The following is a 57,671-nucleotide window of genomic DNA, read 5'->3' on the forward strand; positions in this document are numbered from 1 at the left end:
ATTCGTTTACACTATTGGGTACACGCTGGCAGATAAAAATTTGCCTACAAAGACTTGACTCAATCAAGAACAATGTCATGATATAAATTTTACCTTATTGAGCATAAAGATATATCGGGCGTTGCAGGAATATATCGCCGGTCACAGAAAAATATCGGTGGCAGCGATGATCGCTCTTTTTTGCATATACATTGTCAGATCGACCGGATCTATTCCGGTCTATGAAGGGATGAATTATAATTGATTAAGAAAGGAAACATAGGCCGTTATTTTTTTAAAAACTGAGGTATTTGTAAATGAAATCCGATTATATGGAAAGGTTCAGAATCCTGCTGGATTATTATGGTCCGCAGCACTGGTGGCCAGCCAGGACAACTTTTGAAATGCTGATTGGAGCGATTCTGACTCAAAATACAAATTGGAGAAATGTAGACCTGAGTCTGAAGAAGTTAGCACCTTTTCTGATTCCCGAAAAGATGGAACGGCTGGGAATAGATGAACTGGCCGGACTGATTCGATCATCCGGCTTTTACAGATTGAAAGCGCAGAGAATCCGTTCTTTCCTGAACTGGTACAGGCATTACGACTATAACCCCCTGAAGGTGGAAGCGAGGGACGGGCTTGATCTTCGTCAGGAATTGCTTGGTGTGAAGGGGATCGGCGAAGAAACGGCTGACGCCATGCTTGTATATGCGTTCGGCAAGTCGTTTTTTATCGCGGATGCTTATGCCCGTCGCCTTTTCACAAGGCTTGGAGACCAGTTGCCGAAAAAATATGATGCGCTCCGGGCACAGGTGGAAAAAGACCTTCCTGACGATCTTATCGTCTATCAGGAATTCCATGCTCTTATTGTCGCCCATGCCAAAAAGCATTGCAGAGCCGTACCCAATTGTGAGCATTGCCCGCTTGCCGCACAATGTGAAAGCAAGTGAGAGCATGATCAGAGATTCATTGATCCTGGGGTTGTCTATTCCCTGAACTCATGCAACAACGATTTTGAGAGATCGAATCTAGCCCGCCGCACACAACGATTATTTTAAGGACAACGCCAACAATTAGCTTATTTGTCTTTTGTATAGACTATCGATCAAATCCTCTGTAGAAACTTTTTTTGAATATTTGACCAGTTCGACCGCTTCACACCACAGGATCGAAATTGCCGCGATAAATAATGCTGTATGACTATAATGAAAACATTCAATGGATCCATTTTAAGTAAAATCATAAAAAGAGTGTCGAATATGCTAAAAAAACTTACTGAAAGAGTTTATTATTCACCGCACGATCCTCGTACTGATCGTCCAGCGTTAGGGCTGATTTGCGGCGACTCTTACAGCTTGGCCGTTGATGCCGGAAATTCTCCTGCTCATGCTAAAACATTTCTTCAGCAAATTCAAGGAATCAATAAGGCTCCTTTAACGTTTGTGGCGCTTACCCATTGGCACTGGGATCATACTTTCGGTCTCCATACGATCAATGTGTTGTCGATCAGTCAAAAAGAAACAAAGAAACAATTGGAGTATTTGAAAACCTTGAAATGGGATGACGCATCCATTGATTCGCGTGTTGAGACGGGAGAAGAAATTGCCTTTTGTCGCGACATGATCAAACGTGAAATGCCGGAGCGAGAATATCTGACATTGAAATCACCGGATATCACATTCCATGATCAACTTGAAATCGACCTTGGAGGTATCCATTGTGTGATGAAGCATGTCGGCGGCGTGCATTCAAACGATGCCTCAATTGTTTACGTTCCTGAAGAAAGAGTGATGTTTCTTGGGGATTGCCTGTGTCCGGATTATTATAGCGGGGACTGGAGTTACGATCGGGAGGGGCTCGCGCGTCTCTTAGCCCAGATCCAGGATTATCCGGCAGATGATTACGTCACCTCGCACAATCCCCCGGATAAACATGGAGAATTATGGAGTTATTTAAAGGAATTAATGGATAGTGGGGAAAGGGTAGGTGCGGAAACATCTCTTGAAAGAGTCATCTCGAAATATAAGACGGAACAGCGAGAGATGCCCAATGAAGAACAAATAAACGATATGAAATACTTCATCAATGGGAATCGAAAAAAAAAGAGAATCATGAAGACTTATCCGCAAGAAAAACAAATAAATGATTGAATGACAAAGGAACCGGAGAATGCCGGTTCCTTTGTTGATCTATGCCATTTCGGTGAGATGATTCCCCGATCATTGATGAATGGTCTTTGGGTTTGCGTTCTTCATCATTTCCTGCTTTTGCTGCATCGCCTGCTGCATTTTCTTTGCTTCTTGCACGCTCAGTACCTGATTGTTTTTCGGCAGGTAGAAAACGTTCTGCGTGGACACGGGCACATCGTTGTTTCCACTTAAAGCGAACAGATTCTGATAAAACGTGTTCTTGTAAACACGTCTCGTCTTGTTAACGGAGAGATAGGGCGCTTGATCCGTTGTTTGAATCTGATTTTGATCAGATATCGCGGTGTGTTTCATTTCCGGTTTGCCTTTTCCACTGGCGTTATAGATATATAGTCTGTCCTTGCCCACGTCCTGATGAAGAAGAAGAAACGGAATAGCGGGCGGCTGTCCGGCTGTTTGAGGGGCGGCCGAATAAATTTTTACCTTTTGCGATTGAACGACTGCTTTCATGCCTAAGTGACGATAGTCATTCAACACGATCAGGCACTCGCTTCCGATGAACATAACGAGCGACACGGCCACTAATAAGCCGTTGATCCATTTATGTTTTGAAAACCATTTGCTGCCGCTTGAAAAAATAAAGGCCACAAAAAGAATGGCACCAATGATTAAGGTGAACAGAATCAATATATTCACTTCCTGAGCGTTAAGATTAAGTGATGAAGAATAATACGGAACGGTCAGCCTACCTGTCTGTCAGGTATGTCATGCTTCTTTTTTTCTTTTCCCTTTATAAAAAAAGTCAGAATCAGGTTCACGAGACAGAAGCAGGTGGCGACCAAAAAGGCCGCTTTCATTCCGTTCAAACTGGCGTCAATCGCTTTTTGCCCGTAACCGGCCGGATCGGTTGATATCATGCTTTTTGCCGGCATACCTTGCTTGGTCACGTTAGTCAGGACACTGATCAGAATCGCTGTTCCGATCGAACCGGCCACTGTGCGGATCGTGTTATTCACGGCCGTTCCGTGACTCATGAGATCATTGGGCAGGGCGTTCATTCCTGCAGTCGTCACAGGCATCATGACCATTGATATGCCAAGAAAACGAATGGCATAGAAAGCAATAATGGAAACGTAGGATGTAGTGGTGGTAAAGAAAGCGAACGGTATCGTGCCTACAGTCAGCAGGAATATTCCGGTGATCGCGAGCTTCCGGGCCCCGATACGATCGAAAATGATGCCGGTCACAGGGCTCATCAGTCCCATGACAATCGCCCCGGGAAGCAGCATGAGCCCTGAGTGCAGGGCGCTCTCGCCGCGCAGGTTCTGAATATAAAGCGGGAGAACCAGCTCGGCTCCGATCATTGCCATCATCACGATACTGCTGACGGCAACCGATAAACTGAAGACCGGTGAACGAAATACTCTTAATTCCAGCATCGGTTCTTTCATCATGAGCTGACGCAAGGCGAACAGGATGACAAATATAGAGCCGATAATCAGCCACCAGATCACCTGAGGACTTGACCAGCCGTCATTGCCGACACTGCTGAAGCCGTAGAGCAGACCGCCGAATCCAATCGTTGAAAGCACGATCGAAAGAAAATCGATGCTTGGATTCGTCAATGGAACGACCTTTCTCATCGCCATGAAAGCGAGGATGATGACGATTACCGTGATCGGTATAATCATGTAAAAGAGCACGCGCCAGCTGAAGCTGTCGACAATCCAGCCGGACAGTGTTGGTCCGATCGCCGGAGCAAAAGCAATGACCAGTCCGGCCATACCCATGGCGACCCCTCGCTTTTCCCTTGGAAAAATTAACAGAAAAATAGTCTGCATCAGCGGCATCATGATGCCGGCGCCGGCCGCCTGAACGATACGCCCGGTCAGTAGAACAGAGAAATTGGGAGCGACAGCCGCCAGCACGGTCCCGATCAGAAATACGGTCATCGAGATAATGTACAGCGTCTTAGAACTGATTTTATTAATAAGCAAAGCTGTAACAGGAATCATGATACCGTTCATCAGAAAAAACGCTGTGGTCAGCCATTGGCCGGTTGCCGCAGTAATGTGAAAATCCGACATGATTTTGGGAAGTGCCGTGGACAGCAGCGTTTGATTGAGGATGGTACAGAAGGCACCTACTAATAAAACAATAATAAGAAAAGTACGGTTATAGGTTTTGCCGTCAAGATCAACGGGTCGTGTTTGCTCGGTCAATGATTCATTCTCCTTTATTAAACAATTTGCCATGAGATACTGTTCTTAAGAGGAGCCTTCCATTCTTCAGTGCTCCCCTGGTTCTTCACTTTTAAGATACACGAGATCCCCGTCCTCGTGATCTTTCAAATAATTTTCAATAAGAATCAGGTCATCTCTTAAGTTCAGCAATTGCTCTTCAGACAACGCTTTTAGCGGCTCATTTCTGATCTCATCCGCTACCATGCTGAGGTCCTGAACAATATTCAGTCCTTTCTCAGTGAATTCAATATTTTGCGATCTCCGATCCTGGGGATTTTGCTTTCGGTCCAGCAGACAGTTTTTTTCGAGCCGATCAATAATACCCGTCATGGTTGATCGGGAAATCCCTGTCAAAGTGGAAAGATCCGCTGGGGAAATCGGTTTTTTTTCTTCATATGTTTTTTTGTAAAGCATCTTCATCACAAAATACTGCGGCAGCGTCAGACCTTTCTGGGCAAGCTGTCTGTTTAGTTTTAGCTTGCCTATCTTGGCAACTCTGAAGATCAATTCAACGACTTCCTGTCTGAGATCCATACAAAACACATCCTTGGAAAAAATATGATATCTCTAGAAATAGTATTTATTGATATAGTCATTGTAGCAACTATATTAGTGAAAATCAAGTAACTGTCTCTTCGTATTCTGTCGAATCATTATAACGTTATGCATAAGAACAAGGTGCTAACCATAAAAAAAAATACATTGTTTTATGAAAAGGGTGAGCGTTAAGAAGCTCTTTGTTGATCAGGTCGGTCTCATAGGCTTGAGACGCCAATCAAAATAAGCAGCATCAACCGGGACGAACCGTAAATTCGCATTCGACTGATAAATTATTGTTAACGACCGATAAATCGAAGGTGACGACCGATAAACTCGTACTAACGACTGATAAATCGGAAGTAATGACCGATAAATACGCCGTAACGACTGATTAAAAAGAGGTTTTCTAAAAAAAGTTCTTCTCCAGGGAGGTCTATACTTCAGAGGTAAAGAACTTTTTACTTATGAACAATTGTATTGTTCCTGTTCCTTTAGGCCAGTCTTTTTACTTAACAGCAAAGTGATATTCAATAATCAGTCCATAATTGCTGTTTAATATCAGTGGAGGGATGAAACCATGTGGAATCAAAATGAAATCACAGAACGGTTGAAAATTACCTATCCTGTTATTCAGGCAGGGATGGCCGGCGGTCCAACGACTACTCAGCTCGTTTCAGCTGTTTCCAATGCGGGCGGACTGGGTGTTTTGGGGGCGGGTTATATGACGCCGGAGCAGACACAATCAAGTATTGAACAAATCAGGCAGCTGACAGATAAAACCTTTGGAATCAACCTGTTTGTGCCTGAAACTCCCGAATTAGACAAAGAAAAAATCAAGGAATCGAACCGGATGTTGCGGCCCGTCCGTGAGAAATTGAATTTAAATGATCCGTCCGGAATTCCAAAAACATCTTCAGAACCGTTTTTCAGACAAATAGAAATCATCTTGGAAAACAGTGTTCCGGTCTGTACGTTCACATTCGGTATTCCGGACAAGCCTATTATCAAGCAATTGAAGAATAATCACGTTACGGTTATTGGCACGGCAACGACGCTGAAAGAGGCGATCATGAATGAAGAAGCCGGAATGGACATGGTTGTCGTTCAGGGAAGCGAGGCGGGCGGTCATCGCGGGAGCTTTGCCGTACCTTATGAACAGGGGATGATTGGAACCATGGCGCTGGTCCCCCAAGTTGCCGATCGGATTCATATTCCTGTTATCGCGGCCGGCGGGATTATGGATGGCCGCGGTGTTTTGGCCGCACTGATTTTAGGGGCCAAAGCGGTTCAAATGGGGACGGCGTTTGTCACGTGCGATGAAAGCGGAGCAAATGAACGGCATAAGAAAGCAATCTTAAAAAGTGCGGAAGATGAGACAACGCTAACATCTTCATTCAGCGGAAAACCGGCCAGAGGGATCCGCAACGCTTTTATCGATTTTATGGCAGGAAAGGAACATCTGCTGCCCGATTACCCGATCCAGAACGCGCTAACGAAGGACATCCGGACAGCAGCCAGCAAACATGACCAGCCCGAATGGATGTCGATGTGGTCCGGACAAGCCCCTCGATTGAGCAGGAGGGGCTCGGCAGGAGATAAGGTAAAGGAAATTGTGTCGGAAGTGGAAAGCCATCTTGAAATTTTAATGACAGGAAGGAAATAAAAGAGATAAACTGTATCCGCCATATCTATTCGGTAAATAGCTACCGGATGCTTTTCGAAAACATTTTGGAGAATGAACAATGCTCCCGGTTTTTGTTTGAATCCGATTTTTTAAATGTGCGTTTTTTTCTTGATTATATGGCTCGCCAAATTGACCGGAGGGCCTCATGACACTTCCACACTACTCGGCTCCAAATTTGTCGAATAATGCGGAAGTGCCGGAACTTTTTTGCTTTCATAGAACAGTAACTGTCTCTGAAGGATCAGTCTTAACTCCTTAAATTCTATTAATCATAAACTATCAACCCATATGCCTGCCGATATTCAAGGGTTTTTGGGTTTGTTTTCTAAACCTCTCAGAGATCCTTCTTTGCATACAATCTCAGCGAGATAAGCATGGAAACAACCGCAATGGCCAGCCCGATGAAAGCGAGAAGCCATGCCTGAACGATCTCCGGCAAGGGCAGCGTGACTGTAAAATGGATATTCAGCGATTGAAACCAGCGAATCAGTGAAGGAATGACAAAGGGGACAAAGAAGGTAATAACAATAAAAATCAATTTTGCTTTGTCATAACCGATTTTGATTTGAACGGGTATGAGTATGCCGAACAGCACGCTGAGCATCATAAAGGTGATTCCGACCGTTTGAACGGTTAAACGGTCCATGACCATCGGCACGATAAACGACATGATGATCTGGATGACGATCATGCCTATGAAAACGATAAAGAGAAAAAGATATTTTGCTTCGATAAAGGTGTTTCGCGTGTATGGCGTCGCACAAAGCAGGGCGGACCCTTTGTATTGATCCTCAAACTTTGCGATCTGAAGGTAAATAGTCAATTCCGTCACGGTGGCCATCAGAAAAAAAATAAGCGAATGAAAGCTGCTTGATTGTGTTTGCCAGGACATATAGACAGGCGCCACGGCGACAAAAAGAATGAACAAGAGCAGATATTTCCTGATTAGGAGAAAATCTTTTTTGACAAGATTAATCAGCATTTTTTTCGCCTCCGATGTAGGCCAGCATAATATCCTCTATTGCCGGCTTTTCGATCAATGCGTCAGGCATCAACCGGCGCACGTTTGCTTTATCATGGGTGATTCCCTCAAATCCGTACGGTGACTGATGCAGGGTTAAAAATAATTTGCGCGTTTCGTCAGTGATGAGTCGATTGTCGCCTTTTACCCGTGCATGGGTATCGAGCAGTGTATCCTTTTCTTCGTTGAATAAGATTCTGCCATCATCAATCAAAATGAGCACGTCGGCGATTTTATCAAGGTCCGAGGTTATATGGGTGGAAAAAAAGACACTTTTCCCTTCTTCTTTCATAAAATCGAGGAGTATGTCCATTAATTCACTCCGTATTAATGGATCGAGACCGCTCGTCGGTTCGTCCATGATCAGCAGATCCGCGTGGTGCGAGAGCGCAAGAGCGACTGCATACTTCATCCGCATCCCTTTGGACAGAGTAGCGATTTTCTGGTTTAATTTTAAGCCGAACCTTTTGATATAGTTTAAAAAAACGGCTTCATCCCAGTCGCTATAGGCGGGGGCGATCACACTTTTCATTTCTTTGAGTGTCATCTCTTCATAAAAATAGCCTTCATCGAGGACAAAACCAATCCGGTTTTTCGCCTTTCTTTCGTTTTCTGCTATGTTTTTGTCTGAAAACTTAACCTTTCCGGAATCTTTCAGAACGAGGCCGAGGATTGTCTTGATCGTCGTCGTTTTTCCGGAACCGTTAATGCCGATAAACCCGGTAATGCAGCCTTCATTAAGTGAGAAAGTCACATCCTTCAAACGAAAGTCTGCGAAGGTTTTATTCAGATTCGTCACTTCTAAAACAGGGGTCATTTTCCATCCTCCTCAAATAGCAGATCCAGCATAACGTGAAGATCTTCTTTGCTTATGCCTAAATTGCGCGCCGTTTGGCAGACCTCCGCCAGCCTGATTTCTACCATGCGGCGCTTGGATTCCATGAACAGTTCTAAGTTCTCCGGAGCCACATAAGAACCCTTGCCTGCCCTGGTGGTGATAAATCCCTCGGTTTCCAGCTCCGTGTAGGCTCTTTTCGTCGTCAGGACGCTGACATGCAGATCATTGGCCAATGAACGGATTGAAGGAAGCTGCTCGCCTTCTTTTAATTCCTTATTGAAAATAGCCGCTTTAATCTGTTCTTTAATCTGTTGATATAATGGCTGATCGGAGATGTTTGTTAAGACAATTTTCATGAAACAACCTCTTGATAACTGTTATGTAAGTTGATATACGGAATACACACCATACACAGTTATGAGTATAAAACAAGGCAACAAAAATAACAAGACCTGGATCAATCCGAAACAACACCGGGTGCATTCAAATTCCATCTCCCGGATTTCGTTCCTGATTGCGTCGATCCATTACAAATCTGTTTTGTTCTTAAAAAAATTTATTAAATGACTCGGAATCATCTTATAGAGTGGTAAAATAAAAAATATCGTTTCATGCAGAAATCAGGTTTTGAGTTCGAATATTATATTTATGGCTTAAATATGCTGCCGGCAGACGATAAGAGGGTAAAGGAACCGCATGCCTTCGAGATGGTTAATTAGGAGAAAACGAATCATGGGAAATGCATTCATCAAAAAAATAGATCTGTCCATTTTACTCATTGTTTGCATACTGGGTGTTCTAAGTATCGTGTTTATTAACAGCAGCCAGCAAACAGGGCTTTACGGAAATCAAAACTTTGCTCTGAAGCAGGGGATCAACTATTTGATCGGAACGATACTGCTGTTTGTTTTGGTTTATCTTGATTCGGATCAGATTGAAAAATTAGCGTGGCCCTTTTATTTGATCAGTTTTGCGGCCATCATTTTGCTGCCGGTTATGCCATCGTCGATCGCGCCCTACATTCTTGGGGCAAAGAGGTGGTATAATATTCCTTTCCTGGGCTCTATCCAACCATCGGAATTTTTTAAAGTCGCCTTGCTTCTTCTGACCGCAAGCATTGCTCGAAAACACATTGCCGCTTATCAAGTAAGGACGGTCCGTTCAGATTTCCTGCTGATCGGCAAAATTTTACTAGTTACTCTCCCGCCGTCCTTGTTTGTCTACATGCAGCCGGACACGGGCATGGTGTTTTTGTATCTGGCAGGCATTATAACTGTTATCCTTTTGTCCGGAGTCCAGAAAAAAATAATTCTGTCTTTGACGATGATTCCGGCTGCTTTGACCGCAATACTGATGTACATCTACTTCCAGCGTCCGGACATCCTGTATCACAAGTTAATTCCTCTTTTGAGTCCTCATCAGCAGGCACGCATCGTCGGGTGGCTCTCACCCGGCGGGCATTCGGATCAATCTTATCAGGCATCTCAGGCGCTTATGGCAGTGGGAAGCGGGGAACTGCAGGGAAAAGGAATTGGAAAGGGCAACGTGTACATTCCTGAAAAAACGACTGATTTCATTTTTGCAGCGATCGCGGAGGAAGGTGGGTTTCTTGTAGTCGGTCTTGTCATTCTCCTGTTTATCCTGCTTATGTATCGAATGCTCGTCACCGCCTATATTGCGGAATCACCGTTCGGAACATTTGTGTGCTCTGCGGCGATGGTTGTGTTTACACTTCAAATTTTTCAAAACATCGGTATGAACGTCGGCCTGATGCCGGTAAAAGGTATTTCGCTGCCTTTTTTATCCTACGGGGGAAGCTCAGTCTTTTCAAATATGATCTTAATGGGGATTATTTTATCAATAAGAAAATCATCCGGAGATTATATGTTTAAAGCAGAACGACTCATTGGGTAAAGGGACCGAGGGCAGCTTCTTCCTTGCTAATCGGTTCAGCTTGAAAACACCCGAATCAGTCATGTGCGTCAAGAGACACACTATTCAAGAAAGCCAGTTCTGAACATTTTTTTCGCTCATTTGATGAGAAAATAAAGGGCTGACAGGAGAGCAAAACCGGATAATATCATGCTGAATAGAGCGATCCCTTTTTTCTTCTCAAGCCATTCGGACATTCCCGAGAAGGCGAACATCGCCCCCAAAAACAGATTCATGAAAGGCAGCCATTCAATTTTGTTCGTGATGATTGCAAAAAGGCCTATAGCCGTTGCTATAAGCGCCGAGACAATTCTCAGTAACCTCAGCAAATAACCGCCCCCTCTAAACCTCCAAAGTATGATCAGAAATAAGCCGCAAATTTATATCCCTTTAATAACAAAAGACAAGCAGAGTTTAGGCCGGATGGCTGTTCCTTTCCATTTAATAATGACTTATTAAGGATATCTCTCCTTATCATTTTATCTTTATCTTTTTTAACAAAAAAGGGCGTTAAATGGAAGACGATCAGCCAGCCGATAGGCATGATCTGCCGCCAGATGGAGCATGAAAAAATTAAGGTGAAAAAAAGTCCGGCCATAGCCGGACACAGAACATGTTTTTAACGGTATCAGTTCATTGGTGACGTCTCTTAGGAAGATTGATTTCTGTGTCAATCTTCAATCCGGCGATAACACGGCCGGTATTGAAAAGCTCCAGCATTAATAATGCCTGATAATCAATAAAGCCAAAGGTCCCATCAGGCGAAGAATAGACGGCTGATTAAAATAAGCGCACCAGCAATCCAGCAGTAATAAGCGAACGGACGCATGGCCTGAATTTCCTTTTTCTTAAACCATTTCATCAGTATCCACACACTGATGAAAGCAAAGATGCCCGCCGCCAGACCGCCTATCAAAGACATTTGAAGCAGCCCGTGGGTTCCTGATTTGACTAATTTAGGGACTTCCAGTATGCTTGCTCCGGCGATGACGGGTGTTGCCATGAGCATAGAGAAGCGGGCAGCCGATTCATGTTTTAATCCCATCCAGAATCCGGCGGTCATGCTGGATCCGGAGCGGGAGAAGCCAGGGACAAGTGCCAGTGACTGAAATAATCCGACGATAAAAGCCTGTCCCATCGTCAGGTCTTTAATTTCTTTCGTTCCCTTCGACCGGAGTTTCTCTCCGAAAAAGAGGAAAAATCCATTGAGAATCAAGAAAATGGATGCACTCGTTACGTTGCTGAAAATTCTGGTCAGCGGTTTTTCAAGAACGACACCGAGCACGCCTGCCGGGATGGTCGCAACAATCAGCAGCAACAAAACTTTTCTGTTGCCCGTGAAGATCGAACGGATCATATCAACCCATTCTCTCCAGAAAAATATGAGCAACGCAACCGCTGTACCCAAGTGGAGCATAACAACATAGGGCAAAAAGTTTTTTTGAAGAAATTCCGGACTTAAATTCCAATGGAAAACATAAGGTACAAGGACTCCGTGAGCAACGCTGCTTATTGGAAATAATTCGGAGATACCTTGAATAATCGCAAAAATCAATGTCTGTAAAATGGTCATAACCTGGAGGATCCCTTCTGAAATAAATTCGCGTATTTGCCGGACAAAAAAAGTGGGTATTTCGCTTTTATCCGGCAGAGAAGTATTAAATTCAACCTATTCCCGATACCTTACGATACCATATTATAAAGTAATTTGAATGAATAAGGTGTAAAATTTTTATTAGAAACTGATGAGAATTAAAAAGTGCGGCCCCTGAGTTCCTGTCCTCTCTCCGATCTTACAGTCTTTTCGAAGATATTATTTTCTTAAAAAGCAGCATAGATATGATGAAAAGGGGTAGTTAATGGATAAAGACGATTGATTTCGTCTTTTCAGAAAATAGCCTTGGATTATGTTTTTCAGAGATAGGGAAATGAGGCATTCAGCTGTATTCCGGCGATGTACAGTATAGCCATACGCCATTGCTTTCATCCGCATGAAGGAGTGAACGCCCAATGTTCTTAGCCTGGAATGAAATAAAGAGCGCCAAACTTCGTTTTTCGCTGATTGTCGGCGTACTGACACTGATGTCTTATCTGGTATTCCTGCTTTCGGGACTAGCCAATGGGATGGCGACACTGAACCGAGAAGCCGTGGATCAATGGCGTGCCAGTGCGATCATCCTCTCACAGGACGCGAGCAGTAGCCTCGCTCAATCCACTGTGACGCTTCATGATGCGTCAGGAATCTCCGGAAAACAAACGGCGGAGATCGCGCAAATACTCGCGACGATTCGAAAGTCCGGCACAAACCATAAAGAAAGCGCCGTAATCATGGGCGTACAAAAGGGGCAGTTTATTGCGCCGAAAGTCACGGAAGGCCGAATGTTCAATCGGGTAAATGAGACTGTTGTTGCTGATTCTTTAAAAGCAAACGGGTTAAAACTCGGAGACCAATTAAGTATCTCGTCTTCAGCCCAGAAGCTTATGATCGTCGGGTTTACGCACAATGCCGAGTTCAACCTGTCGCCTGTCGTGTACACCTCGATCGCCGCCGTTCAAAAAATAAAATACGGCAGCGCCGACCTTAGCGGGAAAGGGCTGATCGGCGGTATTGTCGTGCGCGATCCGAATGTTGATCGGATCAAAGTCGGCAGCAAGCTGCAAGTCATCCCGATCGAGTCATTCATCGAGAATATACCCGGTTACACGCCTGAGAAAATAACCTTTGAATTCATGATTTACTTCTTGTTCGTCATCGTTTGCGTGACGATCGGCATATTTCTCTATGTGCTTACAATTCATAAAACGAGTATTTTCGGGATTTTGAAGGCCCAGGGCATCTCCTCCGGCTTTCTGATCAGGTCGGTGATTGCGCAAACATTCCTGCTCGCCGTGTTTGGCGTATTAGCCGGTTTCCTGTTCACCGTTATCACCGGATTTTTCCTGCCTGCCGCTGCTCCGATCACGCTAAATTATCCGATTCTCGTTTTTTATGGGTGCATTTTTATTCTGGTTGCCATGATTGGAAGCCTGTTTTCCGTTCAAACGATTGTCAGAATCGATCCATTAAAAGCGATAGGGGGGTGATCCAATGGCCGTTCTTGAACTTCTTCATGTCTCGAAAATCTATGGGAAAGGCCACACGGAGGTGACCGCGTTAAAACCGATCCGTTTTTCAGCGGATAAAGGAGAGTTGATCGCCGTAATCGGTCCTTCGGGGTCTGGAAAAAGCACCTTTTTGACAATCGCCGGCGGTCTTCAGAAGCCGACGGGCGGTTCTGTCTTCATTAACGGCCGGGATTTAACGAGGTTAAATGAAAAAAAGCGGGCCTTGATCCGGCTGAGAGAAATAGGCTTTATTTTACAGTCTTCTCATTTAGTGCCTTACTTGACGGTCGACAACCAGTTCAGGCTTCTTGATCGGGTGAAAAAAAGAAACATGAACAAAGATGAGCGAGAAAAGTTATTAAGTGATCTGGGCATCAGAAAACTCAAAAAAAAGTACCCGGCTGATTTGTCGGGCGGAGAAAAACAAAGGGTCGCCATTGCCAAAGCTCTGTATACCAATCCAAGCCTTCTTCTGGCTGATGAACCCACGGCTTCTCTCGACTCGGGCCGGGCTTTTGAAGTCATGTCGATCCTGTCGCACGAAACGAAAGAAAAAAACAAAGCGACTATCGTCGTGACGCACGACAACAGACTGATTCACTATTGTGATAAAGTTTACACCATTGTCGATGGAGAACTGACCCCGTTGTCCGGAACGGATTCAGCGGATGCGGAAACATAAAATGCCTCTCATCCGTTCTTCATTGATTCAGCAGAAATGTCTCCTTTGGCACTTGATTAATCAGTACGATCATTCGTTGTTTTTTACTGGTGAATCGACCGGACCCGCTTGCTCCACTGCATTGACAAACAGGGAAATCCGGTCTTCATAAAATTTACCCGTGCTGATGCTGTCACCTTTAATTTTTCGCATGATCAATTTGTCAAAGAAACGCATTTTTTCAAAGTTGAAGGCAAAGCCGAGTACATCCTTTGCAGCGGCATGCCGATATAAGGCTTCCGGGAATGCATTCTGAAGCTCTTTCGACCTGGCCGCTTCATCCGGTTCACCGGCACAGAGAAACAGACCGATATTTTTACGAAGCAGCTGTTCGAGATGGCTGTTCATATAGGCCGTCAGCTGCTTCTGAACCTTGCCCATGTAAATCGAACCGCCAAGAATTACGGTGCCGAAATTTTCCAGTGAAGGCACAGGACCCGTCATGATGTTGAAGCACTCAATATCTTCGCCGATTGCTGTCTTGATGCGCTGCGCCGTTTCAGCGGCGTTTCCATACTTGGTCGCGTAAATCAGTATCGTTTTCATTTTTTCCGTCCTTTCCGTTTTCAGAATGCGCCAGGATCATTTCCATTCATTTTGCTGTTTGATCAGGCGCCGGATGGGATGTTTTCGAGTGATCGGAGAATTAATGTTATCGACCGATCGGTGAGACGCTGCTTCTGCTTCTCTCCAACCTTCTCCACAATAAGCCGCAGCGTGAGTCCAAAAATGGCGGCCCAGATGATTTGTGCCGTCGTTTCAATGTCGATTTCATCACATTCAGCCCAACCGGGAAATTCCCGCAGGACCTGGCAAAGCATGGCAAGTGCGGGCCGCTCGGTTGAGGCCCCTTTGTGCAAGACGGCAGTATGTGCCAGAAAAGCCGGAGAACTGTTCTGCATCATGTTTTTATAGGTGTTACCCATCCCCGTGGCAAGCGTCACGTAGCTCTTAATGCTTCTGCCCAGGTTTTCGGCCGCCGTTTCTTCCGATCGCTGTGAAGAGTCCAGGGCTTTTAAAATTTTCTCATAATCCTCGGTGATCAGCTTCTCGATAATTGCCTCCTTATTGTCAAAATAATGATAGATGATGGCCGGGGAGTATTCGATGATGCCCGCAATCTTGCGAATGGACAAGTTCTCCGCGCCTTCATTTGTTATGATTTCACGCGCCGCTTTAAGAATTTCATTTCGCATTTCTGCTTTTTCTCTATTTTTACGCTCCGCAATGCCGATCTCCTTCAGCCTCCTTTTAACAATGATCATTTATTAAACAGTGTTCAATACACTGCTAATATAGCTCAGCTTCCAATAGACGTCAAGCTCTTCCTGATGCGATGCCTGCTTCTGTCCGGCTCTGCCGGATGATGTGCGCCGAAGATAATAATCCGCCTAAAACAGGGAAGTCTATAAAACAATCCGATTTGTTTGTCATCATAAAAGCATAACGAACCCGTAAAATGAATCCTTAACCGTTTTTTTTACATTATTTTTATGCCCTTGATAAAATCCTTCACACTATTTTTACGCAAAAACATTTTAAAATAAATGAGCAATGAGGGAAGCACATCATACTGTTACAACTTGATGAAATAGGAAGGAGAATGACTGATGGGCGATCTTTTATCATTGGGAATCTTCACCACCGTTTTTTTGCTGTTTGCTCTGTTCGTTCGCGTGTTTGACAAAGCTTGAATCGAGGTGAAAAAAATGTGGATACTCTTGATTATTTCAATAGTGTTGATGGCTTATTTGACTTTTGTCATCTTTAAACCGGAAAAATTCTAAATAAAGGAACAGAAGTGTTGTTAAAAAGGAGAGGATTTTTGTGACATGGATAGGAAGCATTCAAATCCTGCTCGTTCTCGGGATCATTCTCTTGATAGCTATTCCTCTGGGTGGCTATTTATATAGAGTCTTTTCCGGACAACGCAGCTGGCTTGAGCGTGTGTATTCGCCCTGTGAAAAAGTACTGTACAGATTGTCGGGTATCAATCCGACTGTGGAAATGGACTGGAAAGGTTATATTAAGGCGCTGCTGCTTGTCAATTTTGTGATGATGATTTTCGCGTATCTGATCTTCCGGCTTCAGGGGTACTTGCCATTGAATCCCGATCATATACCTTCAATGCCCTGGGATCTGGCTTTTAACACGGCCGCTTCATTTATCACGAATACGGACTGGCAAAATTATTCCGGAGAAGCGTCCATGTCTTACTTGGGCCAGACTCTGGCTGTTACGTATTTACAGTTTACAGCCGGGGCCACGGGAATTGTGGCCGCTTTTGCCTTCATCCGCGGGATGCTCGGTAATAAATCGAAGACGATGGGTAATTTCTGGGTTGATTTTATCAAGGTTCATACGCGTGTTCTCGTGCCGATTGCCTTTATATTAGCCATTGTACTGGTCGGGCTTGGTGTCCCTCAAACGTACAGCGGGGCCCAAACGGTTCACACCTTGCAGGGAGCGGCACAGACTATTTCACGCGGTCCGGTTGCTTCTTTGGAGTCGATCAAGGAGTTCGGAACGAACGGAGGAGGATTTTTCAACGCCAATTCGGCGCATCCTTATGAAAATCCATCAGTGCTAACGAACGTGATCGAAATCATTGCTTTGTTGTCCATTCCTACGGCGTCAATCTTCGCCTTTGGCAGGTTCCTGAAGAACCGAAGACAAGCCGTTATTCTGTATGTTTTTATTACCGCTATGCTGGTGCTTGGTGCCTTCCTCATTTACTGGAGTGAAACAGCCGGAAATCCGCTGCTGAACAAAATGCTGGGCCTTTCCGGAGCCAATATGGAAGGGAAGGAAGTGCGGTTTGGGCTGCCGCTCACCAGTCTGTTTACAGCCGCGACAACCGCGACTTCCACCGGTGCGGTTACGGCTATGCACGACAGTCTGACTCCGCTCGGCGGCTTTGTTCCTCTGCTGTTCATGATGCTGAACTTGATTTTCGGCGGTGCGGGTGCCGGTATTCTGAACATCATCATGTATCTGATCATTACGGTATTTATCTCCGGTCTGATGGTCGGACGGACGCCGGAAATTTTCGGGAAAAAGATTGAGTCCAAAGAAATCAAACTGGCCACCATGTCACTTTTGGTGCATCCATTTTTAATTCTGGTTGCTACAGCGATTGCGATTGTCACGAAAAACGGGGTATCGAGCATGGCCAATCCCGGGCTTCACGGTTTTTCGGAAGTGCTCTATGCGTTCACTTCCGCTGCGGCGAATAACGGATCCGCGTTTGGCGGTTTAAGCGGAAATACACTCTTTTACAATCTGATGCTTGGGACGGTCATGCTGCTCGGCAGGTTTATCACGATCATCGCCATGTTTGCCATTGCCGGATCATTGGGGAGCAAGGCGACCATACCTGAATCCGTCGGCACACTAAGGACCGATACGTTTGCGTTTGGCGGAGTGTTTGTTGCGATTGCCCTGGTTGTCGGCGCTTTAACCTTTTTCCCGGTACTTTCTCTGGGACCGATTGCCGAACATCTGCAAATGTGGTCGGGTTTTCTTGGCAAATAGCCCGCGATGAATGAGAGGAGTCGTAACGAATGGCTAAAAAAAATCAATCCATAGGAAAAGATATTTTTAGAACAGCGATCATTGATTCATTTAAAAAACTTGATCCGAGAAACATGGTTAAAAATCCGGTGATGTTTGTTGTCGAGATTGGTTTTTTCCTGACTTTATTGCTGAGTATTTTCCCGAACCTGTTTGGCGGTCATTACGAATTGTCTCAGATACCTTTTAATCTGGTTATCAGTTTTATTTTACTGATCACGGTACTTTTCGGAAACTTTGCCGAAGCCATCGCGGAAGGAAGAGGAAAAGCGCAGGCTGAATCGCTGCGCCGAACGAAAACCGATTTGATGGCGGATCGCCGCGAAAAAGAAGGCTCTTACGAAAAAGTTCCCGCTTCAACGCTGCGCAAAGGGGACGTCGTTCGCGTGACTGCCGGAGGCATGATTCCCGCGGACGGAGAAGTAATCAAGGGACTCGGGAGCGTTGATGAGTCGGCGATTACCGGAGAATCCGCCCCGGTCATCAGGGGGGCGGGGGGAGACTTCAGCTCCGTTACTGGCGGGACAAAGCTGCTCTCCGATGAACTGATTATTGAGGTGACCGTGAATCCGGGTGAATCGTTCCTGGATAAAATGATCGGATTGGTCGAGGGCGCGAGCCGGCAGAAGACACCGAACGAATTAGCCTTGACCGTTCTGCTTGCCGGACTGACACTCATTTTCTTGATCGTTGTCGTTACACTTGGCCCATTTGCCGGCTATGTCCATGGTTCGATCGATACAGTAACGCTGATTGCATTGCTTGTCTGCCTGATTCCAACAACGATCGGGGCGCTTCTTTCCGCAATCGGTATTGCCGGAATGGACCGGATCATTCGATTTAATGTGGTGGCTAAATCAGGCAAGGCAGTGGAGGCGGCCGGCGACGTCAATACACTGATTCTTGACAAAACGGGGACAATTACGATTGGCAATCGTCTCGCGAGTGATTTTATTCCGGTCGGCTCGCACAATTTAAAAGATTTGATTAACACGGCTGTGCTTTCATCATTGTTTGATGAAACGCCTGAAGGACGTTCGGTCATTGATCTGGCCAAAAAAGACGGTGTCACCCTGTCGCGTGAAGACTACAACGATGCAGAGAACGTAGATTTCAGTGCGGACACACGTATGAGCGGGCTGAACCTGCCAGACGGAACCATGGTTCGCAAGGGGGCGGTTGACGCTATCAAAGAGGACGTTCAGAAAAAAGGCGGCCGAATTCCGGAAGATCTTGATGCGAAGATGGAGCGCGTCGCCAAAGAAGGCGGGACGCCGCTTGCCGTCATCAAAAACCAGGAAATTTACGGTCTGATTTATCTAAAAGATATTATTAAACCCGGTATGCGTCAGCGCTTTGAAGAATTACGGAAAATGGGGATTAAAACGGTCATGTGTACGGGAGATAACCCGCTGACCGCTGCAACGATCGCTCTTGAAGCCGGTGTGGATGATTTCATTGCCGAAGCCAAGCCGGAAGATAAAATGCGATTAATCAGGGAAGAACAGGAGCAGGGGAAACTGGTTGCCATGTCCGGAGATGGAACGAACGACGCGCCCGCACTGGCACAGGCGGATGTCGGCCTGGCCATGAACACAGGAACGATGGCCGCGAAGGAAGCCGGAAACATGGTGGATCTGGATTCGGATCCAACCAAATTAATTGAGGTCGTTTCCATTGGCAAGCAGCTTTTAATCACACGCGGTTCGATTACCACATTCTCGATTGCCAATGACGTCGCCAAATACTTTGCGATCATCCCGGCCATGTTCACAACGATCATTCCTCAACTGCAAAGCTTGAATATCATGCATCTGACAAGCCCGAGAAGCGCGATCCTGTCAGCGATCATCTTCAATGCCCTGATCATCCCGCTGCTCATTCCTCTGGCTATGAAGGGTGTCAAATACCGACCGGTAAGCGCGACCACATTGCTCGTGAAAAATTTGCTGATCTATGGAATCGGCGGGATCATCGTGCCGTTTCTAGGCATTAAAATCATCGATCTCATCATCACGGGTTTGGGGCTATCCAATATTTAGGAGGGTGTTACTTGTGATAAATGTATGGCGTTCGATAAGAGTCACCATTGTTTTTGCGGTTTTGCTTGGACTTATTTATCCGCTTTGCGTGTCTCTGATTGGCAACCTGCTGTTTCCTTATCAGGCCCAGGGGAGCATGGTGAAACAAAACGGAACGATTGTCGGGTCGGAACTGATTGCTCAGGCCGTCACAAGACCGGAATACTTTCATCCAAGACCGTCGGCCATTGATTATGCAGGTAACGGATCGGCTGGTTCAAATCTCGGACCGACGAATCCGGCACTGATTAAAGAGATCGGTAAAAATCTTTCTCAGGTGAAAAGTTGGACGGGGTACACCGCTCAATCTATTCCTCCAGATATGGTCGAATCATCGGCATCCGGACTGGATCCTGATATTTCTGTTCAAGATGCGAGGCTTCAGATTCCCCGTATTGCAAGTGCCACAGGATTAAGCCGGACGTATTTACAGACATTGGTTTCACAATATACAGAGAATCGGTTCCTCGGCATTTGGGGTGACCCGGCAGTGAATGTGCTGAAACTAAACCTTGCCATCAAAAATAAATTGGGACTGTAAAGAAGGGCATTTCTGAACTTATCCCTTTGGGAACAAGGAAGTGCAATTATGAAAAAAAAAGAAACGTTGAACGGCAGTGATGCTGAAAACACGCACGCTTTCAATAAAAAAGGAAAATTAAAAATCATTGTCGGGGCAGCCGCCGGCTCAGGAAAAACCTATAAGCTGCTGAAAGAGGCCAATGATCTTCTGAGGAAAGGTACGGATATTGTCGTCGGTTTTATAGAGGTTCATCACCGGAAAGAGACGGCTGAACAAATAGGCGATTTGGAAATCATCGCGCGTAAAAAAGTGATGTTCCAGAACAGACTGTTCGAAGAAATGGATGTCGACGCCATCATTGAGCGGTGTCCGGCGGCCGTTGTCGTCGATGAATTAGCCCACACCAATCTGGAAGGCTCAAGATTTCCTAAGCGGTATATGGACATCGAATATATTCTGGAACATGGCATCGACGTCCTGACGACGGTTAATGTCCAGCATCTTGAAGGGACTTATCGCGAGGCGGAAAAAATAACGGGAGTCAGAGTCCGGGAGATCGTTCCCCAGTCTTTTATTGAAAGTGCCGATGAAATTGAGGTGGTTGATGTACCGCCGGAAACGTTGCGTCAAAGAATGAGAGATGGAAACATTTTTCGCGAAAGTACGATTAATCAGGCGTTGCATCATTTTTTTAAGAAAGAGAATCTGTCTGTGCTGCGCGAACTGACGCTTCGCGTCGTTGCGGATACAGTGGATAATCAATTTCAAAAATCATTTGAGCGGAAGAGCATACCGGGGCCGGTCGGCGCCAAAGAAGTCATTCTGGTATGTACGAGTTTTTGGGCCCGATCGGCCGTTCTGATTAGAAAAGGTTACAGGATGGCCAGGAGAATGAAAGCTGATCTGGTTATACTGACCATTTTAGAAGTGCCCGAAAATGATCTTTCAGCAAAAAATAAAGACAGAATTGAAAAGCTCAGAAGTCTGGCTGATTTCTGCCATGCAAAATATATTGTTGAGCAGCGCAACGACCGGGTGATCGGGAAGGTCGTCATGGACGTGGCAGACCGGCTTAGTGTGACACAGATTGTTGTCGGACAGACGCATTCTTCACGAGACTGGGCACTGTGGAGCTCCAACCCTGTCAAGTATTTATTGATGCATATGAAATACGCCGATCTTCATATCATCGGATGGAAGGATGGGGGAAGGCCTTATTCACTTAATGACAGAACCCGGAAAAATCACCAAATCGGGCTTTCACGTGATCAGGATTCTTGCCGCGGGCGGCTGACAATTTATGTGGGTTCGGCACCTGGCGTTGGTAAAACCTATAAAATGCTGCAGGATGCGAATGACAGGCTGTCAAAGGGTGAGGATGTTGTCGCGGGACTTATTGAAACCCATGGAAGAAAAGAAACGGCCGATCAGATCGGCCGTTTGGATATGCTTCCGCAGCAGGTGATTCACTATAATGGACACCGATATGAGGAGCTGGATGTAGAAAAAATTATACAACGTCATCCGCAAATTGTGCTGATTGATGAGCTGGCCCATACTAATGTTCCCGGCAGCGAAAGAGAGAAAAGATATCAGGATATCCTTTATATTCTTGAACATGGGATTGATGTGGTTACAGCTGTCAATATTCAGCATCTCGAAAGCCTTCGTGACACAGTGGAACATATTACCGGCATAAAAGTCAAGGAACGCGTTCCGGACTGGTTTATGGACAGGGCAGGGCAAATAAAGCTGATTGATGTCACTCCAGAAATGCTGCAGCGTCGGCTTGCACAAGGCAAGGTTTATTCAAAAGATAAGATTGAACATGCGATGAATCACTTTTTCCGTTTGGGGAATTTATCGGTGCTTCGGGAACTGGCTTTGTTTGAGGTCGCAGACAATGTGGATCAGAGTCTGGACCAACAAAACAGATTCGGGCGGAATCCCCGGATTCTTGCTTGCGTCAACTATCGCCCCCATTCTGAAAAGTTGATCCGAAGAGGGTGGCGCATTGCCGACCGGTATCATGCCGACTTATATGTCCTCGCGGTTGTATCGAAAAAGCCCTTGCAGGAAAAAGAAAAAAGAGACTTAGAAACCATGAAACAGCTCAGCGAACAACTTCAGGCAACATTTCTCAAAAAAGAAGCGCCTGAAAATCGGGTAGGGGAGATGATGGCTAAAACGGCTGGAGAACTGCACGCGGAACAAATCATCGTCGGCCAGCCGCTTCCCGTCAGGCATTTTTTTGATAAGTTTAAGCGTAATCCGGTGATTTATGTCCTGCTGCACGCGGAGTTTGTCAATCTGCATGTTGTAGCCAACTCAAGAGGTGATCATGACGAGCAGTGAAATAAATTTTGAACCTCTTTATTTTGGGACAGGTCAAAACTATTTAGACATTTTTTCCTTGCGTTATCGATGGTTTGGAGCCGTTTGGAAAGTCAGGGCGGAAACTACAATTCTGCTACGCTATGCCTTTGCCGATAATGAAGAGGTAGCAAAGGCAAAAATCCAGAGTGGGGAATCTGCCAAGCGAGATGATGCCCACTTGGAGGAAATCTATAAATTTATTAGAAATACTCAAAAAGATGAGGACTGGGGCAAACGGTCAAGACTCCATCTTTTTGGCGTCCGAGAATCACCCTGGAAAAAGATGAAGCCCGGCTGGTATATTGTCCGTTCAAGAAAACAATACCCGCTTTATATATCAGCTGTTCACGTCAAAAGATTTTCGACCTGGCTCAATCACACGGCTGTATGTGAAAATCAAAAAGATGTTTCCGATTTTATTCAAAAAGTAAACCGAACCCATCACATTAAATTACTGGAAGTCTTTCCAAAGAACGATGAAAATGATAGCATAGATTAACAGCATAAACGATTGACAATTGAAAACATCAGGCAACTGATGTTTCTTCTTTTTTGCGGCATTTTCATGATGGATAGTCAGTTTCTGATGAATAGAGGTGAAAATTGGTGAAAGCGGTCAAAGAAGGGCAACGCTTGGAAAGCGAACGTGTAAATAAAGGGACAAAGGCGAATGGAATCCAAACGGAAGGCCGAAGTGCGGTCACGGAAAAAATGATGGTTTGCGTCAGCGGAAGCCCCTTTTCCAGAGAGCTAATCCGGACAACACGGCAAATGGCTGACCATTTAAAAATGAAATGGGCCGCATTGTATGTGGATACCCCAAAAAGGGTTCCAAAAACCATGGGCGATCGTATGGAAATTTCCAGAAATTTACGAATCGCCGAAGACTTGGGTGCCGAAACATTTACCGTTTCAGGAACCCGGATATCTGATGAAATTATATCTTTTGCGAGGAAGCACAATGTCCGGCATATTGTCATAGGAAAACCAAAGTATTCAAGAATTATCGAATGGGTGCGGCCTTCCGTCGTCGATCAAGTCATTCGGAAAGGGGAGAATATAACGTTCCACGTGATCCCCGGGCGAAGGGAAATTCGAACAAATGCAATAAATTATATCTTTCCGAAGCATTCGGTTGAATGGACACCCTATTTGATTTTATCGGGAATAATTATCGCGCTGACTTTGCTGTTACGGCTTTTAGGACCAGCCAATGATCTGGTCAATGTGGCTCTTTTATTTTTAATGCCTGTTCTGTTCGGCGCATCGCGATGGGGCATGGGGCCTGGATTTTATGCTTCATTGATGAGCATCCTTTCTTTTGATTTTTTCTTTGTTCCGCCTGTTCAGAGCTTTACAGTCGCCGATTTGCGCTATATTCTTTCATTTGCCGTTTTCCTGATTGTTGCGATGATCACAGCAAGCTTGTCGTCAAAGTTAAAAAATCAGTTGAAAGAAGCGCGGGAAAATGAAAAAATAACCTTGACTCTTTATACACTGGGCCGAGAAATGACCGTTGTGGATGAATTGCAATCCACTATGAATAGAATCGTATTGCAGATATCCGACAAGATAGGCTTTCAGGCAGCCATCTATTTACCCGATAAAAATAATGAATTGGAAGTAGCGGCATGTTCAACTACTGCCGACTGGGCACAACTGAAAGCGGGCGGGGCCATTGCAAAGTGGGTCTATCTTCATGGCGAAATGGCCGGCCGCGGCACGCAAACATTGAGTGAATCTCCCGGTTTATTTATACCTCTGCGTACGGAAGATTTTATTCACGGTGTCATGGTCATTTATTATGGCGGTTTTCATTTTCCAGATTCGCTCGAGCACAAGAGACTGATCGAAGCGATCGCAGGACTCGTTGCTACGGCAATTGCGCGGATAAAACTCCAGGAAGAAGCCAAGAAAGCGCAACTGGCAGCGGAGTCGGAAAAATTACGGGCTATTCTTCTGGATTCTATTTCGCACGAATTGCGGACACCGCTTTCGGCAATCATTGGCTCGGTCACGGCCCTTTCCGACCATGATGAAGTGTTTGGCCCGGAGGACAGGCGGGAACTTCTGGCGACAATACGGCAGGGCGCCGTGAGAATGAACCGGCTGATCACCAATTTACTGGGAATGGTACGTTTGGAAAGCGGCATGCTTCATTTAAACCGGCAGTGGTGTGATCTTGAAGATATTATAGGTGTTTCGATGAAGCAAATTGAAGATTCAATTGAAAAGCGGGAACTTTGTGTTGAAATCAATGATTCTTTTCCGCCGATTAAAGTTGATGAACTCTTATTTGAGCAGATGCTGGCCAATATATTAAGCAATGCTGTTAAATATTCTGCCGATAAAAGCCGGATCGTGATCTCCGCATGTCAAAAGGGTGACAATATAGAAATCAATATTAAAGATCAGGGAATCGGTGTTCCATTAAATGAACTGGATCACATTTTTGATAAATTTTACCGTCTGAAAACGAATGCGCATGTACCTGGGACCGGACTCGGGTTGGCCATCGCAAAGGGGATCATAAAGGCCCATGGCGGGAGCATCAGCGCAAAGCAGAATCTTGATAAAGGAATCACCGTCTCCATCAGCCTTCCCATGAAAGACTGATGCGTAAGATGAGGCGAGTGCCTGCAGATATAGGGGATGTTAACTTTTGATGGCCAATTCGGGAGCAAGACTATTAATTATTGACGATGAAGCACAGATACGCAAATTATTGAGTGTCGCATTGCGCGCCTATCATTTTGAAATCTTTGAGGCATCAAACGGCGCGGATGGGATTCGCCAGGCTTCGACCATCCGTCCGGATCTTATTGTACTGGATCTGGGATTGCCGGATGAATCGGGAATTGACGTATTAAGGACCATTCGCGAGTGGTCGCAGATTCCTGTGATTATTCTGACAGTCAAAGAGCGTGAAGAAGACAAAATTCTGGCCTTGGAAAGCGGGGCGGATGACTATGTCACAAAACCGTTTGGCATGGGGGAATTAATCGCGCGGATAAGGGTTGCTTTGAGACATACGGCAAAATCGGAGGAAAAACCTGTTCTGGATTTCGGGCGCCTTGTGATTGACCTGTCCCGCCGGATGGTCTGGGTCGACACGAAATTAGTCAAATTCACTCCTACAGAATATGAATTGCTCAGGCTGCTGGCAGCAAACGCCGGACGTGTCATGACACACCGGCAGCTGCTCAAGCAAGTCTGGGGAGGGCATCCGCTGAATAGCGACAGCAATTATCTTCGCGTTTATATTGGGCATATACGTAAAAAAATAGAAGAAAATCCGACATTGCCTAAAATGATCCTAACGGAGCCTGGGATTGGCTACCGATTCATGGAATAAACGGATGGGCAGTCGATTACATGGTGAGTTTCTTTACACGGGAAATCCGCTCCGGAATAACATTTAGAAATGTTGGTATCGGGGAACAAAACTAAAAATGTGAATTTTTCTTGACAAATATGCGATTTGCTTTTAGACTATGGAAGCAAGCTTGCGAGTTATTTAAGTGAACACCTTCCTTTTTTTGCTTGTTGCTTCGTTTATTGATTGGCGGCTCCATTCAACGGATCACGATCAATCCTGAATGTTTCGACGAATCAACCTTCACTGATTAAACCAACGACCCTTCAGATTATTTTTCAACCTTCGCAGACCGGATATAAGTTATAAGAATAGATTATCGTCTTCATTATCCGGAAATACATCCGAGTGATCAGCGTTTATTGTTAAGCAGCAGAACCGAACACAGTTAAGAAAGATTTTTAAAAAATGTAAGCGTTTACCATTCGCTGGGCACGGTTTCGTTTGCTGTCAAAAAATGAAGCGGAAACAAATGATGAAACCGTTTCTCTTTGTATCGGGAAGGCAGTAAACTCAAGCAGTGATTGGTTATCCGAATGCGAATGTTCCGTTGAACAAATTATTATTGGGGGGACTTTCATGAAACATCGAATGTTTATTCCGGATTTTTTGAAACGGGCGGTAACGTATTATCCGGATAAAACGGCTGTGGTGGACGGCGATATCCGATTAACGTATCGACAGTTGGGAGAACGAGTGAACAAGCTCTCCAACATGCTTATTGACCTAGGGATCAAGAAAGGGGATCGTGTGGCCTATCTTGCACCCAACACACTGCAAAAGCTTGAGGGCATGTTCGGGGTGACACAGATCGGCGCGGTGACGGTTCCATTAAATACCCGCCTGATACCTTCCGCATACGCCTACATTATCAATCACAGCGGAGCCAAGGTTTTAATGGTTGATGCGGACCTGGCTCCGCTTGTTGAGCCGGTGCAGGAGGAACTGGTAAACGTGGACCATTTTATACTGCTCCCCTCTCCTGTCCAGAAAGAAAGAGAAGGCTGGATCAGTTATGAAACTTTGCTCGAGGATTATTCAGCCGAGACACCGCCTATCCCTGAGATTGATGAAATGGATCTGGCCAGCATCCTGTACACGAGCGGAACCACGGGTCCTCCGAAAGGAGCCATGCATTCTCACAGGAGCCTGTATTTTAACGCAATCAACGGGTTAATTCATGTTCGTGTAACCGACAACGACGTATTGCTTCACATCCTCCCCTTGTTCCATGTGAACGGCTGGGGCACGCCTTTTGTTATTACAGCTATGGGAGGAACGCATGTGATGCTCAGGAAAATCGATCCTCCGCATATTTTTGATCTGATCGAGCAGGAGAAAGTCAGTTTGGCCTGTATGGCGCCGACGGTTATCAATATGCTGCTGCATGATCCGAAAGCAAAAACAGCGCGGATCAGTCATCATTTAAAAGCTATTGTTGCGGGCGCCGCGCCTCCTCCTTCCTACATTGAACGGGTGGAAGAGTTCTTGAATTGGGAGTTTATCCAAGGGTATGGAGCGACGGAAACGGCGCCTTTAGTGCTGCTTACTCAGTTCAAGTCCCATATGGATCCGAGTATAGAAAATGTACGCCGGATCAAGGCCAAAGCCGGTATGTGCATGATGAATATGGATATTAGGGTGGTGGATGAGGCGGGACGGGATGTTCTTCATGACGGAGAACAGATCGGCGAGCTCATTGTCAGAGGCAACAATGTGATGGAGGGTTATTGGCGGCAGCAGGAGGAAACGGATAAAGTGATCAAAGATGGATGGTACTATACCGGTGATATGGCGACGATTGACGAAGAAGGATACGTTGATATTGTCGACCGCAAAAAAGACATCATCATCAGCGGAGGCGAAAATATTTCTTCGATTGAAGTGGAAGGTGTCATCGCGCGTCATCCGGCAATACTGGAGGCTGCGGTGATTGCCGTTCCTCACGAAAAATGGGGGGAAGTACCGCATGCCATCTGCATAGTGAAAGAAGGTAAAACCGTGACGGAAGAAGAACTGGTTGCTTTTTGCCGGAACAACCTGCCTTCTTTCAAATCGCCGAAATCCTGCTCTTTTGTGCAAAATTTTCCGAGAACGGCAACGGGAAAAATCCGCAAAATGGAGCTGCGCAACCCATTTTGGTCAGGTAGAGAAAAAAAGGTTAATTAACGGATAAAAGCTGGCGTACGTTAAGCTGATCGGTGAAAAATGAAAAGAGACGGAAGGAACGGGAGGAGAATTCATGAGTCGGATGATACGCAAAGCAGCGGTTATCGGGTCCGGGGTGATGGGATCAGGGATCGCCGCACATTTGGCAAACTCAGGGATCGCTTGTTTGCTGCTGGACATTGTACCGGATCGATTAACCCCCGAAGAAGCTGCCAAAGGGCTGAGTTTGACGGATCCGGAGGTAAGGAACCGCCTGGCCTCGTCGGCTGTCGCCGGTTTGAAGAAACACCGGCCGGCTCCTTTATATGACAGCAGCTTCGCGGATCTGATCACTCCGGGAAATATTGAAGATCATCTAGAGCAGTTAAAAAAGGTTGACTGGATTATCGAAGTCGTCGTAGAGAACTTGGCAGTCAAAAAAAATCTGCTTGAGAAGGTAGAAAGAAACTGGCGGGAGGGAACCATCGTCAGTTCCAATACTTCCGGAATTTCCATCAATGAAATGGTACAGGGAAGGAGTGATGGATTCAAACGGCACTTCTTGGGAACACATTTCTTTAATCCTCCGCGCTATTTAAAACTGCTGGAAATAATCCCGGGGAAGGAGACGGATCCGGCAATCGTGGATTTTATGTCCTCCTTTTGCAATAAAACGCTTGGGAAGGGTGTTGTCAGGGCCAAAGATACACCGAACTTCATCGGTAATCGTATTGGAACGTATGGTCTTCTTGTTACATTGCAGGAGATGAGCAATGCAGGGTACAGTGTGGATGAGATCGATGCTATAACGGGACCCGCTATGGGCCGCCCGAAGAGCGCTACGCTTCGAACCCTTGATGTAGTGGGCATCGATACGTTTATCCATGTCGCGCAAAACGTACATGACAACGTTTCAGGCGAAACAGAGAAGACCGTTTTTACCGTTCCTGAATACTTGCGCGAAATGGTCGCCCTTGGATGGAACGGAGCCAAAAGCGGGCAGGGCTTCTATAAAAGTGTTCCGACGAAAAAGGGAAAAGAGATCCTGGCGCTTGATATCGATTCCATGGACTATAAGCCGCGTCAGAAAATCGCTTCAGCGACTCTGGCCACAGTTGCTAAGATCAGGGGAACCCGGGAAAGAATCAGAGCTTTGATCAACGGCGACGACCGGTTTTCGAAACTAGCATGGACCGTGACGAAAAAAATGCTGCTCTACTCAGCGGAAAAACTGGGTGAAATATCGGATTCTATAGTGGAAATCGACCGGGCGATGAAGTGGGGCTTCAACTGGGAACTGGGCCCTTTCGAAACGTGGGATGCGATTGGACTTGAAGCCTCCGTTTCACGCATGGAAGCGGAAGGTCTCACGATACCCGAATGGGTTAAAGAATGGATCGCCGCCGGTCATCATTCATTTTATAAATGGCAGGAAGGCAGAATCTATCATTTTCAAACCGTCCCCGATGAATCCGCCGTTCAGCCGGACGAATTATGGGAAAAACGAAGGGAAGCTGTCCAAATCCAACCGGCGAGGCAGCAGTATACGGCGCTCGAGCAAACTTCGGACTCTATTTCGCTTCAGTCTCTGAAAACGCAAAACAAAATCATCCTGTCCAACAACGGCGCGAGTCTGATCGACCTTGGAGACGGCGTAGTCTGTCTGGAATTCCATTCGCCGAATAACGCGATCGGCGACGAGATCATTGAGATGATGGAAAAAACCATGGACGAGGTAAGAAGCCGTTTCAAAGGACTCGTGATCGCCAATGAAGGAAAGAATTTCTGCGTCGGAGCCAATCTCAAGCAGTTGCTGGGTTACGCGGCAAATAAAGATTGGCCGGCAATCGACAGAATGATCCACACCTTTCAGGACACCTTGCTGCGGTTAAAATATCTTGAAAAACCGGTGGTCGCCGCACCGCATCAGATGACACTGGGAGGCGGCGTTGAAGTGTGCCTCGCCGCAGATCAAGTCAATCCGTTTGCGGAGACATACGCCGGGCTGGTCGAAACGGGAGTGGGTCTCATCCCCGCCGGGGGCGGCTGCAAGGAGATGGCTCTTCGCGCGGCGGAAGTCATTAAAGATTATCCGGAAGCGGATCTGCAGCCTTTTGTAAACAGACCGTTCGAAATGATCGGAACGGCAAAAGTATCAACCAGCGCCTATGAGGCGAAAAAAATCGGATGGTTGAGAAAAACCGACCGTGTGATCGCCAGCAGGGATGACCTGATATATGAAGCCAAGAAAACAGTTTTATCTCTAGATGCCCTCGGTTATGTACCGCCCAGGGAAGAAAAAATCAAGGTCATCGGAGAAAGCGGAAAGGCTTTGCTTCTCTTAGGCACTTACCACATGCGCCGGGGCGGTTACATCAGCGATTATGATCGCATCATTACCGGCAAACTGGCACACATTCTTTCAGGCGGAAATGTTCCTTCAGGCGCTTTAGTAACGGAACAATACTTACTTGATCTAGAAAGGGAGGCATTCCTCAGTCTGTGCGGTGAAACAAAAACACAGGATCGGATTCAGCACATGCTTGTTAAAGGGAAGCCGCTGCGAAACTGACGGTTCAAGATGAAACGATAGAGGTGAAGAGAATGAACGAAGCCGTAATTGTCTCAGTCGCAAGGACGCCCATAGGCAAAGCGAAAAAAGGAAGCTTGGCACAAACAAGACCGGAAGATCTTGGTAAAACGGTTCTGGACGCCGTGATCGATCGCGCTCCCGGTCTAGAGAAAAAAGATGTGGAGGATATCATCATCGGCTGCGCGATGCCGGAGGGGCCGCAAGGGCTGAATGTCGCCCGAATCATTTCGCTCTACTCCGGTTTTCCTGAGATCGTACCGGCTCTGACCATCAACCGCTTCTGCTCCTCGGGGCTGCAGGCCATCGCGTTTGCCGCTGAACGGATTATGCTGGGCTATTCGGACGTCATCGTGGCCGGCGGCGTGGAAAGTATGAGCCAAGTTCCGATGAGCGGTTTCAAGCCGTCGCCTCATCTGAAGATCGTGGAAGAGATGCCCGAACTATACATCAGCATGGGCCATACAGCGGAAAATGTGGCGGAACGGTTCGGAATCAGCCGGGAGGATCAGGACCGGTTTGCCGTTTCGAGCCACCAAAAAGCTGCGGCTGCCATCAGAAATGGAAAGTTCAAAGAAGAAATTACTCCGGTTCATACGCAGCTCAAAGGGATCGATGCAAATGGAGGTCTGCGGAATAAAGAGTTTACATTCGCTGCAGATGAAGGCGTGCGTCCGGATACTTCTGTAGAAAAGCTGGCGACTTTGCGCCCCTCGTTTTCGGCTGCGGGATCCGTGACTGCCGGTAACGCATCGCAAATGAGTGACGGTGCCGCAGCCGCTGTTGTTATGAGTAAAGAGAAGGCACAGATCCTCGGCTTACAACCGCTCGCCACTTTTCGTTCGTTCGCCGTTGCCGGTGTGGAGCCGGAAATCATGGGAATCGGACCGGTCAAAGCCATCCCCAAAGCACTGAAGCTGGCCGGCCTGGCTTTGGAAGACATTGCTCTGTTTGAAATCAATGAGGCGTTCGCCTCTCAGTGCCTGCAGGTGATTCGCGAATTGGCACTTGATGAGGAAAAAGTGAATGTAAACGGCGGAGCAATTGCCCTGGGTCATCCGCTTGGCTGCACAGGCGCCAAATTGACTTCCAGTCTGATCTATGAGCTGAGGCGACGGGGAGGCGGATTCGGTGTGGTGTCGATGTGCATCGGCGGCGGGATGGGTGCGGCCGGTATTTTTGAAGTGCACGCCCCTTAAATCCGCAGTGATAGTTGCCGCTGCTGCGGGCCCATTGCGACAAACATTTTGAAGGGAGAGTTGAAGGATGGTCTTAAAGAGCAAAGGAACGGGTGCAAACTTTTTAATCGAAGAAACGGATGCGGCCGGGGTACTGACACCCGAAGATTTTTCTGAAGAACAGCGCATGTTTGCGGAAACAACCCTGAACTTTATCGATAAGTCGGTCGCCCCGAACGACAAACAGATCGAAAATCTGGATTATGACCTGACAGTGAATTTACTTCGGAAAGCGGGAGCACTCGGGCTGCTTGGTGCGGATGTGCCGGAATCTTTCGGTGGTTTGGGCGCGGACAAGGTAAGTTCCACTTTGATTACCGAATCACTGGTCAGGGGATCCTCATTTTCTTTATCCGCCTCGGCGCATTCGGGTATCGGAACGCTTCCCATCGTTTTTTTCGGGAACAAGCAGCAAAAGGAAAAGTATCTGCCCGATCTGGCAAGCGGAACGAAACTTGCGGCTTACTGCCTGACGGAACCCTCTTCGGGTTCGGACTCTCTCAGCGCAAAAACAACGGCGAAGCTTTCCGAGGACGGGACGTATTATCTTTTGAACGGACAGAAACAGTTTATCACGAACGCGGGGTTTGCCGATCTGTTCACCGTCTACGCCAAAATCGACGGAAAGGATTTTTCAGCTTTCCTCGTTGAGCGTTCGATGGAGGGCGTCAGTTTCGGACCGGAAGAAAAAAAGATGGGGATTAAAGGTTCTTCAACCCGGCCGGTCATTCTCGAGGATGTCAAAGTTCCGGTGGAAAATCTGCTTGGCGAACCGGGAAAGGGCCATATCATCGCCTTCAATATTTTAAACATCGGACGTTTCAAACTGGCCGCCGGGGCGCTCGGCGCGTCAAAGGAGGCCATCAGGATTTCAGCGAAATTCGCAAATGAACGGAAACAATTTCAGAGGCCGCTCTCTTCTTTTCCGTTGATTCGCCAAAAGCTTGCCGACATGAATACGAAGGCTTACGCTCTGGAAAGCATGGTTTACCGCACGGCAGGACTGATTGACGACTCATTGAAAGATCTCGATTACAGCAGTCCGGACGCGGGACTGAAGTCGGCTAAAGGTATGTCCGAGTATGCGATTGAGTGTTCCATCAACAAGGTGTTTGGTTCCGAAGCATTGGATTTCGTTGCCGATGAGGGTGTGCAGATTCACGGCGGATACGGTTACACCCAGGATTACAAAATCGAGCGGATTTACAGGGACTCCAGAATCAACCGCATTTTTGAAGGAACGAACGAGATTAATCGATTGCTGATTATTGGTACCCTTCTGAAGAAAGCGGAAAGAGGCGAACTGCCGCTGCTCAGAAAACTGGGCACGCTGGAATCCGAAATTCACGATTTGCTGCAGAAAAAAACAGGAGACGGCAGCCTGCAACCGGAAGCTTATGTCGTATCTTCGGCGAAGAAGATCCTCTTATTCGTTCTCGGGCTCGCGATTAGAAAGTATGACCGGCAATTGCAGCTGGAGCAACAGGTGATGAGCCATCTCAGTGATATGATCATCCAAATTTATGCCATGGACAGTGTTTTTCTGCGCTCCATGAAACGTCATGAGAAACTGGGGCAGGAAAAGGCGGAAAACGGTCTGGATATGATGCGGGTGTTTGTTAATGAAGGAATTGAAAAAATCGGGTGCCTTGCCAAAGAAACGCTGGCTCATATTGAAGAAGGAGATTCATTGCTTCAGAGACTGGCTGTTTTAGAAAAATTAACACGCCGGGTGCCGATCGATTCTATGACGGTAAAAAAACGCATCGGGAAACGGGTGGCAGAAAAAGAGAGCTATAGCATTTAAAAGAGGTGCGGTGTTCCAGAAAGTCTGTCAAAATACATGAAACCGGCGTAAAAATGACTCCTTTTGCGCCGGTTATTTTTGCGCTTTTACGCGTGATGGATCGACCGAATGAAAGAGAAAGTGCGGTACACTGATTGATCTCCGAGTTAAGTATTTTCTTTACGGTGCAATTTAGATAGAACGTTGAGTAAAATGAACAGGAGAGAGAGTTTTGGTGCATTCATGCTTTTTCGTATCAATCAGATCGCGATCTTTAATTATGGAGATGATAAAAATGGGCAGGAAGGGTTTATCCGATCGCTTGTTATTGTTCTTCTCATGGATGGCGGCGATTGCCGCCACCTGCGGGAGCTTGTATTTCAGTGAAGTCAGACATTTAATACCTTGCACGCTCTGCTGGTATCAAAGAATCTTAATGTATCCGCTGACGATTATTCTGGGTATCGCTTATTTTAGAAAAGATTTTTTAATCAGGAAGTATATCCTTCCCATTTCAATCTTGGGTTTCATTATTGCTTCATACCATTATACGATCCAGCTTTTTCCGGACCTATACTACGTCCGGACATGTTCGGTCGCCGATCCGTGCACCGATCAGGATTTTTCCGTTTTAGGTTTTGTTACGATTCCTTTTATGTCGGGAACGGCCTTTTTTCTCATTACACTATCCATGCTTCTAATGAGAACAAGTTCATCCGAATATCATCCGGGTTCTTCAAAAGAAAAAGCGTTGAAAGAGAAACGGTCAGAGGAAAAAGCCTGATCTTGTTTTTTGCTTTCAGAGCCGAGCCGAAAACTGAGCTGAATCGGCTGCAAAAAGATCTGTCATGCGCAGCGGGTTCCATGCGATCTGTTGCCGTTTTTGAGAAACATAACAGGGGGACCGGCGGATGGGAAGAGAGAAGCGCCGTATAAAAAGCCATTGTTTCATCAGGTGAGGCAATGTGTTACTGAACAACGGGCAAGTTTACATGGAGCACTCTATATTCTCTGGGTGTACATGAAACTTGCTTCTTAAAACGCTCAATATAGTAACTTGTACTTCCAAATCCTACAAACCCGGCAATCTGGCTTACAGTCATATCTGTTGCCCACAGCAGCTCTATGCTTTTATTGATCCGGTAGTTCACGATATAGTCGAACACCGTGCATTTTACAATCCGTTTAAAAAAGCGGCAGCATTCTCCTTTGCTGATATGAGCGATAGCTGCTATCTCCTGAAGTGTTATTTTTTCCATATAATGGGCATGTATATAGGACATTATTGTTTTTATTCTCTGCTGATCGATGTACTCATTCGCATTCGTTTCTGATCTCAATCCATTCTGATTTGAAATAAGCAGTTTCCAAATAGCTGCTAATGATATACATATGTCGAGTTCATATCCATAAGCTTTTTGGGTATAAAATTGATAAACATCTTTTATTTTTGTTAATATGATTTTTTGCCACTCCACTTTATTGTCCAATGTGACCGCGGAAAAACCTTCAAGTTTCAGATAAGGTTTCACATACTTTTGCTCAATGGCACTGCCTTGGAAGAATGACAGCATTTTAACAGCGATGTCCAGACAAATAAAAGTGCTGTCTGGCTTTGATACCGGCTTTGATCGGTGCAGGCACCCGCTGTTGATAAAAATACCCTGGCCTGATTTTAAGGCATATGCTTTTTGATTAACCCAAAACTCCACTTCTCCTTTGGTCACCAGTGAAAACTGAATTTCGTCATGCCAGTGCCAGTTGACGAATCCTAAGACATTTTTATCGAGTTGATCCACATAAACAGCCATCGGGAATTCATAACTTCCATGCAATGTTGTTTCCTTGTGATTTTCGTCAATAGGTATCTCTTTTTTCTCCATGTTGTCGCCTCGGTCAATATAACACTACTATAGGTTAATATTTTTGTAGAAAAAACGTTAACTATCAATATAATTATATTATGTTTTCAGTAATGAAGCGAAGTTTTTCAACACGATCATTAGAAAATATAACTCAGTTAGATGAAGATGGGATGAGTATGGGGAGACCAGAGAAAAAAATTCTTTATAGGAATAACAGTTACTCCAGGATCACAGGAATGGCACTTGTTTTAACAGGGGCGATTCTATGGGGCGTTTCCGGAACTGTCGCTCAATTTTTATTTCAAAATTTAAAAATAAACGTGGAATGGTTAACCGTATTAAGACTATTGTTGTCCGGACTCCTGCTGCTCGGAGTTAATTACAATAAAGAAAAAGCAAAGATATGGGGTATTTGGAAAGATAAAAGCGGAAGAATAAGTATTATACTATTTGGTTTATTCGGGATGCTGGGTGTTCAGTACGCCTATTTTGCAGCGATTAAGAACGGCAATGCGGCAACAGCAACCGTTCTTCAGAGTTTGGGTCCTGTGATTATAACCTGTTACCTGGCGTTTAGCCTCCGAAGACTGCCTAAATTCAAAGAAATAATGGCTGTTAGTTTAGCAGTTTTCGGTACGTTCTTGTTAGTGACTCACGGCAGCGTTCATCGTTTGTCGGTCTCTGTCTTAACTCTGTTTTGGGGCTTGTGTTCGGCTTTTGCTGCAGCATTTTACACACTTCAGCCTCGGAAGCTTCTTCACAAATGGGGATCTATTGTTGTTGTCGGTTGGGGGATGCTGATTGGAGGAGCGGGTTTGAGCTTTATTCATCCTCTATGGATGATGACGGGCAGATTTACTTTTTCTTCCATTGTATCTATCGGCTTTATTATTATTTTCGGGACATTGATCGCTTTCTTTTGCTACCTGGAGAGCCTGAACTATTTAAGTGCCTCTGAAACGAGTGTGCTCGCAACTGCCGAACCTTTGTCTGCTGCGTTGTTATCGGTAATATGGCTTCGTATTCCCTTCGGTTTTTTTGATTATGTGGGAGCACTTTTTATTATGAGTACAATTTTCATTTTATCCATGAAAGATAAACACGCTTCCGCAATGTCTTAAAAGCAATCCAATCGTATTGATAGGGATGTCTCAGTTTGCCTGGCTTTCTTTAGAGGGACGGACTTTCCGAGCAATAACGATTTTGTCATTAGTTATTGAAAATTCCAACAAAAAACAGCCCCCCGACTCTTAAAGAGAGGAGGGGAGTACTTGTCCTTTTCTTTAAATTGTTTTGCCCTTATCGCAGAGCCTTGACAATACCGATGACCTCTTCCGGATCCGTTCGGTTCTTATAGTCCGAATCGACATGGGAAAATACGATCGTTCCCCTTTGATCGACAACAAAAGTCGCCGGCTTCGGCAGTTCCCAGTTCTCGTTCCCATTATGGGCAGGCAAATCGATCCCAGACTTTTTGTAGAGCTCGATCAGTTCATCCTGCAATTTGAATAGCAGATCATACGCCTTAGCCACTTCTCCGCCTTCATCGCTTAATACAAAAAACTCCAGTTCATCTTTTTCCTTTGTTGAAAGGGAAGCATCAGGTGTCTGCGGGCTGATTGCGATCAGCTGAGCACCCGCGTTTTTAATTTCAGGCAGTGCCCGCTGATAGGCTCTGAGTTCGAGATTGCAATAGGGGCACCAGCCGCCGCGATAGAATGAAAGGATAACCGGGCCTTTGGCAAGTTGATCCGACAGGGAGATATTGCGGCCGGTCGCGTCAGGCAGTGTAAAATCCGGGGCGTGATCGCCCTTCTTCAGGCCTTTCGCGATTCCGGACTCTTCCAGCTTCTTGATTGCCTGCGCATTAATCCGCTTCTTCTCAGGTGACGCTTTTTTACTGGAGGAAGCTTTATATTCATTGATTTCATCAATTAGTGAAGCCATTTTGGAACCTCCTAAATTTATCAATACCCTTATTTTAATGAAAACCAGACCGGATTTCTATGAATTTGACTTGAACGAAATTTTAATCTAAAAAAAATTTTCCCCGGTCTCTGTATTTTCTTGTACAAATAAGAAAATATAAAAGATTAGAGGTGTCTAGTATAAGAAAAACTAAGGCTCAGGCTGTCGTCAAAGACCAAGTTTTTCTTGGAAAATGTTGCTAACACCTGGAAAACATGAGAAAATTTATTTCGTGAGCGCGTGTGATTGAAAAATTGTTCGAGCAGGTTTGCAATAGAAGTTGTCAATCTATAAATTATAGTTTAGAAAAAATAATGGAGGCACCATTCATGGCGTATGCACAGTTTACGGTTTCCATCAACAGGCCGGTCAATGAAGTGTATGATTTTATTTTAAACGGAGAAAATAATAAATTTTGGAGGCCTTCTGTCATAGAGGTCAAAAAGGAAACCGATGAAAGTGTTGCCGTCGGAACAAAGTTTATTCAGAGTATGAAGGGCCCTTTTGGGAAAAAAATCAGCGGAGATTACGAGATAACCGGCTGTGAAACGAATAACAATATTGCGTTTAAGGTTGTCTCGGGACCGGCTAGACCAAGCGGAAATTATGACTTTAATGATGAGGGGACATCAACAAAGGTTACGTTCACCCTGTCATTGACGCCAACCGGAATCGCAAGGCTCATGGATCCGATGATCAATAAGCAGATGCAGCTTGAGGTCGCCAATCTTTCGAATATGAAAACATACTTGGAGAAACAGCATTAAATAGCTTTACATTTTTCTTGCTTTTCGTCAAAACAAGCGCGGAATGACATCGTAATGGATGAATTCCGCGTTTATTCTTTATCAATAGCAAAAGGTGTGGTTTGGAGATCCGTCTAAAGAACCGGTAATCACCATAATTCGGTTTCTGATCCATTCGTTAACCCAAACTGATCAGCAGCGGCAGATAAACGAAACTGAGAACCGTTGTGATGGAAACAATCAGGGAGACCAGCTGCGTTTCTCCGTCGAATTTTTCTGCTAGCGTGACCGTGTTAATGGCAGCCGGCATGCTGATTTCCACAAACAGAACAGAAGCGAGCAACCCGTGTATCCCGAGCACAAACAGCACCAGTTTTGCGAGGACAGGAACGGCCGCAATTCGTAACATGACACCCAGCCACACATCGCGACGGTGCAGCCCTGATAACTTTGTATTCCCCAGTTTGATGCCCAGAATCAAAAGCACAAGCGTCGGGTATGCTGTGCCGAGCATCTGAACGGCAGTATCTGTTCCGGGCGGCAGCGGCAGATGCAGCACGTCCAGGACAATCCCGACAAGACAGGCATAAATGATCGGAGATTTAAAGATATGTTCCAGCGCCTGTTTTCCGTTCATGCTGGAACGTGAAGCGACATACATGCCGAGAACATTTACGAGAATGATCTGGCCGATCACGTAAACGGCGCCCAAAGAAAAGCCTTGGCGGCCAAAAGCCAGAAGCAGCACGGGCAGTCCGTAATTGTTTGCATTGCTGAAAAGCGTGGTCAGGGTTAAAGCACGGGTTGCGTTTTCCGGCAGACGGGCACACCTGGAAGTGAAAACAGCCAGCCCCCACTGCAAAACGGTCATGACCAATGTGAATAAAACAATGTGAAGAACGTTTCCCCCCTGCAAATGAGATCCCGACAGTGCAGATAAAATAAGTGCGGGGGCCAGTATATATAGAGTGATGTCCGCAAGAAGCTTTGTATCGACGGGACGGCGCTTCTGAAGCAGTACACCGCAGGTACAGATCATAATGATCGGAACGGTAATAGATATCAGAAGATGGAGATAGGCGTACATGAAGGTTCCTCCGGGACTAAGGCGTATGTTTGTTGCATCACTTTTGTAAATGGATAATGGAAGGATGTTTCGAGGAAAGTCGCTGTCTCCACTTTAAATCAGTCTAACTCGCTAGACGGCCAGCGTAAACCCTTTTTAACGATTATGATTATCCCGCTCGCTCTAGCAAATACGTCCTGAATTATAGCGAATCGACAACTAAAGATTATCGTCCTGCTCCATGTTCATTCGGGCAGTTCGCAGCGAAAAAGCCTAACATGAGTTCTGACTATTCACACTTATTGATTTCTGGCCGGTTACTGTTGATTCTTTGAGGGTTACTGAAGATTCTTTGTTCTTTACTGTTATTTCTCAACCCATTACTGTAGATTCTCCGCTCTTTACTGGCGATTGTCCAGCTATGCGCGCCTATGAACAGATAGAAAACGGTTTCCGACTGTTAAGATGATGATTAAATGGCGTCAATGGTCACCGAATAAAGAAAATCCGCCTCACTTTTCATTGTTTTGTTCAATCCAACTGAGATCTAACATAAGGAGACGGTACGATCAGTTTAACTATTTCATCGACATTATTATTCTTCCTTTTGGGCAGACCGTTCCGTATGGCTTTTAAGAAATGCTGTAATCTAACCTATTCGTTTATCGACGGTTTCACTATTTATTTTCAATTCCGCATGCTTTTATGAGTCTTGTCTAAGCTTTTCTTTCTGAACACGCATTAACTGGTAATAAGGAATCACGAAGGGAGGGAAAAGTATGAATGGAAAAGACCTTCATGCGCTTATCGGAAAAAGAGTTGAAGTGATTACCGTACACGGCACGTTCAGAGGCACTCTTTTATCTGTTGGGACTGATTTTCTGATTTTGCGTACGAGAATCAGAGGCCGGATAGTACGCCTGCTCATTCGCCTGGCACTAATTGTTGCGCTGTTCCGCTTAATCGGAGGAACCGGAGAACCATGGGTATTTACGCCATCCAGTCTCGAAGAGTCTGAGGAAGATGTTTTAACAAACTTTTTCATTGAGGAAAATGAATAAAAATGGAAGAACGGGCCGGGTGAACCGGCCCTTTTTTGGATTGGTTTACAGGACGGAACCTTGCCGGAAGAAGTAAAAATCCAGCAGGTAAACCCTTGAAATTGGAACTGAACTCGTACCGGTAAACCACGGAACCCGGATGATAGGAGCCACCCCCTGCCGCAAGATGTTGGACAGCCTTCCCTTTTCCGGTCAGATGAATGTCCGGGAGCTCTTCTAAATATGTTTATAAAAATGCATTTGCGGAGAGAGGGGGACAGCTATGGCAGCCGATGTGTCAGCTGAAATCAATCGCATTGTGCGTCTATTGCTCAAAGAACAGTTGCCGGATGGCTCATGGAACTATCCTTTTGAAACGGGAATTGTTACAGATTGTTATTTTATTATTTTGCTTCGGGTACTGGAGATTCGGGATGAGGCTCTCGTTCAATCGCTTGTTGAACGCATCCTGAAGAAACAGGAGAAGAATGGATCGTGGAAGCTATTTCATGACGAGACGGACGGCAATCTCTCCGCAACAGTGGAAGCCTATGTTGCGCTTCTTCATTCAGGCCGCCTGAAAATGGATGATGCCCGTATTCAGGCGGCAAAGCGTTTTATACGCACTAAGGGCGGCGTGAGACAAACAAATACATTTACGAAAATCATGCTGGCTATACTCGGACAATATGACTGGTCCGATCTTTTTCAAATTCCAGTTGAAGCCATCCTTTTTCCAGCCTCATTTCCCGTGAGTTTTTTTGATTTATCTGTGTTTACTCGGGCTAATTTTGCCCCGATCCTTATACTTTCAGACAACCGCTTCAGCATTAAAACGAGTCAGTCACCCGATTTGTCGGATTTGTACACGTACAGGGGAACCGGCGCCGACCGTCCGGATATCGATCCATGGCAGCCCGTAACAGATTTGGTCGAACATTGGGCGGAGGTTCTTGCCGGCCAGGTGGATTCGGCCCATAGAAAAGCTCTGGAGCAAGCGGAACAGTATATGCTGAAGAGAATTGAACCGGACGGGACACTTGAATGCTATTTCAGCGCGACTTTTCTCATGATTTTTGCTTTATTGGCCCGCGGTTACTCAAAGAGAGATACAGTCATTTTAAGAGCGGTTCAAGGCCTAACGTCAATGACTTGCCGGATTGAAGGGGACATACATGTCCAATATACGACTGCAACGGTTTGGAATACGGCGCTGATAAGCTGCGCATTGCAGGAAGCGGGCATGGCTCATTCATCAGAAATAATCCGCAGGGCCAATCAATATTTGCTAGAACGCCAGCATACGAAATTCGGGGACTGGTCGATCCATAATTCGGACGCACGTCCGGGGGGCTGGGGATTTTCCAATATGAATACGATTAATCCGGATGTGGACGACACGACTGCCGTCCTTCGGTCCATTCGATTCGCTGCACGGGAAGAGGGGACATTTAGTCAGGCGTGGGAACGCGGGATAAAATGGCTCGTATCGATGCAGAACAGTGACGGCGGGTGGCCGGCCTTCGAAAAAGAGATCAATAAACCGTATCTGGCCTGGCTGCCGATTGAGCAGCCGGAAGACATTCTTCTTGACCCGTCGTCACCTGATTTAACGGGAAGGGTATTGAACTTCTTCGGGAATTGCACCGATCTTAACATTCATGATCCGCTGATAAACCGGGGGATCAACTGGCTGCTCCATAACCAAGAAAAAGATGGGTCCTGGGTTGGCCGCTGGGGTATCTGTTTTATTTACGGAACCTGGGGGGCTGTGACCGGCATGGCAGCAGCGGGTGTGCCGTCGGAACATTCTGCGGTCCGAAGAGCGGCCGAGTGGCTGCGGGGGATCCAGAATCCGGATGGAGGATGGGGCGAATCGTGTATGAGCGACTTGAAAAAACATTACGTGCCGCTTAGGGTCAGCACACGAACACATACAGCCTGGGCGCTGGACGCGCTGATCTCAAGTTCCGCTGCCGTGACACCCGAAATAGAACGGGGCATTCAATTCCTCATTAATGCAGGTGTACAACCGGACTGGACTGCGAATTACCCGATGGGAAGGGGCATGGCCGGAGCGTTTTACATTCATTACCACAGCTATCATCTTATCTGGCCGTTGCTGGCATTGACTCGTTTCCAGAAAAAATTTGGATAGGCAAGTTCTTTTTTCTGACCCTTTCTTTTCTTGGGAGGCAATGAATCCGCCGAGTCGATTCAGTATGAAGAAGTTATTAAACCGCATCATAACAAGGTTTGTACTAAAATGGCGGCAATGTACAATGCAATCAGCCAGATCATCAGGGCGGACAGTCTGTTGATGATAACCAAGACTCTTCCTCCCTGATCCATTTTTCCGGTCAGATGTCCGGTTAGGGCGAGTCCGAAGAACCAGAGCCATGAAACGGAGGCGCAGGCTGCCGCAAAAGCCCATTTTATACTCCCCGAATAATGAAGTGCATTGGTGCCGATGACACCGATTGTATCCAGAACGGCATGCGGATTCAGGATCGAGACAGACAGAGCGTAAATCATCTGATTTTTTACCGTCAGACGGGGGGAATGGTTTTCCCTTTTCTCGGATGAGTCCTTCCAGATGGAAAATCCGATCCGGACCAGAAAAATTAATCCCGCGGCAAGAAAAATATTCTGGAGCCACGGAAAAGACAAGATGACAAGCGAAACACCTGCCACTGCCAGGAAAATGAGCAGCGTGTCCGAGAGTGAGGCGGTAAGGATTGACGGCAGGGCTCCTGTTAGGTGCCTGGATCGTGCCCCCTGATTAAAAATAAAGATGTTTTGCGCGCCGAGCGGCAAAATGAGTCCAAATGAGAGAATGAAACCGTGAATGACTGCGAGCAGCATGGGAAAGCCTCCTAAGTTTTTAAATGATCTGATAGGAAAGAGTGCGAATGTTTCTTTATACTATAAGAAAGCATAAAATTTTTAAGGATTATAGTATAAGCGGCCGAACAAAAGCGCCGCGTCCTGCGGCCTGTTCGGCACTTGGCCATCCATGGCCGTCGCAACTAAGGCTTCACCTGCGTCAAAGGCTTGGCGAAGCCAAGTTTTCTAATCTATTTTCTCAGTAAAATTATTTAAGTCACCCGCCAAATGAAGAAGGATCAGCCATCCAAATTGTGATAATATAGGATAACAGTTGGAATAAACAGGTGATAGTGGATAGTACCGGCAGAAGACTGCCAGCCATTTTGGGTTCATTATCATTCCGAACCGGCGATTATAAAAAAAGCTCTGAGGAGAAAATGTCGTGGAACTTGACCGGAATTCGACCATTCCGCTGCATCGGCAAGTGGAAAATTACATAAAAAAGAAGATAAGCAGTGGAGAGTGGGCGGTAGGGACGAAACTGCCCTCACAGCGATCGCTGGCTGACAGTCTTGCAGTTAATCGCAGCACGGTTATAACGGCTCTGGAAGAATTGGCTGCGCTTGGATTGATCGAGGGGAGGCACGGCGGCGGTACGAAAGTGATCAATAATACGTGGGGTCTCGTTGCCCGGAGGAAACCCGCAGATTGGGGAAATTACGTCGAGGCTGGCCGCTACAAATCTAATCTTCCGATGATCAGGAAAATCAATGAGGCCGAATTCTATCCAGGTATGATCAGAATGGGAACAGGCGAACTGAGTCCTGCCCTGCTGCCCAATGAAAGATTTGCCGGTTTGCTAAAAAATGCGCCGTCCGGATTGCTCTCACTCGGCTATCAGGAGCCTAAAGGGGATATCCGTCTTCGCGAAGAAATTTCCCGTCATTTGATGGCTATCGGAATCCAAACCGAGCTCTCATCCATTCTCGTCGTATCGGGTGCGCTCCAGGCCCTGCAGCTGATTTCAATCGGACTTCTGGATCATGGATCAACGCTAATCTTGGAAAAACCGTCCTATTTATACTCTATCCATGTTTTTCAGTCTCTCGGTATGCGTTTTGTCGGCCTGCCGATTGACTCGGACGGCATGCGGCCGGAAAAGCTGAGTGATTATAAGAAACAGTATCAGGGTTCCATCGTATACACCATTCCTTCTTTTCATAATCCGACAGGCGTTGTGATGACTGAAAAGAGGAGAAGAGAGCTGCTCTTGGAATGCGGAAGGGAGCGGCTCCCGATCATTGAAGATGACGTCTATCGCGATCTCTGGCTTGATGCTCCGCCGCCATGTACACTGAAAGGAATGGATCAGTCGGGCAACGTACTCTACATAGGCAGTCTGTCAAAAATTTTAAGCCCAGGTCTTCGGATCGGATGGGTTGTCGGTCCTGCACCGGTCATCGACCGTCTGGCCGACATTAAAATGCAGAGCGATTATGGAGCGAGCTCTCTGTCGCAATGGGCGGCCGAGGAATCTCTGAGGACGGGGCTGTACGAAGAGCATGCCTGTTTTGTTCGGGAACAATTGAAAGCACGCCGCGATGATCTCGCTGAATTATTAGACCAATATTTTTCAGACATCGCCGCCTGGCGGATACCGACGGGCGGGTTTTATGTCTGGCTGAAGCTGGTGCCGAAGATCGATCCGCATCTGCTTTTTGAAGAGGCTTTGCGGCACGGGATTTTACTCAATCCCGGAGTTATGTATGATCGAGGTGCCCGGCAATATTTACGCCTTTCCTACGCCTATGCAGCATCAGAAGAGATGAAGAAAGCCATTCGTATACTGAGAAAATTGGTGATGGAACTGGCCGGGGGAGAAAAGATAACTTGAAAAGCGGATGATTTTTTCTGTTTAAAGCGTTTTTACAGGAAGATTATTTCTTGAGGAACATTTCTCTTAAACCTAAATGAATTTTATTTACTTTTAAATACCTTCTGAGCCCTTGTTACAATAAATTTCCCAGTGTCCTTTGTCAATATCCACAATGGTACTTGCCAGCGGTTGAATTTCATTAGCATAATACAATCAGCAGAAGGGTAAGAAGACTAACACTAATCATGAAAAAAGTACCGGCAGCAGTACTTTCCTTATCCATTGCTTCTACGAAAAGGGAGACCGTCGAGTTAAGTCCGTAAAATTGTGTAAATAGGGTGATCTGAATATGAGAAAATGAGCTATAGATACTCTGAGAAAATCTGTCTTAATACAATCCTGATCAATTTTTTACTATCCCGTGTTTCTTAACGCCGATAAACTATGGGTTAATGACAATGGGAGGTAAAAGAATGAATCAGTCAAAAAAGTGTGTGATGGTCATCAATCATCAATTGCCGTTAGGATTAGTTGCCAATGCGGCAGCCATTTTGGGATGTACTTTAGGCAAGGATCAGGGCGAGATCGTGGGCAGAATTGTAGCTGACGGAAGCGGCACCATGCATCGAGGAATTGTGCAAATTCCGATTCCGATCCTCTCTTCTACAAAAGATGGTCTGAAAGAATTGTATCACACGATCCGAGAACAATACAGTGAAGCGATTACGCTGATCAGCTTCAATGATATCGCCCAGCGGAGCAAAGACTATGAGGATTACGCAGATAAAATGGCTGCCGCATCGGCCGATGATCTAAGCTATCTCGGGCTATGCCTGTACGGGGAGAAAAAGGCCGTCAATCATTTGACCGGGAGCCTCCCGATGCTCAAGTAGCTTACGCTGCAGCAGGAGCTTTCTTTAAACAAAAGTTTCATTTAGATCCAGCCGGTTGAACCGGCTGGGTCGTTTTTATCTTTTTCTATAGCCGAGGATATTGTGCCCAAAAGGCCCCTTCGATAAATTATTGGTGTAACGCCGGCATAGGCCTTGAATGACTTGGTAAAATGGCTCTGATCGTAGAATCCGCACTCTGCGGCGATATCAGCAATGGTTTTACGGCTCCGAAGCAGTTTTTTAGCAAAATTGATGCGCAGGTTAATTAAATATTTTTGCGGCGTCATGCCGACCCGTTCATGAAACCTTCTGATCAAACTGTATTTGTCCATACCCGCGAGTTCCGATAGTTCATCGATTGTGATCGCCGTTCGATAGTTGCGATTAAGATATTGCCTTGTTTTGTCTATTTTTTCAGAATCCGGCCGCTGAATCGGCTGTTTTTTGAAATTTCGCTGGTACAAATCGATGAAATTTGACAGAGCCGCCAAAGATTCAGATTCTTCATTGCCGACTGTCAGATTTATTTCAAGATAACGGAACCAACGGATCAGGTATGAAAATTTGCTTTGATTAAGATCGTCATAGATTATTCCAGCTTTGATCCTGCCATCGCACATCCTGCCGAACCGGATTTTATTCACATAAGCCATCCGGAACTGCCAGTTATTACTGTTCAATGGAAGACAATGATGGACAGATCCGGCTGGAATGATTAAAAGTGTCCGATCGGTCAGGTGAAAAGATTGACCGCCGATCTCGGCAAGGCAGCTTCCCCGCTCGATCAAGCCGATGGACACCTCATCATGAAAATGAGTCCTTGATGTATGAAGCCGATTGCTGCATTTTTTTATTTCAATCGTTTGATCCGCATCTGACAAATAGCGAATGTCGTCCATTCTACTCATCCTTATTTTAAATTGAACTTCATGTTTGCGGGTTAGCAGGGAATTGACGGATAATGGTCACAGATACGTTCTGTTTAGCTGTCTCTAACACTGTCAGTTATCTCATAAAATTACCGAAAAGGGAAGAAGGGATTTATACGGCATGTGATTAAGAATTTAACGTTTAAATGGGTATGAAGCCCAGTGGAAGCAGCAGCTCCGAACAAAACTGGATGCAAAGACTTCAAAGGAGGAGACATATTATGACCGCTGATAAAATTGAGAAGGTATCGGTTCCTGAAAATTCCTTGGCAGTCCGGTCGCTTCCGAGCATACACTATTCAGATTCGTATAAGGCCGCATTTTCTGCTGAATCTATTGGTGATGTCGCGTCGCTCACGCGATTGTTTCTGACTTCTGTTCCTTCCTGGGTTTCCCAAATGATGAAGGTACGTGACCGCTTAGTCGGATTTATCGGATTAAAGACGTCGAGCCGTTCCGAACGTAAAAATATCACATTGGAGCAGGGAAGCAGGGTAGGGATCTTTCGCGTAATAGACAGGGATTCTCATGAGGTATTGCTCGGGGAAGATGATCGTCATTTGGATTTCCGGGTGTCCATTTTGCTAAGCGAAGCAGATGAGGTCAAATATGTCTCTGTTTCGACCGTCGTGTTTTTCCATAATTGGCTGGGCAGACTCTACTTTTTCATCGTTAAAAGAATTCACAAAGCGATCGTACCTGCCATGTTGACAAACATGATGCGGCGCAGTTAGAAGACATAAAACGATCAGGCGATAAAATAAGAGACGACAAGCCAAAAGGGTTGTCGTCTCTGTTTGTTATCGGATTTAAATGATGCACCGTATAGTTCTTAACGCCATCAATCACTGCTTATTTACTATCTTCGAGAACACCGGTAAGGATTCCTTCTACTTTCTCCGCCACCGTTTTTAAATCAGGATCGTTCAGTAATCCGATCATCGCTGTCGGTTTCGGGAGCCCGAGTTTTGTCTTTCCCTCACATTCATAAACCGTGATCTTGCAAGGCAGAAAATAACCGGCCAGTGGATTGTAGTTCAGCACTTTTGCAGCCTCGGCGGGATTGCAAACTTCAAAAATATGAAAAGGGGATGTGTAGCTGTTCACCCCTTTTCCCTGAAGTTTTGCAGGAAGGTCGAGGTGCCAGAGAATGCCGAATTTGTTTTTCTTCAAATTCTGCTCGAGCGCCGAAATCGCTTCATCAATCGTTTTATCTGTCGTCACTGAATAGTGAAAATCCATAAAATAATCTCCTCGCTGATAGATTATGGTGATCGCTCTACTATACCCACTAGGGTATAGTAGAGCATTTCGATTTCACTGTCAATAAAACTGCTCCTTTTCCTGTCCCTGAGTGGTACGGGTGCTCCGATTAAATCCAATCACCTGTAATCGCCCATTTAAATTTCGGATAATTGGAAAAACCGCCCGCTTTGGAAAAGGGGCGGTACAGAGCCGGCAAGCGAGCGTTTTCAGTTCTTCAGAACTTCTTTCATTTTTTTGTATTCTTCTTCTGTTATCTCGCCTTTAGCAAACCGTTCTTTTAATATTTCTTCGCTGCGATTTTCCCGTTTTTCGAAATTTGGAGGCACATTCAATCTTTTAATCAGAACAACCGCCAGATAAATAACGACAATAAAGAACAGCAATTGCAGCAGCCAGCCGAATCCAAATCCCCAGCCGCCCATCATTCCGCCATTCCATCCATACATAGTCCTCACGAACCTTTCTTTTCTTGATTAAAGTGTTTTGAGGCATGTCTCCCGGTGTTAATGATCAATGAAAACGAAGCCGGCCCGGCATACCTTTCACTGGTTCTCTAATTATTATACTGATAAATTGTAAAGAAATTGTGTAGAAAAAGTGATCAAAACGATGCTCAGCAGATTTCTTAATCGTTCTGCCCTGATGGAGCGAACTTTTTCAAAATGGTGAAATAGGTTTACTAAAAATGTCGGGTGATGTAATCTTGGAGTACAAGGCACGAAGCTTTGTTGTGAATTCGTTTGAAAAGTTGTACTTTCCCATGATCGATTAATGGGTCCGGCTTGCTGGCATAAATAAACTAAGGAAATGCTAACCACGAAGGTTAATCGTCCCGGAAAGGGACGATCCATTTTCGTGGTTTGTTTTTTTATACAAAAAAGCATAAGAAGATTAGCGGAATTTAGTATAAGAAAAATTAAGTCAAAGCCCCGGCGTCTGAATGGGCTTCGTCAAATTTTTCTTTATGGATATAATCGCGAGGAGAATGATGATGAATATCAAGAGTTTTCTTTCCGGATACAGGTGGCTGCCCTTTATATCAGGAACTTTAATCCTGCACCTACTCGGGATGATGTTATTAATGGTTGCGGGACATCAGTACCCTATGATGATCGGACTTGGGTTTGTTGCTTACACACTGGGTTTACGCCATGCTTTCGATGCGGACCATATCGCAGCTATCGACAACACGGTGCGAAAGCTGATTCAGCAGAAAAGCAATCCTGCAGGCGTCGGTTTCTTTTTCTCTCTCGGCCATTCGACTGTCGTGTTCCTGATGGCAGTGGTACTGGGTTTGTCGGTTCAATGGGCACAGAAGCATATGCCGTTATTCGAACAGGTTGGCGGTATGGTTGGTTCAATCGTCTCCGGTGTCTTCCTGATTTTCATCGCGCTGTTCAATTTGATGATTCTGCTTGATTTGCAGAGAATGTTTTTCGAGTTGAGGCGGAGGGGATTTGATCGCGCGAAGTTCGAGGAACTTTTACTCTCAAGAGGGTTTCTCTCAAAACTGTTCAAGCCTCTATTAAAATTTATTAATAAGAGCTGGCACGTCTATCCGCTTGGATTTCTGTTCGGGCTTGGTTTTGACACAGCGACCGAGGTCGCACTGCTCGCTCTCTCTGCAGGCGCGTCAAGAAACGCGGTATCCTTCTTCGGTATCCTCGCTCTTCCACTTTTGTTTGCGGCAGGAATGAACCTCATGGATACTCTGGATTCAATCATGATGTCCAAAGCCTACAAATGGGCATTTGATACACCTGTCCGGAAAATTTATTACAACTTGACGATTACAGCGATATCCGTGCTTGCCGCCTTTTTCATCGGCGGCACTGAATTGATCCAGATTATCGCGGGGGCGCTGGATTTGAAGGGCGGTTTCTGGGACTGGATTCAAGGCTTGACTTTCAATTGGCTGGGTTGCGGATTGATCGTGATATTCTTAGGACTATGGATGATTTCTTACGCGATATGGAAGATATTCGGAATCGAAAAAAAGTGGGACCAATACGGGGCGTAACTTCGCTGCTATAAAAATAAAGAACGGTTCTAACAATCGGCCGTGCGCATAGGCTGTAACACCCGCTTTCTCCTTCCTTTGCGTGTCCTTTTACATCAACAGCGAGGTGATCGAACCGATGGGCTGGTTTCCTTTAAAGTTGCTGAATGTCGGAGTTCGCCGGGAGAGAGGGGCTGTTTTTCTGAAAAAGAAAAATGCTGAGCTTTCGAGAAAGGCTGCCGGAGAGGGTATGGTTTTGCTGCAAAATACAAAAAATGCCCTGCCGATAAAAAAAGGAGCGGCGGTTGCCCTCTTCGGGATCGGACAAATTAAATTTCATCTGTATGGAGGGGGATCGGGATCCGTTCCCAACGCTTCTGAAAACATCAATTTACTTCAAGGTATGGAAAACAAGGCATCGGGCGGCAGAATTTTTCTCTATAAGCCGTTAATTGAATCGTACAGCGCCTATATTCAGATGGACGGCAGGGGTGAAATGCCGCTATCGGAAGAGCTATTAAAGAAGGCCGTGAAAAATGCCGATACCGCAATTTTTACGATCTCGCGGTACGCCTCAGAAGGATCTGATCGAAAAGCAGCCAAGGGAGATTATTATTTATCAGACAAGGAAATTGACATGCTTGAAAAAATAAACAGGGCCGGGTTTAAACATGTTGCTGTTGTGCTGAACATTCCCGGCGTAATGGATACATCCTGGATTTCCCGCTATCCTGACATGTCTGTCCTCATCTCCTGGATGCCGGGAATGGAAGGGGGGAATGCCGTGGCAGACATTTTATGCGGGGATGTTAATCCATCAGGGAAGCTGGTTGATACATTCGCTGCTTCTTACGATGATTACCCAAGCTCCAGGAATTTCAGTCAGCACACTGATTATGTGAATTATGAAGAAGACATTTTTAACGGATACCGTTATTTTGAAACGTTTGATCCGAAACATAGGAGAATTATCTACAGTTTTGGCTACGGACAGTCCTATACAACCTTTCATTTGTCAAAAATAAAATTAAGCGAATCAGAAAAACACGTCAAAATTACGGTGAAAGTCACAAATACAGGCAAGTTGTCCGGAAAAGAGGTCGTTCAAGTTTATTGCGGCGCACCCCAGGGGAAGCTTGGAAAAGCCGCCAGACAGTTGGCTGCTTTTCGGAAAACCGGACTATTAAAACCCGGCCGGTCGCAAGTCCTCTCGATGAGTTTCCCGATAACAGATATGGCCGGCTATGATGACACCGGCCGAATCAAAAAATCGGCATGGTTATTAGAGAAGGGAGACTATCGCTTTTTCATCGGTAATTCTTTACTGGATGCAGATCAAAGAGGCGTGCAGAGAATCATTAAAGTCAACGCGACAAAAATTATCCGACAGCTTGCAGAGCACGCGGCTCCCGTCAGACTGCTGAAACGCCTGCTGGCGGACGGATCGTATGAACGGCTGCGTATGGATACCGCTCACAAAAAAATGAAGACAAAGTCAGCAAACGATTTGACCGGGAGTGGGGAAAAAAGTACGGTCGAGTTAAGATTTTCCAAGAAAAAGGCGAAAATCATGCTGCAGGATGTTGCCGGAAAGCCTGCCAAACTCGACGCCTTTATTGAACAATTGGAAGACGATCAGCTGGCCGGCCTTTCAAGAGGAACAAAAGCGACGGTAGCCGGCGGAACCGGCGGAATCGGGAACCTCAATGAATACGGCATTCCGAATGTACAGACAGCCGATGGGCCGGCGGGATTGAGAATCACGAATCCGGCAACGGCCTGGCCGATGGAAACCTTGCTTGCTTCCACTTGGGATCCGGAATTGGTTCGGGCTGTCGGGAAAGCAGCGGGAAAAGAAGCTTTGCGAAACTCTGTCGATATTTGGCTGGCACCGGGCATGAATATTCACCGTGACCCGCTGAACGGACGCAATTTTGAATATTGGGCGGAAGACCCGTTGATTGCGGGTAAAATGGGTGCAGCGCTGATTGAGGGTGTGCAATCTCAGGGCATCTTGGCAGAGATCAAGCACTTTGCAGTCAACAATAAAGAAACGAACCGGAAAGAATCAGACAGCAGAGTGTCTGAAAGGGCATTGCGCGAAATTTATTTGAAAGGGTTCGAAATAGCTATAAAAGAATCACGCCCACGGTTAGTCATGAGCGCTTACAATCTGGTCAATGGCATTCGCACTTCGGAAAACAAAGACCTGCTGACCCATATCCTCAGAAATGAGTGGGGCTATCAAGGCGTCGTGACGAGTGACTGGAATAATACCGCTGCGTTTTACAAAGAAATTTTGGCCGGCAACCACGTCAGAATGCCTTCCGGGAGCGCGACAGCCGATCATTTGATGATTGCTTTGCAAAAAGGGCTGATCACAAGAACGGATTTGCAAAACAATGTCCGGCCGATATTAAAAATGATTCTGCAGACACAGGCTTTTAAGAACTATCGGCCGGCAGAGCAAGCACCCATTGCAATCAGCGTATCGGAAGCGACCCGGATCAGAGCTGCGGACTTTATCGATGCGAGCGCAGGAGTCAACATTAGAAGCTTCCCGGGAAAAGACAGCGGGTTAAAATCCGCACAAGCAGGTAACGGCGAATGGATGCGCTTTATCATTTTTGTTGAGAAAGAAGGAACGTATTCCTTTACGCCAAGGATCTCAACAAGGTATGACCACCAAATTTTTGATATTTTCCTGGACGGCAGAAAAATTGGGCGATCGATACAGGAGAAAGCGACAGGAGGCTGCCATAACTGGAAGAACGGAGAAACGATTGACCTCAGGCTGCCGGAGGGCCGGCATACGTTAAAATTAACGTTTCACACTACAGAAGAAAAGATCAACGGGTTTGAACTGGCTTATAATGGAACAAACGTGAATAATGAAGTTTAAAGAAGATCTTGTCGAATAAGTTTAGGTGAGAACCGAATTTTTTATGATCAGACAGCGTTGCATTTAACGGATTACTTTCGTTCGACAATCAGGGCCGTACCCTGACCTCCGCCCACACATAATGAAGCCAGCCCTTTCTTCGCTCCGGTCCGTTTCATCCCGTACAAGAGTGTTACCAATATTCGTGCGCCCGATGCACCGACAGGATGGCCGAGTGCGATCGCTCCGCCGCTGATGTTCACTTTTTTGGGGTCTATTTCAAGATCGTCGAGAACGGCTAGGGACTGGGCGGCAAAAGCCTCATTGATTTCATATAAATCAATATCGCGGGCGGTCAGCTCTGCTTTTTTCAAAGCTTTCCGGGAGGCGGGGACAGGCCCATAGCCCATAATCTGCGGATCAAGGGCGGCGCTCGCGTAAGATTTAACGGAAGCCAGAATATCAAGGCCCCTTTCTTCGGCTTTCTCCCGGGACGTCAGAATAAGCATGGCGGCACCGTCGTTAATTCCTGATGAATTGCCCGCAGTAACCGTTCCGTTTTCTTTAAAAGCGGGCTGGAGCCTGCTCAGCTTGTCGAGGGTCATTCCGTGACGCGGATGTTCATCCTTGCCGACGACTGTTTTCTTCCCCTTAATGATCACGTCCACAGGTGTGATCTCATCATTGAAATAACCTGAGAGCTGTGCATTCTCCGCCCTTTTTTGGCTGTTCAGAGCAAATTCATCCTGCCTTTCCCGGCTGATCTTCCACCGTTCGGCTATGTTCTCGGCAGTGATGCCCATGTGATATTGATTGTAAACATCGAGAAGCGCATCGGTGAGCATTGCGTCGACAACTTTTGCATCCCCCATCTTTTTTCCCCAGCGAAAATTTTTGAGCAGATAGGGAGATTGACTCATATTTTCAATACCGCCGGCAAGTATCACATCCGCATCACCAGTCGCAATCGTCTGAGCAGCTAAAATCACCGCTCTCAGACCGGACCCGCAGACCATGTTCACAGTCAGTGCAGGGGCTGTATTAGGGATGCCGGCGTAGATACTAACCTGGCGGGCAACATTCTGTCCAAGTCCGGCGGATAAAACATTACCGATAACGACATCGTCAATCAGATCGGCGGACAGGTTGGCGCGTCGGATCGCTTCCCTGGCCGCCGTTACCCCGAGATCGACGACCGGAACAGTGGACAAACTGCCGCCGAACGTCCCGATCGGAGTTCGTGCCGCCCCTATGATAACGACCTCTCTCATGAAACTTCCTCCCTTTTTTCAAATTACAGACGTCCTGGCCCGGCGCTCAGCAATTAAAAAAGTTACTTTACAACAATGACTCACTTTAACCCGATAGGATTTTTTTCATCGTCTTTGTTCGTGAACATTTTTCTGATATGAAAATGAACCTAGTCAAAGAAACGACAAGTATTAATTATTTTGTTCGCGTTAAAATTAGAACAATTGGAATTTATTTTCCTTTTAGATCCATGAACATGAAGCCTCTCAGCAGAAGCGCTTTTAGCCCATTAAATGACTCATGTCCCGCACCTGAAACGGAAAATTAAAATAAGAATAATGTCCGTACGGAATTTTTCTTGCTGGACAAATACAATAATCGTGTTGACAAATGCTTAGGGAGCTTATAGAATTTCATTCGTGAAGAAACTTTTATCATACCGTCCTTTCCGATTGAGTCGCATGGTGCAGTAACAGGTACCGATCAGAGACCGGCGCTGCCGCAGTCCTGAAAGGCTGATATCAATATCTGTTTTGATATCAGGTTTCTGAAATCATCGACTTTCACTGACAAGTCTTTACCTTTCACAAAATATGGCGACATTCAATTGATGATCGCTGGTGTACCATTTACGCCAATGGCAATACTCATCTGACAAATCGTTCACAAATCCCGTACGGAAAAATTAAAAATCTTGGAGATTACGAAGAAATGATCGCTTGAGAAGCCGCGGAAGCTGAATCCTGCCGTCATTTTTCAAAGCTCATACTGGTTACGGAGTCCCTTAGGATGAGTCTGTAGTCAGAATTGATCCGGCCCCGCTGGATCAGACGATAAGTGAATTTCGAAAATCGAGAAGCACGGAATGTTCAGACAGGCTGATCGAATCGAACAGGAGGTCATTTAAATCCAAAAAATGAAAGCGTTTACCATTCGGAAATAGTGAATGGTGGGAGCTTTTGCTCTATTGATTCAGCCAATCCGTCTACTGACAAATAAGATGCATATGTTGAAAAGAATGCATAAGTCCGAGCTGAAAAACGTACTTGTGGGAGAGATGTGGAACCGCATGTTCACGATTTTCCAGGCTTTGCGGAGACAGGCAGAATCTTCTCCAAGTTCGAGGCACCTGATTCCTGCTTCTTCGCAGCGTCCGAAAACCGTTTCCGGAAGGATTCAGAAGGTAAAACGGCGAAAATCTTAGTGGATGGATCAAAAAAAGTCAATCATTCTCATGATGCTGCTTGCCCGGTTTAAAAAAGGATGAGGAGTGAGATTTGCGATGGACATTCTCGTTTGTATCAGGCAGACATTTGATACTGAGGAAAAAATAACGATCAAAAACGGAACCGTTGATGAATCTGAAGTAAAATTTATCATTAATCCCTATGATGAATATGCGATCGAAGAAGCACTCCGGCTTCGTGATGAACATGGCGGGCAGGTAACCGTCGTCACGGCTGGGCCGGAGCGTTCGGAAAGTGCGCTGCGTACGGCGCTTGCGATGGGAGCGGACAAGGCTATTCTGATCAGTGATGAATCCCTTCCGGACGATGAACATGTTTTCGCCAAACTGCTTTCTGAAATCGCGCGTCGGGAAGCATTCAACCTCATTCTTGGCGGAAACTTTGATGTTGACAGCGGTTCCGGTCAGGTCGCGATCCGAGTGGCGGAAGAACTGAATATACCGCATATCGGCGCAGTGACCAAGTTGAAGGTGGAAGGCGATCAAGTCACCGCGGAAAGGGATACAGAAGGTGGGACAGAAGTAGTGGAAAGCGTGCTTCCCATTCTAGCGACGGCGCAGCAGGGGCTGAATGAACCCCGCTATCCTTCTCTACCGGGAATCATGAAAGCGAAGAGAAAAACGATTGTGCACTTCTCTGCGGACGACCTGGGATTAAAGGATGCTTTAAAGGCGAAAACCTCCGTGATCGATACTTATTTACCTCCTCAGAAAGAACCCGGAAAAATACTGAGCGGGGAACTGGATGATCAGGTGAAGGAACTGGTTGAAACTTTGCGGATAAAGTGCGGCTTTGTGTGATCCGCAATAGGTTTGCTCCGGCTCTTCTAAAGGCCGGAACAAAACGGGAGCTTGCTGATCTTGTAAAGAGGGGGATGTAAAATGGGCAGAACAACACTAGTTTTTACTGAGCAGAAAGACGGCCGGCTGAGAAATGTGTCCTTTGAGAGTTTAACGGCCGCCGCACGGATTGCCGAAGGCGGGGAAGTGGCCGCGGTCCTGTTCGGCACCGTGCAGGGCGGACAGGTAGAAGAACTGGGAAAATACGGAGCAAACCGGGTATATGCAGTTGCCTGCGACGAGTTGAAACAATACTCTCCGGATGCTTATAAGCAGGCCATGCTGCAGGTAATTAAAAGGGTGAATCCGGATGCGATTGTGCTTGGACATACGGGAATAGGAAAAGACGTTGCTCCCCGAATTGCGGCCCGTCTCGGTCTAGGGCTGATCACGGATTGTACGGATGTGCAGAGTTCGGGCGGCGATCTGATTTTTGTGCGGCCGATTTTCGCGGGGAAAGCGTTTCAGAAGAAAAAGTTCGTGGATCAAAAGCTGTTCGTTACCATTCGTCCGAATAACATTCAGCCAGAAGAAAACGACGGTTCACCCGAAGTCATCCCTCTTGACGTCGAAATCAGGAACCTGCGATCCACGGTCAAGGAAGTGGTCCAGCGAACGGCGTCCGGCATTGATCTCAGTGAAGCGAAAGTCGTTGTTTCCGGCGGGCGCGGGGTGAAAAGTTCCGAAGGTTTCAAGCCGCTTCAGGAGCTGGCCGATGTTCTCGGAGGCACGATCGGAGCATCGCGCGGGGCCTGCGATGCCGGCTACTGTGACTACGCCCTGCAAATCGGTCAGACAGGCAAAGTTGTGACTCCTGAATTATACATTGCCTGCGGCATATCAGGCGCGATTCAGCACCTGGCGGGAATGTCGCAATCAAAACTCATTGTGGCGATTAATAAAGATCCGGAAGCTCCGATCTTTCAAGTCGCCGATTACGGTATTGTCGGGGATTTGTTTGAAGTGGTACCCAAATTAACGGAAGCATTCAAAAAAGTCTTATTGGAAAAACGATAATACATTCCATTTAATCTATATGGGAGTTGAGCGCTATGTGGCAGCTGATCCAGTT

At 46.1% G+C, this 57,671-nt stretch carries 50 protein-coding genes (1 of these 50 running past the window's edge); 31 read left to right on the forward strand and 19 right to left on the reverse strand.

Going from position 1 to position 57,671, the window contains the following annotated elements:
* Positions 1–296 precede the first annotated feature (296 nt).
* Positions 297–932 carry an endonuclease III domain-containing protein gene (locus IEX81_RS09350; RefSeq protein WP_188802823.1) on the forward strand — a complete coding sequence of 212 codons (636 nt, stop codon included), beginning with the start codon at positions 297–299 and terminating at the stop codon, positions 930–932.
* A 309-nt stretch (positions 933–1,241) separates the two neighbouring features.
* The gene (locus tag IEX81_RS09355; protein ID WP_188802824.1) at positions 1,242–2,132 is read left to right on the forward strand and encodes an MBL fold metallo-hydrolase; all 891 of its coding nucleotides are present in this window, start codon (positions 1,242–1,244) and stop codon (positions 2,130–2,132) included.
* Between the two features lie 69 nt (positions 2,133–2,201).
* Here the strand turns inward: IEX81_RS09355 and IEX81_RS09360 are convergent, their stop codons facing one another.
* The 3 genes from IEX81_RS09360 to IEX81_RS09370 form a co-directional block, all read right to left on the reverse strand.
* Positions 2,202–2,816, reverse strand: a complete 615-nt coding sequence (locus IEX81_RS09360) for a DUF4811 domain-containing protein (protein WP_188802825.1) — start codon at positions 2,814–2,816, stop codon at positions 2,202–2,204.
* A gap of 53 nt (positions 2,817–2,869) precedes the next feature.
* Positions 2,870–4,351, reverse strand: a complete 1,482-nt coding sequence (locus IEX81_RS09365) for an MDR family MFS transporter (protein WP_308424077.1) — start codon at positions 4,349–4,351, stop codon at positions 2,870–2,872.
* 66 nt (positions 4,352–4,417) lie between these two features.
* The gene (locus tag IEX81_RS09370) at positions 4,418–4,906 is read right to left on the reverse strand and encodes a MarR family winged helix-turn-helix transcriptional regulator (protein WP_188802827.1); all 489 of its coding nucleotides are present in this window, start codon (positions 4,904–4,906) and stop codon (positions 4,418–4,420) included.
* A gap of 583 nt (positions 4,907–5,489) precedes the next feature.
* Here IEX81_RS09370 and IEX81_RS09375 point away from each other — a divergent pair.
* Positions 5,490–6,575, forward strand: a complete 1,086-nt coding sequence (locus IEX81_RS09375; RefSeq protein ID WP_188802828.1) for an NAD(P)H-dependent flavin oxidoreductase — start codon at positions 5,490–5,492, stop codon at positions 6,573–6,575.
* A gap of 355 nt (positions 6,576–6,930) precedes the next feature.
* Here the strand turns inward: IEX81_RS09375 and IEX81_RS09380 are convergent, their stop codons facing one another.
* From IEX81_RS09380 to IEX81_RS09390, 3 genes are read right to left on the reverse strand one after another with little or no spacing between them, the layout of a single operon-like run.
* Positions 6,931–7,578 (reverse strand): ABC-2 transporter permease, encoded by a 648-nt coding sequence (locus tag IEX81_RS09380; protein WP_188802829.1) that lies wholly within the window; start codon positions 7,576–7,578, stop codon positions 6,931–6,933.
* Positions 7,568–8,434: an ABC transporter ATP-binding protein gene (locus IEX81_RS09385; RefSeq protein WP_188802830.1), complete on the reverse strand. Its 867-nt coding sequence runs from the start codon at positions 8,432–8,434 to the stop codon at positions 7,568–7,570. Before IEX81_RS09385 ends, IEX81_RS09380 begins: the two co-directional genes overlap by 11 nt.
* Positions 8,431–8,811, reverse strand: a complete 381-nt coding sequence (locus IEX81_RS09390; RefSeq protein ID WP_188802831.1) for a GntR family transcriptional regulator — start codon at positions 8,809–8,811, stop codon at positions 8,431–8,433. Before IEX81_RS09390 ends, IEX81_RS09385 begins: the two co-directional genes overlap by 4 nt.
* A 376-nt stretch (positions 8,812–9,187) precedes the next feature.
* Between IEX81_RS09390 and IEX81_RS09395 the strand changes: the two genes are divergently transcribed.
* Entirely contained in the window at positions 9,188–10,369 is a 1,182-nt protein-coding gene (locus IEX81_RS09395) for an FtsW/RodA/SpoVE family cell cycle protein (RefSeq protein WP_188802832.1), read from the forward strand.
* A 116-nt stretch (positions 10,370–10,485) separates the two neighbouring features.
* Here IEX81_RS09395 and IEX81_RS09400 read toward each other — a convergent pair whose 3' ends face one another.
* From IEX81_RS09400 to IEX81_RS09410, 3 genes are all read right to left on the reverse strand, one after another.
* Positions 10,486–10,716, reverse strand: a complete 231-nt coding sequence (locus IEX81_RS09400; protein WP_188802833.1) for a hypothetical protein — start codon at positions 10,714–10,716, stop codon at positions 10,486–10,488.
* A gap of 32 nt (positions 10,717–10,748) precedes the next feature.
* Positions 10,749–10,931: a hypothetical protein gene (locus IEX81_RS09405; RefSeq protein ID WP_188802834.1), complete on the reverse strand. Its 183-nt coding sequence runs from the start codon at positions 10,929–10,931 to the stop codon at positions 10,749–10,751.
* A gap of 213 nt (positions 10,932–11,144) precedes the next feature.
* Positions 11,145–11,960 (reverse strand): undecaprenyl-diphosphate phosphatase, encoded by an 816-nt coding sequence (locus IEX81_RS09410; protein WP_188802835.1) that lies wholly within the window; start codon positions 11,958–11,960, stop codon positions 11,145–11,147.
* A gap of 437 nt (positions 11,961–12,397) precedes the next feature.
* Here IEX81_RS09410 and IEX81_RS09415 point away from each other — a divergent pair, with 437 nt between their 5' ends.
* Positions 12,398–13,471, forward strand: a complete 1,074-nt coding sequence (locus tag IEX81_RS09415) for an ABC transporter permease (protein ID WP_188802836.1) — start codon at positions 12,398–12,400, stop codon at positions 13,469–13,471.
* Positions 13,472–13,475: 4 nt separating this feature from the next.
* Entirely contained in the window at positions 13,476–14,174 is a 699-nt protein-coding gene (locus IEX81_RS09420) for an ABC transporter ATP-binding protein (protein WP_188802837.1), read from the forward strand.
* A 69-nt stretch (positions 14,175–14,243) separates the two neighbouring features.
* Here the strand turns inward: IEX81_RS09420 and IEX81_RS09425 are convergent, their stop codons facing one another.
* Together IEX81_RS09425 and IEX81_RS09430 are read right to left on the reverse strand one after the other, a co-directional pair.
* The gene (locus IEX81_RS09425) at positions 14,244–14,759 is read right to left on the reverse strand and encodes a flavodoxin domain-containing protein (protein WP_188802838.1); all 516 of its coding nucleotides are present in this window, start codon (positions 14,757–14,759) and stop codon (positions 14,244–14,246) included.
* 62 nt (positions 14,760–14,821) lie between these two features.
* Complete coding sequence (locus IEX81_RS09430) at positions 14,822–15,478, reverse strand: TetR/AcrR family transcriptional regulator (protein ID WP_229727551.1); 657 nt, start codon at positions 15,476–15,478, stop codon at positions 14,822–14,824.
* Between the two features lie 444 nt (positions 15,479–15,922).
* On the opposite strand from IEX81_RS09430, the gene kdpF reads away from it, so the two are divergent.
* The 13 genes from kdpF to IEX81_RS09495 all read left to right on the forward strand — a co-directional run bounded on the left by kdpF (position 15,923) and on the right by IEX81_RS09495 (position 34,688).
* The gene (kdpF, locus tag IEX81_RS16850; RefSeq protein WP_188802983.1) at positions 15,923–16,000 is read left to right on the forward strand and encodes a K(+)-transporting ATPase subunit F; all 78 of its coding nucleotides are present in this window, start codon (positions 15,923–15,925) and stop codon (positions 15,998–16,000) included.
* A 40-nt stretch (positions 16,001–16,040) separates the two neighbouring features.
* Complete coding sequence (gene kdpA / locus IEX81_RS09440; RefSeq protein ID WP_188802839.1) at positions 16,041–17,747, forward strand: potassium-transporting ATPase subunit KdpA; 1,707 nt, start codon at positions 16,041–16,043, stop codon at positions 17,745–17,747.
* 29 nt (positions 17,748–17,776) lie between these two features.
* Complete coding sequence (gene kdpB, locus IEX81_RS09445) at positions 17,777–19,828, forward strand: potassium-transporting ATPase subunit KdpB (protein ID WP_188802840.1); 2,052 nt, start codon at positions 17,777–17,779, stop codon at positions 19,826–19,828.
* A 13-nt stretch (positions 19,829–19,841) separates the two neighbouring features.
* On the forward strand, positions 19,842–20,408 hold the full coding sequence (gene kdpC, locus IEX81_RS09450; RefSeq protein WP_188802841.1) for a potassium-transporting ATPase subunit KdpC: 567 nt from the start codon (positions 19,842–19,844) through the stop codon (positions 20,406–20,408).
* Between the two features lie 48 nt (positions 20,409–20,456).
* Positions 20,457–22,745, forward strand: coding sequence for a histidine kinase (locus tag IEX81_RS09455; protein WP_188802842.1), 2,289 nt, complete (start codon positions 20,457–20,459; stop codon positions 22,743–22,745).
* Entirely contained in the window at positions 22,732–23,265 is a 534-nt protein-coding gene (locus IEX81_RS09460; protein ID WP_188802843.1) for a hypothetical protein, read from the forward strand. The genes IEX81_RS09455 and IEX81_RS09460 overlap by 14 nt, the downstream gene beginning before the upstream one ends.
* Before the next feature lie 134 nt (positions 23,266–23,399).
* The gene (locus IEX81_RS09465; RefSeq protein WP_188802844.1) at positions 23,400–25,382 is read left to right on the forward strand and encodes a DUF4118 domain-containing protein; all 1,983 of its coding nucleotides are present in this window, start codon (positions 23,400–23,402) and stop codon (positions 25,380–25,382) included.
* Between the two features lie 49 nt (positions 25,383–25,431).
* The gene (locus IEX81_RS09470) at positions 25,432–26,121 is read left to right on the forward strand and encodes a response regulator (RefSeq protein WP_188802984.1); all 690 of its coding nucleotides are present in this window, start codon (positions 25,432–25,434) and stop codon (positions 26,119–26,121) included.
* A 600-nt stretch (positions 26,122–26,721) separates the two neighbouring features.
* Positions 26,722–28,311 (forward strand): long-chain-fatty-acid--CoA ligase, encoded by a 1,590-nt coding sequence (locus IEX81_RS09475; protein WP_188802845.1) that lies wholly within the window; start codon positions 26,722–26,724, stop codon positions 28,309–28,311.
* 73 nt (positions 28,312–28,384) lie between these two features.
* On the forward strand, positions 28,385–30,862 hold the full coding sequence (locus IEX81_RS09480; protein ID WP_188802846.1) for a 3-hydroxyacyl-CoA dehydrogenase/enoyl-CoA hydratase family protein: 2,478 nt from the start codon (positions 28,385–28,387) through the stop codon (positions 30,860–30,862).
* 32 nt (positions 30,863–30,894) lie between these two features.
* Positions 30,895–32,079: an acetyl-CoA C-acyltransferase gene (locus IEX81_RS09485; protein ID WP_188802847.1), complete on the forward strand. Its 1,185-nt coding sequence runs from the start codon at positions 30,895–30,897 to the stop codon at positions 32,077–32,079.
* A gap of 67 nt (positions 32,080–32,146) precedes the next feature.
* The gene (locus IEX81_RS09490; RefSeq protein ID WP_188802848.1) at positions 32,147–33,925 is read left to right on the forward strand and encodes an acyl-CoA dehydrogenase FadE; all 1,779 of its coding nucleotides are present in this window, start codon (positions 32,147–32,149) and stop codon (positions 33,923–33,925) included.
* A 274-nt stretch (positions 33,926–34,199) separates the two neighbouring features.
* Entirely contained in the window at positions 34,200–34,688 is a 489-nt protein-coding gene (locus tag IEX81_RS09495; protein WP_188802849.1) for a disulfide oxidoreductase, read from the forward strand.
* 184 nt (positions 34,689–34,872) lie between these two features.
* Here the strand turns inward: IEX81_RS09495 and IEX81_RS09500 are convergent, their stop codons facing one another.
* A complete protein-coding gene (locus tag IEX81_RS09500; RefSeq protein WP_188802850.1) occupies positions 34,873–35,787 on the reverse strand; it encodes an AraC family transcriptional regulator in 915 nt (304 codons plus the stop codon).
* A gap of 158 nt (positions 35,788–35,945) precedes the next feature.
* On the opposite strand from IEX81_RS09500, the gene IEX81_RS09505 reads away from it, so the two are divergent.
* Entirely contained in the window at positions 35,946–36,890 is a 945-nt protein-coding gene (locus IEX81_RS09505; RefSeq protein ID WP_188802851.1) for a DMT family transporter, read from the forward strand.
* 178 nt (positions 36,891–37,068) lie between these two features.
* Here IEX81_RS09505 and IEX81_RS09510 read toward each other — a convergent pair whose 3' ends face one another.
* Positions 37,069–37,716 (reverse strand): peroxiredoxin-like family protein, encoded by a 648-nt coding sequence (locus IEX81_RS09510; RefSeq protein WP_188802852.1) that lies wholly within the window; start codon positions 37,714–37,716, stop codon positions 37,069–37,071.
* A gap of 350 nt (positions 37,717–38,066) precedes the next feature.
* On the opposite strand from IEX81_RS09510, the gene IEX81_RS09515 reads away from it, so the two are divergent.
* Positions 38,067–38,504 (forward strand): SRPBCC family protein, encoded by a 438-nt coding sequence (locus IEX81_RS09515; protein ID WP_188802853.1) that lies wholly within the window; start codon positions 38,067–38,069, stop codon positions 38,502–38,504.
* Positions 38,505–38,661: 157 nt separating this feature from the next.
* On the opposite strand, the gene IEX81_RS09520 is transcribed toward IEX81_RS09515, so the two are convergent.
* Positions 38,662–39,570, reverse strand: coding sequence for an AEC family transporter (locus IEX81_RS09520; RefSeq protein ID WP_188802854.1), 909 nt, complete (start codon positions 39,568–39,570; stop codon positions 38,662–38,664).
* Between the two features lie 758 nt (positions 39,571–40,328).
* On the opposite strand from IEX81_RS09520, the gene IEX81_RS09525 reads away from it, so the two are divergent.
* Together IEX81_RS09525 and shc are read left to right on the forward strand one after the other, a co-directional pair.
* Positions 40,329–40,610, forward strand: a complete 282-nt coding sequence (locus IEX81_RS09525) for a hypothetical protein (RefSeq protein ID WP_188802855.1) — start codon at positions 40,329–40,331, stop codon at positions 40,608–40,610.
* Between the two features lie 262 nt (positions 40,611–40,872).
* Complete coding sequence (shc, locus tag IEX81_RS09530) at positions 40,873–42,747, forward strand: squalene--hopene cyclase (RefSeq protein WP_188802856.1); 1,875 nt, start codon at positions 40,873–40,875, stop codon at positions 42,745–42,747.
* A gap of 86 nt (positions 42,748–42,833) precedes the next feature.
* On the opposite strand, the gene IEX81_RS09535 is transcribed toward shc, so the two are convergent.
* Positions 42,834–43,454: a LysE/ArgO family amino acid transporter gene (locus IEX81_RS09535; RefSeq protein ID WP_188802857.1), complete on the reverse strand. Its 621-nt coding sequence runs from the start codon at positions 43,452–43,454 to the stop codon at positions 42,834–42,836.
* 406 nt (positions 43,455–43,860) lie between these two features.
* Between IEX81_RS09535 and IEX81_RS09540 the strand changes: the two genes are divergently transcribed.
* Both IEX81_RS09540 and IEX81_RS09545 read left to right on the forward strand, forming a co-directional pair.
* Positions 43,861–45,312, forward strand: coding sequence for an aminotransferase-like domain-containing protein (locus IEX81_RS09540; protein ID WP_188802858.1), 1,452 nt, complete (start codon positions 43,861–43,863; stop codon positions 45,310–45,312).
* 455 nt (positions 45,313–45,767) lie between these two features.
* Positions 45,768–46,187: a DUF2000 domain-containing protein gene (locus IEX81_RS09545; protein WP_188802859.1), complete on the forward strand. Its 420-nt coding sequence runs from the start codon at positions 45,768–45,770 to the stop codon at positions 46,185–46,187.
* A 41-nt stretch (positions 46,188–46,228) separates the two neighbouring features.
* On the opposite strand, the gene IEX81_RS09550 is transcribed toward IEX81_RS09545, so the two are convergent.
* A complete protein-coding gene (locus IEX81_RS09550) occupies positions 46,229–47,086 on the reverse strand; it encodes an AraC family transcriptional regulator (protein ID WP_188802860.1) in 858 nt (285 codons plus the stop codon).
* A 251-nt stretch (positions 47,087–47,337) separates the two neighbouring features.
* Between IEX81_RS09550 and IEX81_RS09555 the strand changes: the two genes are divergently transcribed.
* The gene (locus IEX81_RS09555) at positions 47,338–47,850 is read left to right on the forward strand and encodes a DUF2867 domain-containing protein (RefSeq protein ID WP_188802861.1); all 513 of its coding nucleotides are present in this window, start codon (positions 47,338–47,340) and stop codon (positions 47,848–47,850) included.
* Between the two features lie 118 nt (positions 47,851–47,968).
* Here the strand turns inward: IEX81_RS09555 and IEX81_RS09560 are convergent, their stop codons facing one another.
* A complete protein-coding gene (locus IEX81_RS09560) occupies positions 47,969–48,358 on the reverse strand; it encodes a DUF302 domain-containing protein (RefSeq protein WP_188802862.1) in 390 nt (129 codons plus the stop codon).
* A 230-nt stretch (positions 48,359–48,588) separates the two neighbouring features.
* On the reverse strand, positions 48,589–48,828 hold the full coding sequence (locus IEX81_RS09565) for an SHOCT domain-containing protein (RefSeq protein ID WP_188802985.1): 240 nt from the start codon (positions 48,826–48,828) through the stop codon (positions 48,589–48,591).
* A 542-nt stretch (positions 48,829–49,370) separates the two neighbouring features.
* On the opposite strand from IEX81_RS09565, the gene IEX81_RS09570 reads away from it, so the two are divergent.
* Both IEX81_RS09570 and IEX81_RS09575 read left to right on the forward strand, forming a co-directional pair.
* Positions 49,371–50,402 carry a HoxN/HupN/NixA family nickel/cobalt transporter gene (locus tag IEX81_RS09570; protein WP_373292364.1) on the forward strand — a complete coding sequence of 344 codons (1,032 nt, stop codon included), beginning with the start codon at positions 49,371–49,373 and terminating at the stop codon, positions 50,400–50,402.
* A 118-nt stretch (positions 50,403–50,520) separates the two neighbouring features.
* Positions 50,521–53,283, forward strand: a complete 2,763-nt coding sequence (locus IEX81_RS09575; RefSeq protein ID WP_188802864.1) for a glycoside hydrolase family 3 N-terminal domain-containing protein — start codon at positions 50,521–50,523, stop codon at positions 53,281–53,283.
* Positions 53,284–53,354: 71 nt separating this feature from the next.
* Here the strand turns inward: IEX81_RS09575 and IEX81_RS09580 are convergent, their stop codons facing one another.
* The gene (locus IEX81_RS09580; protein WP_188802865.1) at positions 53,355–54,533 is read right to left on the reverse strand and encodes an acetyl-CoA C-acetyltransferase; all 1,179 of its coding nucleotides are present in this window, start codon (positions 54,531–54,533) and stop codon (positions 53,355–53,357) included.
* A 1,262-nt stretch (positions 54,534–55,795) separates the two neighbouring features.
* Here IEX81_RS09580 and IEX81_RS09585 point away from each other — a divergent pair.
* From IEX81_RS09585 to IEX81_RS09595, 3 genes are all read left to right on the forward strand, one after another.
* On the forward strand, positions 55,796–56,560 hold the full coding sequence (locus tag IEX81_RS09585) for an electron transfer flavoprotein subunit beta/FixA family protein (protein WP_188802866.1): 765 nt from the start codon (positions 55,796–55,798) through the stop codon (positions 56,558–56,560).
* A gap of 81 nt (positions 56,561–56,641) precedes the next feature.
* Positions 56,642–57,616 carry an electron transfer flavoprotein subunit alpha/FixB family protein gene (locus IEX81_RS09590; protein WP_188802867.1) on the forward strand — a complete coding sequence of 325 codons (975 nt, stop codon included), beginning with the start codon at positions 56,642–56,644 and terminating at the stop codon, positions 57,614–57,616.
* A 35-nt stretch (positions 57,617–57,651) separates the two neighbouring features.
* Positions 57,652–57,671, forward strand: partial view of a heterodisulfide reductase-related iron-sulfur binding cluster gene (locus IEX81_RS09595; protein ID WP_188802868.1) — the start only. Its footprint extends 2,197 nt past the window's final position; the window shows 20 of its 2,217 coding nt (coding positions 1–20); the start codon lies at positions 57,652–57,654; its stop codon lies beyond the right edge, outside the window.

The sequence above is a fragment of the Sporolactobacillus putidus genome, assembly GCF_014647035.1.
GTDB classification, from domain to species: Bacteria; Bacillota; Bacilli; order Bacillales; family Sporolactobacillaceae; genus Sporolactobacillus; species Sporolactobacillus putidus.

What these genes read in the sequence shown, in the direction of transcription:
- IEX81_RS09575 (WP_188802864.1), top strand. Translation starts at nt 50,521, where the DNA reads ATGGGCTGGTTTCCTTTAAAGTTGCTGAATGTCGGAGTTCGCCGGGAG.
- IEX81_RS09585 (WP_188802866.1), top strand. Translation starts at nt 55,796, where the DNA reads ATGGACATTCTCGTTTGTATCAGGCAGACATTTGATACTGAGGAAAAA.
- IEX81_RS09410 (WP_188802835.1), bottom strand. Translation starts at nt 11,960, where the DNA reads ATGACCATTTTACAGACATTGATTTTTGCGATTATTCAAGGTATCTCC.
- IEX81_RS09415 (WP_188802836.1), top strand. Translation starts at nt 12,398, where the DNA reads ATGTTCTTAGCCTGGAATGAAATAAAGAGCGCCAAACTTCGTTTTTCG.
- IEX81_RS09505 (WP_188802851.1), top strand. Translation starts at nt 35,946, where the DNA reads ATGGGGAGACCAGAGAAAAAAATTCTTTATAGGAATAACAGTTACTCC.
- IEX81_RS09430 (WP_229727551.1), bottom strand. Translation starts at nt 15,478, where the DNA reads ATGATCATTGTTAAAAGGAGGCTGAAGGAGATCGGCATTGCGGAGCGT.
- IEX81_RS09490 (WP_188802848.1), top strand. Translation starts at nt 32,147, where the DNA reads ATGGTCTTAAAGAGCAAAGGAACGGGTGCAAACTTTTTAATCGAAGAA.
- IEX81_RS09475 (WP_188802845.1), top strand. Translation starts at nt 26,722, where the DNA reads ATGAAACATCGAATGTTTATTCCGGATTTTTTGAAACGGGCGGTAACG.
- IEX81_RS09580 (WP_188802865.1), bottom strand. Translation starts at nt 54,533, where the DNA reads ATGAGAGAGGTCGTTATCATAGGGGCGGCACGAACTCCGATCGGGACG.
- IEX81_RS09495 (WP_188802849.1), top strand. Translation starts at nt 34,200, where the DNA reads ATGGGCAGGAAGGGTTTATCCGATCGCTTGTTATTGTTCTTCTCATGG.
- IEX81_RS09405 (WP_188802834.1), bottom strand. Translation starts at nt 10,931, where the DNA reads ATGCCTATCGGCTGGCTGATCGTCTTCCATTTAACGCCCTTTTTTGTT.
- IEX81_RS09515 (WP_188802853.1), top strand. Translation starts at nt 38,067, where the DNA reads ATGGCGTATGCACAGTTTACGGTTTCCATCAACAGGCCGGTCAATGAA.
- IEX81_RS09455 (WP_188802842.1), top strand. Translation starts at nt 20,457, where the DNA reads ATGAAAAAAAAAGAAACGTTGAACGGCAGTGATGCTGAAAACACGCAC.
- IEX81_RS09590 (WP_188802867.1), top strand. Translation starts at nt 56,642, where the DNA reads ATGGGCAGAACAACACTAGTTTTTACTGAGCAGAAAGACGGCCGGCTG.
- IEX81_RS09520 (WP_188802854.1), bottom strand. Translation starts at nt 39,570, where the DNA reads ATGTACGCCTATCTCCATCTTCTGATATCTATTACCGTTCCGATCATT.
- IEX81_RS09470 (WP_188802984.1), top strand. Translation starts at nt 25,432, where the DNA reads ATGGCCAATTCGGGAGCAAGACTATTAATTATTGACGATGAAGCACAG.
- IEX81_RS09550 (WP_188802860.1), bottom strand. Translation starts at nt 47,086, where the DNA reads ATGGACGACATTCGCTATTTGTCAGATGCGGATCAAACGATTGAAATA.
- IEX81_RS09355 (WP_188802824.1), top strand. Translation starts at nt 1,242, where the DNA reads ATGCTAAAAAAACTTACTGAAAGAGTTTATTATTCACCGCACGATCCT.
- IEX81_RS09425 (WP_188802838.1), bottom strand. Translation starts at nt 14,759, where the DNA reads ATGAAAACGATACTGATTTACGCGACCAAGTATGGAAACGCCGCTGAA.
- IEX81_RS09565 (WP_188802985.1), bottom strand. Translation starts at nt 48,828, where the DNA reads ATGTATGGATGGAATGGCGGAATGATGGGCGGCTGGGGATTTGGATTC.
- IEX81_RS09375 (WP_188802828.1), top strand. Translation starts at nt 5,490, where the DNA reads ATGTGGAATCAAAATGAAATCACAGAACGGTTGAAAATTACCTATCCT.
- IEX81_RS09380 (WP_188802829.1), bottom strand. Translation starts at nt 7,578, where the DNA reads ATGCTGATTAATCTTGTCAAAAAAGATTTTCTCCTAATCAGGAAATAT.
- IEX81_RS09545 (WP_188802859.1), top strand. Translation starts at nt 45,768, where the DNA reads ATGAATCAGTCAAAAAAGTGTGTGATGGTCATCAATCATCAATTGCCG.
- shc (WP_188802856.1), top strand. Translation starts at nt 40,873, where the DNA reads ATGGCAGCCGATGTGTCAGCTGAAATCAATCGCATTGTGCGTCTATTG.
- kdpB (WP_188802840.1), top strand. Translation starts at nt 17,777, where the DNA reads ATGGCTAAAAAAAATCAATCCATAGGAAAAGATATTTTTAGAACAGCG.
- IEX81_RS09395 (WP_188802832.1), top strand. Translation starts at nt 9,188, where the DNA reads ATGGGAAATGCATTCATCAAAAAAATAGATCTGTCCATTTTACTCATT.
- IEX81_RS09485 (WP_188802847.1), top strand. Translation starts at nt 30,895, where the DNA reads ATGAACGAAGCCGTAATTGTCTCAGTCGCAAGGACGCCCATAGGCAAA.
- IEX81_RS09500 (WP_188802850.1), bottom strand. Translation starts at nt 35,787, where the DNA reads ATGGAGAAAAAAGAGATACCTATTGACGAAAATCACAAGGAAACAACA.
- IEX81_RS09460 (WP_188802843.1), top strand. Translation starts at nt 22,732, where the DNA reads ATGACGAGCAGTGAAATAAATTTTGAACCTCTTTATTTTGGGACAGGT.
- IEX81_RS09510 (WP_188802852.1), bottom strand. Translation starts at nt 37,716, where the DNA reads ATGGCTTCACTAATTGATGAAATCAATGAATATAAAGCTTCCTCCAGT.
- IEX81_RS09370 (WP_188802827.1), bottom strand. Translation starts at nt 4,906, where the DNA reads ATGGATCTCAGACAGGAAGTCGTTGAATTGATCTTCAGAGTTGCCAAG.
- IEX81_RS09420 (WP_188802837.1), top strand. Translation starts at nt 13,476, where the DNA reads ATGGCCGTTCTTGAACTTCTTCATGTCTCGAAAATCTATGGGAAAGGC.
- IEX81_RS09560 (WP_188802862.1), bottom strand. Translation starts at nt 48,358, where the DNA reads ATGGATTTTCACTATTCAGTGACGACAGATAAAACGATTGATGAAGCG.
- IEX81_RS09390 (WP_188802831.1), bottom strand. Translation starts at nt 8,811, where the DNA reads ATGAAAATTGTCTTAACAAACATCTCCGATCAGCCATTATATCAACAG.
- IEX81_RS09385 (WP_188802830.1), bottom strand. Translation starts at nt 8,434, where the DNA reads ATGACCCCTGTTTTAGAAGTGACGAATCTGAATAAAACCTTCGCAGAC.
- IEX81_RS09480 (WP_188802846.1), top strand. Translation starts at nt 28,385, where the DNA reads ATGAGTCGGATGATACGCAAAGCAGCGGTTATCGGGTCCGGGGTGATG.
- IEX81_RS09535 (WP_188802857.1), bottom strand. Translation starts at nt 43,454, where the DNA reads ATGCTGCTCGCAGTCATTCACGGTTTCATTCTCTCATTTGGACTCATT.
- IEX81_RS09570 (WP_373292364.1), top strand. Translation starts at nt 49,371, where the DNA reads ATGATGAATATCAAGAGTTTTCTTTCCGGATACAGGTGGCTGCCCTTT.
- kdpF (WP_188802983.1), top strand. Translation starts at nt 15,923, where the DNA reads ATGTGGATACTCTTGATTATTTCAATAGTGTTGATGGCTTATTTGACT.
- IEX81_RS09525 (WP_188802855.1), top strand. Translation starts at nt 40,329, where the DNA reads ATGAATGGAAAAGACCTTCATGCGCTTATCGGAAAAAGAGTTGAAGTG.
- IEX81_RS09555 (WP_188802861.1), top strand. Translation starts at nt 47,338, where the DNA reads ATGACCGCTGATAAAATTGAGAAGGTATCGGTTCCTGAAAATTCCTTG.
- IEX81_RS09350 (WP_188802823.1), top strand. Translation starts at nt 297, where the DNA reads ATGAAATCCGATTATATGGAAAGGTTCAGAATCCTGCTGGATTATTAT.